Genomic DNA, 42,170 nt, shown 5'->3' with positions numbered 1-42,170 from the left:
GCTGGCATTCTACAATGCTTCGCAAAGGTGAAGAATCCTTCAACCTCAATCAGTTGTGGGTTATTCAGGGTCGACTAGGTATGGTGTCAACAGGCAACATATATTGAGATTAATGCTATATGGCAACATAGTGTTCCTCGTGCCTGCCCGGATATGAAACGGGAGTGTCCTCCTAGGATCGCAACGCTGAAAGCCAATCAACCCTGCTGTAAAGCGCCATCAGTACTAATCGAGCGCATGGTGATCGGGTCTTAGCTTTAGGCGATCTCCCTGCGCTCGTTAGCTGGGCTCAAGAGGATGTAGGGCAGGGTTCATTCAGCCTTAGGTGCAAGTCAATTGACTGCAGTAGAGATTGCCGTTGAGCATCGCGTATTTCGATACTTTATTAAGGTTCGAATGATCCTATTTTGCCAGGAGACGGGCTGTCAGTATTAAGGATGACTGCACAGAATTGTCCCTTATGAAGTAGGAACACGGCATCAGCCTGGGATAAACTCTAATCCGACATCGCTCTCCTGGGCTATCGATGGCTCGGATCCGACGGCGGGTTAACGTAAAGGTAGTCGAAATCTCGATGTGAGCCGGCTTGGCGCCTTATTCACCGAGGAGTTGATCCAGCTCCGTCTCGGCGAGCTTGCGGGCCCTTCGATCGGTGTGACCTCACAGATGTTCCCGTCGTCCGTGAAGTACACAGATTCCCTGCGCTGAGGTGGCTTGTTTGGCCGCGTCCATGAACTCGGCGGTCTACTCAGGGTTACCGGCCACAACTTTCTGAACCAGCTTTTTCTCTGAGCTCACACGTATACTCCATGTTCGATCTGAATAAGGTGCCGGAGGACTGGATCGATCTTGCCTTGGGAGATCAGGTCCACAGGGGTAGCCTGCAGCGCCATATTAGGCTCGAGGAGCCACAACACTCCCAGATTACGGAAGACCTCGTGTGTCCTCCCAATCACGGGGGCGATCTCCGGCCCGGCTCTTTTTAGTAACTGAGTTGCTTAATCTTGCCCTCGAGATGGGCGATAACTTGGTCGACCAAGGGGTTGACCTTCGCCGCCGTGTCGGAAGTGAACGCTTGGGCTCCATCGTCAGTTATCTGCGTCACGAAGCGCGCGCCTCTGTGCGTCAGCTAGAAAGCAGAAAAATCCAATTTGACCGGCGTGGTCAGCAACGTTCGTTATCTTCTTATTAACCATCCCGGGCGGAAGATGGCCGGAGCTGCAAGGCAGGCGGGGAGTGCGGGGTTGTACCGCCTCCTCGCCTTTTGGCTTTTAGCAGCGTCGTCACCTCAAGGAGCCAAGCGTGAACGCGATCCTGAAAGAGCGCATCGGAGAACGGGTAAGCGCTCTCAAGATCTCGTGGCGCAGGGCCTCCCTGGAAGCAGGCTTTGAGGCGGGTTTCATCCAGGACATCATCACGGGTCGTTCCCAGCATCCCGGAGAGGATGCTTTGGCGAGCCTTGCTTCCGTGCTCGAGTGCAGCTCGGCCTATCTTGCGGGCCAAAGCGATGACCTCGCTGGAGTATCAACTGCGCGCGGTACCATGGTGTCGGCTTCAGACCCTGTACAGCGGGCCGATGCGGTAATGGCACTCAGGATTGTCGACGAACTCTTGGCCGCAGGTCACGTTGAGGCGGCCCGCGTTGCTGTCAGGCGCGCCCTCAAAGCCATTGCTGTTGAATAGGAAACCCAGACTGAGTTGCCCTAGGCCACATTGTGGAAATGAGCCCGGTCGTCTTACCGGCTGCTCATCGGCTGGCTACACTCTCGTGATGTGGAGCAGGAGCGAACCATGCAGCTCAGCGTTGGCGATGTCGTGCATCTGATTGCCTATCCCTCTCATCGGATGACCGTTGTTGAGGTCGATGGCTGTGAGATCACCTGCAGATGGTTCGAAGGAGCTGCAGTCAAAGAAGGCATATTTTCGTTGCACGTCATCGCGAAGGAGTTTCAGCCTCCGACACCTACCGTTCCTGCCTAGGGGCAATTCATGACCCTCATCTCAGGTAGTGTCAGGAGCCAACGAGCTTGGCCTGAGAGCGTGCTTACTTGCCAGCCGCTTTTTTCGAAGGTGTACGGCGCTTCGGCTTTGAGGCCTCCATAGGTGCCGTGACTTTCTCGTCCGACCTTGCAGCTGCTTTCGCGGCACTCTTCCTCCGCATCTGACCGAGGCCGCTGCTCCTGGCGAGTTCGGAGCGTTTGGCAGCATAGCTGGGTGCAACCATCGGGTAATCGGCCGGGAGACCCCACTTCGCCCGGTACTCCTCGGCCGTCAGCCCGAGCTTGCCGAGGTGGCGCTTCAGCGTCTTGTACTGCTTGCCGTCCTCGAGACTGATCAGGAAGTCGGGCGTGATGGACTTCTTGATCGCAATGCGCGGCTCTGGCTTCTCAGGTTCTGCCTGCTTTGGAGCAGCGAGATCTTGCAGGGCAGCGTGCACGGATGCAATCACGTTAGGCAAATCGCCTCGATGAACCGAGTTGTTCGCAACGTAAGACGAAACGATGTCGGCGGTGATGCTGGCAAAATCTAGCTGCTGTTCAGGCTGATCCATAACTTATCCAATGCTGGAAATATAATGCGCGATCAGTTAGCCGATTATATTGCGGCGTCAAGCCGCCTGGGCAGGTGCGGGAGCAAACCAATCGAAGGATTTTGCTGAGAGGACGCTCTAGGCCAAGCTATGATTGCCTGGCGCAGGGGTCCATCTGCTCCACCCTTCAACGTTTGGATCTGGGTTGCTGCCTTGCTGTTGGGAAATCGGCAGAGGAAGTGCTTGGATATGAAGCTTCGGTCCGGATGAAGTAGGTATTGATCAGAGCCACAACCTTCCGGCCCAGCGCCTGGTCCTCTTCAAGGTGGCCCGTATCGAGGATCTCGAGCCGAGTCTCAAAATCAGGGTCACAAATGAGAATAGCCGGATCCTGCGCTTCACCGTCTCCTGGGCTGTCCAGGAACCAGCCTTCATCCGGATTCGGGTCTTCGATCTCAGGATCCGCATTGAGGCTCTCGACAAGATACCTCGCCAGACGATCGTTGATCCTTTTGCCATCGTCTTCGCCAAAGATGAGCCGGGGCTCGCCGCTGGGATCCCGAATGACGTGCTGCCGATCTCGTCCGGGACGGGCGATGAAGAGGGTCCATTGTGACGATGGGCTCATAGCTGTTTTTCTCGCGAACTTCGTTGGCGACCTGAGCAAAGCTGTGTTTCTGCGTCAAGCCATGCCCCACTGCGTTTGGGACCCTTTTGGGGCGTCAGCTTACGTGGTTACAGTGTGAGCCACCTCATCGTCGAATAACAGCAGACGTGCATACGCCAGCATGTCACTGAGGTGTTTCAGGTGCCAAGGGAGCTGCATCGGCTGGAGCACCTGCTCCGGATGTGGTCCCGGTAGTGGGTGGCGTAGCGAGTTGCTGACGTGCTTCGGCAAGTTGGCTCTGAGCATCAGCGAGTACCTGACGGGTCGCCTGAAGCCGCCCCTCCAGCTCTGCAACCTCCCGATTGCGGGCGGCCAAGTCTTCTGTTGCCTTCGCCAGCTGAGCCTGAAGCTCAGACCGCTGCTGGGTTGCTTGGCTCTGGAGTTCAGCCTGCTCCCTTGCCAGGCGGTCCCGCTCCGGACGAAGGTTGGCAAGATCCGTCTGAGCGGATGCTTGCGCGTCACGCAGCTGCTGGAGACGTTGCTCAACCTCCGTGAGCTCTGCTGTCCGAGAGGACAGCGCCTGAGTAGCTTGGGCTACCGACTCGCGGGCCGCCGTCGCGTCACGACTGGCCTCGTCCATCTGACGGCTCAGATCTGCTAACTCCTGCCGGCGTGCCACAACGGTCTGTTCGCTTGTCGCAATCTCCTCCTTCATGGAGGCCAGCCGCCGTTCCGCCTGCTGTAGTTGGTTCTGGATCTCCGGAAGCTGCTGCGACAGTGCCGTGACGCTGCGGTCCAGCTCAGCGGCTCTTTGCTCATTGGCCTGCAGGGCTTGTCGAGCAGTGGAGGTCTGGGTCTGAACCTCGGTTCGGGACAGGGTGAGTTGCGTCAGTTGCTGTTGTTGCGCCTGCAGGTCCTGCAGAGTGGCGCTGAGCTGCGTTTGGGCCTGCTCGCGCGCTTGCGTGACCTGGACCAGCTGTTGCTGAGTTGTCTGAAGCGATTGCTGCAGGGTCCCGAGCTGAGACTGAAGCTGGTCACGGGTCTGAGCTGCCTGGGTCAGCTGCTGCTGGGACGTCTGGGTCGTTTGCTGCAGGGTTGTAAGCTCAGTCTGCGCCTGCTCTCGTGCCTGTGTGATCTGGGCCAGCTGCTGCTCGGCACCAGCTACCCTGGTTTGCAAGTCTGCCAGGGTTCCGCCGGTGCGCTGCTGCTCCTCGAGCTGCCGTCGCAGGGAGGCTTCAGCCTGCTGCAGGCGGGTTATTTCCGTTTGGGCTTCCTGCTGCTGGTCGGACGAGGAGAGCCCTACGCCAAGGGCCAGAAGCCAGCCCAGGATGGCAGCTCCAGCCAGCCCAAGGGACACGGGCCGCTTCAGCTCGGAGCGGTAATCAATGGGCATCATAGTCCTCCTGCGCGTGGGCTGCTCGATCTAACGCAGGACCGTCATGAGCGTTGCCCGCTCCGGTGGACCAAAAGCAATCCTTCTGTTCAGGCTGGCTGTTGGCTCCGGAACGCTCAGCCACCTCTGGGGTTACTTGGTTCACTGCCCTACCTAGCAGGAGACCACGAATGGCCGAGAAAGATCTGAAGGCGTTGTTTTTGCATCAGCTCAAGGACACGTATTTCGCCGAGAATGCTATCCTTAAAGCCCTGCCGCAGATGGCGGAAGCCGCGCAGGCCGAGGAGCTCAAAGGTGCCCTCGCCGTTCACCTGAAGGAGACAGAAGGGCAGGTGAAACGTCTGGAGAAGGTATTTCAGCTGTTAGGCGAGAAGCCTGCGGGTGTTGAGTGCAAGGCCATTCAGGGCATCATCGAGGAAGGCCAAGAAATCCTGCAGGAGTTCAGCGGCGGCGAGGCCCTAGATGCTGGTCTGATCGCGGCCGCTCAGGCGGTGGAGCATTACGAGATCACCCGCTACGGCACCTTGCTCGCATGGGCCAAGCAGCTTGGCCTCTCCGAGGCTGAGGGGCTCATCCAGGAGACCCTGATCGAGGAGGAGAATACCGACCAGATCCTGTCTGAGTTGGCTGAGGACGCCATCAATCCTGCCGCCACCTAGTGAGCCTTTGGGAGTTGGCTTTCTCAACCTTCAAGGCTGACGGGCGAATGGAAACAACGCTGCCCCGATCCTTCTTCTCTCGTGACGCGGTGACGGTCGCCCGCGATCTGATTGGAGCCACCCTGCTTGTGGACGGGATCGGCGGCCGGATTGCTGAGACTGAAGCCTACACCGGCGATGATCCTGCGTCCCATAGCTTTCGTGGTCCGACGCCTCGGAACGCAGCCATGTTTGGGCCTGCAGGCCACGCCTATGTGTACCGGTCGTACGGCATGCACTGGTGCCTGAACTTTGTCTGTTTGTCAGGCAGCGCGGTTCTCGTCAGGGCTGTTGAGCCAACCAGGGGCATTGAGGTCATGAAGGTGCGACGAGGTGTCGAGGACTTACGCCTTCTCTGCTCAGGTCCTGGTCGTCTGTGCCAGGCTCTGGGCGTGACAATTACCCACAATGAGTTGCCGCTGGACCAAACACCCTTCCAACTCTTTGGCCAGAGGAGCCCAGTTGAGGTTGCAGCAGGGATGCGGATCGGGATCACCCGCGCCACTGACTTGCCTTGGCGGTTTGCTCTCGCAGGTTCGCGCCTTCTGAGCAGAAAGATCTGATGCCACCCAAGGACAGGATGATCTTACCATCCGCGCCGCTGTTCGCCCTGGCGTGAGTCATCGCCGAAGTCCGGCGGAGCGCCATAGAGCTCACCACGGCGGGAGCGGTGCGGCCCGTCCGGCTCGCGGCTTGGTTCAGGTTCGAGCATGCCATTCAAGAGGGCAAGGCCAGCCTGAAGCACGGAGCCAACTGCATCAGCAGCCATATCGGCGATGTCGCGCAGGCGCAGATCGCCGATATCGCCGGGGCGATGCTGAGCCTGTCCATAGGGGGCGTACTGGTCCGCAGGGGAACGCTTTGGCATCAGGCCCGAGAACGCGCCAGCTCCACCTAGGATCACGAGCAGAACCAGAGGAATAACAAGGCGGAACGCCAGGCTCATGATCCTGGACACGATGACGTAGCCGATGATCAGGACAATTGCAGTCGCGATGACGCCGGAACTCAAGGTGCTTGTATCCTCGTGATGTTCGATGCGGAGGGATGGCCATCCAAGACATAGACGGCTTTTTTGTGGGCCTGCTGGATGGAATCGTGAGAACAATGACCGAGCCCCGCACCTCAAAGCGGGTTAAACGGCTTGGACAGCAAGAGCTTGGAGGTCGGAAGCAGGTTTCGCACGTACATCCGCGATGATCACTGGAATGCTTCAATCATGCAGAGCTCCATTGCTGTAGCCAGAAGCTGTACCTGCTTTCCCAGCACCCTTATGGAAAAGGGGTATCAAAAAGCCGCCCCATCAGGAGCGGCTTGAATAGCCAGCACTAAGTTCCCCAGACTATTTTTTCATTACACTTTCTGCAGGTTGGTGGCAGACTCTTTGCCCGTGCGGCGGTCAGCTTCTACCTCGTATGAGATCTTTTGGCCTTCAGCCAAACCCCGCATGCCAGCCCGCTCAAGGGCTGTGGCATGAACGAAGACGTCCTTGCCACCATTATCCGGCTGAATGAAGCCATAGCCCTTCGTATCGTTGTACCACTTCACAGTGCCAGTCGCCATTGCATGTTCCTTAAGTCTCATCAGGTGCGGTTTCGCAGGATCATCCTGCCGTGTCTGGCCGGGAGGTCAAGCACCCACCGACTGAGCGGCGAACGTCTGGCTCCATTCACCTGCCAGAGCGGTGCCCTAGCTTCAGAGCACAGTGGTTACGGAACCGAGCAGACTACCTGCAGTAGACCACAACACGCCTGCTTAGCCGAGAATGATAGATCCTTAGGACATGGAGACAGGCGATGGAAAAGCACCTAGAGCAGAGAATTCGCGAGCGGGCCTGTGAAATATGGGAGAGCGAGGGCCGCTCTGGCAATCCGGAGGACCACTAATCCAGAGCGGAGGAGGAGTGAAAAAATGCAGGCGCCCCGCAGAGGCAAAATGCTGCCGGAGCGCAAACGGCTGATGACACAATCATCAATAAACTTGGCGACTTCGCCTAAGTGCTGGTGAAGTTTCCGTCCGGCGCTGAAACTCGTCTCTTCGGAGCACACCCGCCAACGGAGGCTGTGAACGTTAGGGCAGGGTCATTCGGCCTCCGAGTGCAAATCCTTTATTTGCAACGGAATTCGCACTTCAGAATAGAACCTAGACTTCCATTATATGAAATTCGCATAACAAGCATTTTGACAAGAAGTTCGTAACCAGCGCCGTGGCAGGGTCCTCTCGCAGGAGAGTCACATGCAAACCAATCACCGGCTAGCCCAGCTCTGGCTCGATGCTCTGACAACAGAACTCGGGGCGTCGGCTGGTACTATCGAGACCTATACCGACGACCTGAACTGCTACCTTGTCTGGCTGGATGAGAACGGCCTCCAGTTGAACGAGGTCGGCTTGGAGCAGATCCGTGACTACATCGCCGCTCTCAATCAGCGCGGGTACGCTGGATCCACCATTGCCCGACGCATCACAGTCGCACGTGGCTTGCATAGGTTTCTGATTGCGGAGGACCTCGGCTCCCGTGATCCCACAAGCAACTTGTCGACCATGCGCCAGCCCCGCAAGCTGCCCTTCGTTCTGTCAATTGCCGAGACTGAGGCGCTCCTGGAGACTGCGCACCGGCTGGCGACCGATCCTTCAGTCGGCCTTTACCGTCAGGCCGGCTATGCCCGGCGGGCTGCCCTGTTCGAGACCCTCTACGCCTCAGGCATGCGCATCAGCGAGGCCTTGTCGTTACCCTCCGATGCCGCTCCTTCCGGCACCCGCATGCTGCTGGTGCGCGGCAAGGGCGATAAGCAGCGGCTCGTGCCGCTGCATGAGAGGGCGATTGCGGCCATTGCTCAGTGGCAAAGGCTGGCCCGCGCCTATTCTAGTGGAGCGCCCTCCCCGTGGTTATTCCACTCTGTACGCAACGGTACCAAGGCGCTGACGCGCCAAGCGGCTCTCCTCGAGATCAAGGAAGCCGCGGCCGCGGCAGGCCTGCCCAGCCCGGAGCGAGTCTCGCCGCACGTGCTACGGCATGCCTTTGCCACTCACATGCACTCAGGGGGTACCGACCTGCGTGTCTTACAGGAACTGCTCGGCCATGCCGGCATCGAGACCACCCAGATCTATACGCATCTTGACATCTCCCGTCTCCACCACATGGTCCGCGACCTCCACCCGCTGAATGAGGAGGAACGCATCGTCGCTGACTAAGCAATTGGCCCGCGACGGATGTCGATGCCTTAAAATAATATGGTAAACATTTGTAAACAGGTTCGAGCAGACCATGTGCCCTGCATTTTGATAGTCATACTTTTTGCAGGTGCTCCCATGAAGAATGCTCGACGCTTCCTCGTTTCTCCATGCATTGCTCGCCTCATTTCGCGAGAGCGAGGCATCGACCACCAGGTCGTCGAGGGCTACCTCTCATCCCAGCCAGGTAAAGACCAACTTGTTCGGCTGGAAGCAGATCAAGCTCACTTTGTGCTGTCAGGACAGGATACAGAAGGAAACCTGTTAGAAAAGCTAGCACCGCTTCCACGGGAGCATGCCGAGGCACTGTTCAGTCTATGCATCGGGCAGATCTCCTATGACCGCCTCCATCTGCCACCGCAAAGCGGCCTGAGCCACAGAATACAGCTTGATCGTGTTGTATATCCCAGCAGCTTTGATCTCATTACTGTCGAATTTGATGAGGTTCAACAGGCAGAGGCCTTCGAGATCCCGACTTGGTTCGGGCCCGAGGTGACTACCGAGTTTACTTATGAGTGGCGCTATATCGCACTCAATGGCTTCCAGTCGAACCTTGAGGTGCCGCTCGCAAGTCATCAGATCGAGACAGTGCTCGATATGCTGGATCAATCCCGGGCAGCCACGAAGGAAGGTAGTATCTCGGCTGCTGACGACGTCATTGTCGCTCTCAGCCGCTCGCTTGAGACGTCAGGCCTCTTGAAGGCCGCAAAGGAAACCAACCCTCCTCCAGAGTCAGAGCCTCTTCTTGAAGAGCTTCGTGAGCCGGTGAAGAGGACAGCTCAATAACCTGAAGCCGGGCCGGACAACATTAGAAAGCGCTGCCATCGTCAGGCAGCGCTCCTTTTGTTGATTCAATAGCAAACGCTGATTCTAAACAGACCCTGTATGAGTGACCCGCAACTGTCGATGCAGGGAGCCATACAGAATCGGTCGCACTGCAGAGTGTCTGTGTCAAAACAAACCGTAATGGAGCGGGTTATCCATCAACATTGCCGCTGCGCCAACAAGATGCAATCCGGCTCTTCGGGATTCCACTTGCAGATGGATCACTTTCCAAGCTCTGGTGTCCCTTTCAGACTGCTGCAGCCAGCTGGATCGGATCCGTTCGCTCCCGTACAGACGCGAGACCCTGGATGCCGCGATCGTGAGCTTTGTTGAGCGCCTGCGCTCAGTGTCCTTACCCCGGCGGCGCATGCGGATCACCCGCTTCGGGAGCGGTCCAACTGGAGTTCCTAATTCGGTCCCCACGGCCGCGAGGTGCTAGCGAGCTCTTCGGCAGTACTCGACGCTTAGAGCGCTCATCCTGTCTGAGCCGTACCCGGCGCAGTATTTCATCAGTGCGCGACACAGGTTGCCATCGGCCAGTCGGCAGGACCACCGCGTCAACAAGGGCCGGCGGCACCCCGTTGGCTGCGGCCATTTCAGCAATGTCAGGCGGGTACGTGGATCGGCCTTTGAGAGCACGGGGAAGAGAAGCAATCTCAAGAATAGTGGATGTGGTGATCGGCTCAAGATCAGGTGGCAGGAGGAACGAGGCAAGCTGCCAATCCACGTCGATCTTGGTGACGTTAAAATCAGGTTCGGTGGATCCAGAACTTGTAGAAAGAAACAGGAATACTATTCCGCAGGCGACAAGACGCAGGCGGATCATAGGCCAGGATCCCTCGAGGGTGGCGCTCTAATTAGATTTTCGCAAATGTGTTGAGAGATCGTTTATGGCAACATCCTGTGTTTCGAACGGGATAGGCAGGCGGGTTAAGACCATCCAGGATCCGGCACAAGGCGGGCTCCTGATAACACCGTCACGCCGTTGAAGGGTGACATGTGATCCACGGCTCAAATCGGCTCCGGCGCCCGATGGCCTAGTCTTCATCCCACCTGGCTCAGAAGCTTCAAGCACGGCTTTGCCAATCTACGGCATAGACCAACCTTTAACGATCGATTGGCTGTGGCGCTTTACTTGAGACGACCACACGAGGTCCTTGCCTGTATCTCCCGGGTATCGAGCTTTGCGCGGTGTGCACGCGACACAAGCACTTCACGTTTTGAAGAAGGCATCCCTAAAATGGAAGCCCTCGGGAGCACCAAAGGCTTCCCGAGGGCACGGTGTGGAAACGAGATGAGATCCGGCAGGCTACACCGACTGCTAGAGGCTGAGCCAATGCTCATTTGCGTGTGCCAGTCCGGTCCGCTGCCAGCCTCAGTCCTCGTCCGCTCCACCCGTTCCTATGAGGATTTCGCGCTTGCCCGCATGGTTGGCAGGTCCGACGATCCCTTCCTTCTCCATCCGCTCCATGATTGAGGCCGCCCGGTTGTAGCCGATCTGCAGTCGCCGCTGAATGTAGGAGGTCGACGCCTTCTTGTGCCGTAGTACGATCGAGACCGCTTGGTCGAACAGCTCTCCCGACCCTAGCCCCACTTCGCTCTCGTCGAAGACCGGGGTCTGCTCCTGCTCCATTTCCTCGTCCTCCTCGGCTGTCACCGCCTCCACATAGACGGGCTTGGCCTGTCGCTTGAGGTGAGCAACGACCCGTTCAACCTCGACGTCCGAAACAAAGGGCCCGTGAACCCGAGCAATGCGGCCTCCTCCTTGCATATGAAGCATGTCGCCTTGCCCTAACAGCTGCTCGGCGCCCATCTCACCAAGAATCGTGCGGCTGTCGATCTTCGACGTGACCTGGAATGAGATCCGGGTCGGGAAGTTCGCCTTGATCGTGCCGGTGATCACGTCCACGCTTGGGCGCTGGGTGGCCAGGATCACGTGAATGCCGGCAGCCCTGGCCATCTGGGCCAGGCGCTGGATCGCGCCCTCGATTTCCTTGCCGGCCACCATCATCAGGTCGGCCATCTCGTCGACGATCACCACGATGTACGGCAGCGATGTAAGGTCCATCACCTCTTCAGTATACGTCAGCTCCCCCGTGGCCTTGTCGAAACCCGTCTGGATAGTCCGCGTGATGACCTCCCCGTTAGCCTTAGCCTCTGCGATGCGGGTGTTGAAGCCGTCGATGTTGCGCACGCCCAGCTTCGCCATCTTCTTGTAGCGGTCCTCCATCTCCCGCACTGCCCAGCGCAAGGCGATGATCGCCTTCTTGGGGTCGGTGACCACGGGCGTGAGCAGGTGCGGGATGCCGTCATAGACGGAGAGCTCCAGCATCTTGGGGTCGACCATGATCAGCCGGCATTCTTCCGGCGTGAAGCGGTAGACCAGGGACAGGATCATGGTGTTGATCGCCACCGACTTGCCCGACCCGGTGGTGCCGGCGACCAGCAGGTGCGGCATGCGGGCGAGATCGGCGATCACCGGCTCGCCGCCGATGGTCTTGCCGAGGCAGAGGGGAAGTTTGTGTTTCGAGACCTCAAAATCGTCTGAGGCAAGTAGTTCGCGTAGGTACACCGTCTCGCGCGTCACGTTGGGCAGCTCGATGCCGATGGCATTGCGGCCCGGGATCACCGCTACGCGCGCGGAGACGGCACTCATTGAGCGTGCGATATCCTCTGAAAGCGCAATAACGCGCGATGACTTGATGCCGGGTGCAGGCTCAAATTCGTAGAGCGTGACCACTGGGCCCGGACGAACATGGATGACTTCGCCCTTCACGCCGAAGTCACGGATGACCTTCTCCAATCGCCCTGCCGTCTCTTCCAGAATGTCCTCGGTCAGCTCCGGTCCTTCGCGTTCCGGCGGCTCGGCCAGGAATGCGATGTCCGGCTTCTGATATGACCAATCGTCAGGTGCACGTGGGCGGGAGATCGGATGCCCCCACGTCGCCGGAGCGATTTTGGGGAGATCCACAACCAAGCCAGCCTGCTGAAGCGGTTGCAGGGTAACCTCTGCCTGGCTCAGGTCTGTCACAGCGTCGGGTACGGGCACCTCCTCAGCCCCCTCTTGAACCGGGTCGACTTCCGCATCCGGCACCAGGGCAGGAACAGAGCCGAACACCGGTTCTGGTTGAGGCTCAAGGGCAACCTTCTCCATCCGGGATGGTTTCTTGCTCGCCGCCGGCAGGAGATCCTCGTAGAGAGCGAGGTATCCGAGATCGACCTCCTCGATAGGATCCGACACGGTGGCACCTGGAACCGTTGAAGCCGCCTCTCCATCCACAACGCCGGTCCCAGCCGCGGCGGCCGTTTCCTGGATTTGCTCGGATGGAAGCGCCGCTTCAATAGTGGCGCAATACTCCAGTTCGGAGGTTCGATCCGGATCCGCTTGGCTGTCGTTGGTGGTCTCGATGACGACGTCGGCGGCCTCCAGGATCTGCCAATCGGTAGGGGCCGTGGACACGGCGTCCAAATCCCCCGCTGAACCGACGCCAGTCATTCCGTATGACAGTCCCTGCCACGAGAACGAGACGGCTCCTGACGTCAAGCTGAAGGGAGTGGCGGCTAGTTCCGGTTGGGTCTCCAGGCATCGTTTCGGGTGCGGAGTCTCATCGGCAGCAGTAGCTTGTTGTGACAGCGGAAGCCGTGTCGCCGTTTCGATCATCCGGCGCGCCGAACCGGCTTTCTCTCCGCAGCCCGCTTTAGACAGGGCAGCTTCCCTGTCGGCGAGTGACGCCAGTCGTTCGGAAACTGGATCCTCGGAGGCCAGCGCCGACCACAATTGATCGATCTGACTTCTGACAGCCGGCTCCGATGCCCCACCGGTCCCTTCGTCGGTTACGGGGCGGATGTGCTCACTCATCGAGTTGACAGCGGGAGCCGGGTGCTCCGGCTGCGTGGGTTCTACATGGCCGTTGCGGGCTCGAATGACCTTATCCGGGGTGCGCGTGGCCTTCACCCCCTCCGCCAGAACAAAGGCTTGTCTCCACGGCGGCTCGTCACCGTCCTGAACTGGGACACCTTCGTTATCCCTTCGACCCTGCCGCAACCGAACAACGTTGGTATTCTCACGGGGATCTTCCTCTCCAGGAAGAGGTGGCGGGGCGAAGGGTGGCTTACGGGTTGAATGCATGATCTCTGACGCAATTGAAAGGTGATCGGCCAAGCTGATTCTGGCGGTGTCGTGACTCTGAGAGCAAACCGTAAACAGAGGGTTAGGCTGGGGACCTGTCCAATTGCGACGGCACCTGCTCGGCTCGCACGGGTGACGACGAAGGCTGTGGAACCCACACTGCAAACGTTGATGTCAACTAGGAGCTGATGCCACGGTGGAGGAACGATCAGTCCAACTATGGATGCAGCAGTTTTTTGGATCGGCCACGGGAAAACTGCACGGAACAAAAATTCTGGAACTTTAATCCGTGCATCAATCAATAGATTCTCGCCGAGCGGCCGGTACTTGAGTTCGAACCGAGCGAGGAAAAGCGTTAGGCATACGGCGTGTCTCTTGCCAACTGACGGTTGCAACACGGCGCGCCATCGCTCCATTGTACTGGACTACGTTCACCGAAAGCCCTCTTTCGCAGCGTCGACCTGACCGCGTACTCTAGCTCAAGCCCTTAAGTTGTTATGAGCGCTACGGATTTCCCGGCAAGCGATCATCAGCTCCCGTACGAGATGCTCACGCTCCTGAGGCTCAAGCAACCTTGGTGCTGTCCTGAGCGGCTCTGGCCTTGGCGGCAGCTTCCGCCTGCTGCTGCAGGCGCAGATCAGCTAGCTGCCGCCGCAGGTCCTGATACAGCGGGCGGAAAGCTGGACCGTTTGTTTCCACGATGTCGGCGAGGATGTGAACCGCCTGGACGAGCTTTTCCTCAGTAACCGGGCCGTGGTCGCGCTGATGCCATTCGCTCATGTGCCGTCTCCTTGTGTGGAGCCGACACAGTGCGCCGAGGATCTTGATAGCAGGTTAAGCTTGCGTGAGGCTTGCAACCGTGATCACAAGCCGGCGCCCCAGCCGCTGCATCCGAGGTCCGTTTAGCCTTTCTGACGCTGAGCTGTGGCCCACCTCTCCAAAGCCCGGGCTGCTTCGGTCCCATTGGGGAGGATCTCGGCCTTCGGCTGACCTTCCAATCCCGCAAAACCGCAGTTGCGCACCAGCCGGATCGTGCCGAACAGGTCCCATTCGATCATCAGGCTGAAGGAGCGCCCCCTGCCCTGCTCCGGGTCACGCTGATAGAGCACCAGATGGTGCTGTATGGGCGAGCAGGCGTCGGACGTTATGGGAGAGTTCCTACTCAGGTTTGTCCTTCGGCAGCGTCTTCTCCATCTCCCGCATCATCGCCGCTTCGAGCTCGTCGGGGTTGACCTTGACGGTATCGTCGGTGGTCTGAGCCTTGGACCTGGTTCCCAGCGCCTGGTTGGCCTTGGGCCGGTGGTGGCCATCCGACCTTGAGTGGAGAACCGACCTTCTGAGGCATCGATCAGGCTGTTGAGCGCCACATCTGACCGGGATCTCCGTAACCTCGTCGAGCCCTCTCAGGGCAATGGACTGATCGATGTAGCGCGGATCCGTCGTCACCTCTGACGCAACCCATTCGAGCGGATGAAAGGCCCTCGCCTCCCCGTCAGACGCGAGCTCCATGGTGACGCGATGCAGGATACGGGGGCGGAGGATCTCCTCGACTAGCCCATGGCCCTCGCCGATCGGCAGCAATGTGCGGGTGTAGTCAACCTCGCCGTCGCAGACATCGAGCAGCGCATGAGCATGGCTTAGTGGAATGTCGGCACGGTCCTCGGCCTCGCCATGAGGGCTGATCGTCTTAAGGACCAGCACGCCTCTGTTCTCTTCGAGGCGAACCCATGATGAGCGATCCCGCTGCTCAGGAAAGAAGCCCTCGACGTGGCGCAGTCAGCCCCTTTCGCGCTGGATGAGACGGGTCAACGACGAGGCGAGGAGAAATCGGCGGCGAACGGTCATGAAATCCAAGCATTGTCAAAGATTGTGGAGGCCTGCCTTTGGTAGATCCCGGAGGATGGGAGAGACAACCCTGAACCCCGTAGTATGGTTTCCGCCGGGCTTTCTCACGACATGAGCAAGGTATTCCCAAACGACAACGCCCCGACAGAGTTAGCCGTGCGGAGCTCACTGTCAGGGCGCTTCTGTGATGCCGGTTGCAACACCACACCACCAGAATGCGCCATGAGCCACAAAAATGCAACTGACTGCTGTGCACAAGCACGAAGCGCCCCAGTGAGAGGCTGAGCACCAGATCTCCTACCAGGGCGCGTGCGATGTATTCCAGCATCGCACGATCTATGTAGATGCACGCATCATGCGCCGATGTGCGGCGCCGCACACGATCCGTTCCCAACGGGACCCTTCGCCCAATTTGCAGCCAGAGTGTCAGTCGGGTCAGCTGCGATCGGCACCGATGTCGCGCAGATTGTGAGGGCTCACCTCTCTTCGATGGTAGCGAGCAGTGGGAGGATCAACTGCGACTGACTGAATTTCTTCATAGGGTTCAACCTTGCATGACAAAACCATCCGACTTTCAAGATCGAGCGATCCCTGTAGTTTTCACTTTGCGCTGCAAGGAACTCTGGAAGAACTTATATCGACATCGCTTTCAGCGAATTAAGGCATCGTATGCTCAACAGGTAGAGCATGGTGCGCTCTGACAGAGCGCTCTATGACTTTGCCCAGGCAGTGTGCCAGGTTAGACGTCGGTGGGTGTAGCAACCTTGTCCGCCTTCGGCCGCTGTGGTGGCACTGAGAGGATGAGCTTGGTGAGCACCTCGTAGACGGACTGTGGGCCACACTCGTTGTTCCGAGTGGCGCATTGTTCAAAGAAGCTCACATACTCGTCGCACTGAGTTGACCTCTTCTGCTTCGGAGCCTCTGCGCACTGGGTATAGGCCTGCCGTAAGACTGGTGGCGGATCAAACGATTCAAACACTTCTTGAGCAGCTGTTCGAGTGAGTTTCTCATGAGCAAAGATGAGACTGGCAGGGCCCATGAGGATGCCGATTGCTATAAAGCCATGATGGATCTTTCGCATCGGCGTACCTCGGACCTTTATGGTTAAGACGAAGTTAACCTACATCCCCTGAAATGAAGCACGTAACGCCATAGCATAAACAGCAGCGTCGAGCCTGAGGAAGCGAACAGATGGGAAAACACCCTGAGCAAGAGGACGAACAATCAGAGACAAACGGGAAGGCGAGCACACCCCAGCTAGATCGACTGGAGAGGCTGGCCAATGCGGCGGCGACCGCTGCCCAGGCAAAGCAGTGGCGCGCCCGGAAGAATGGCATTGATCAGCAAGACGAGCCGTCCGAAGTCCGCAACCTCAGTAACAATGTTGAAGCCAGGGCTCGTGCTGAAGAAGCGATGCGGCACATGATGGCAAAGCCACAAAGCAAACGGCGTGGACGGTAGCGACCTGACGCTTCCGCTCCTCATCATCGTCCCCACATATGCAAGGTCGGAGCGGGATTAAGGAACTGTTCAACCTTTGTTGGCGATGGTCCCGGTCCCTTTCCCCTGCAGAGAGCAGTGGGCGCAGCTTAGGAGTTTCACGATGACCGAGGTAAAAGCAGTCAAGAAGCCCAATCCGGCTCTGGCGAAGCCGTTGCAGCCGTCGAATGAACTGGCGGCAGTGGTCGGGTCAGCCCCGCTCCCGCGCACTGAGGTGGTGAGCAAGGTGTGGGAGTACATCAAGGCGAACAATCTGCAGAATCCTGCCAACAAGCGCGAGATCTTGGCGGACGACAAGCTCAGGGCGGTCTTTGATGGCAAGGACAAGGTCAGCATGTTCGAGATGAACAAGCACTTCGCGCAGCATCTCTCCTGAGATGCCAAGGCACGGGCCAGGTGTCCGGCCCATGCACGAATTGTTAAACTTGACTGTTCAGTCTTGTTGGTATCGGGCGCGTTGCGTATCTGCCCGAACACTCCATAGCATTTCAATGCTCGGAGCTAGCCCCGGCCGAGAGACCTTGCCTCTCGGCCGGGGCTTTTGTTTGCCGCACCTAATTGCTCAGGGAGCGATCTCTGACATAGGCCACTCTTCGCCATTTGTTGTTATCGCCCTCAGCTGAGTTCCCGGGCGAGTCCGATGAAAAGCCCTTCAGGATCATGGATGTAGCAAAGCCGACACGCGTCTTTGTACTGGACGACTTCGCCGACGAGCTGCGCGCCGCGCGTGCGGAGCCTTTGAAGCGTCTCGTCGATGTCATCCACGGCGAACATGATGCAGAGGTAGCCGACGGCGTTGACCGGGGCATTCTGGTGATCTGCGACGACAGACGGTGTGAGGAAGCGGGAGACCTCCAGTAGGCTATGGCCGTCCTTGTCCCTCAGGCCACATCGCTTACCTAAAGTGGCTCTATGACAACCTCGTGACGCAGCTGCAAAGTGCTAGCGACGGATACATTTCTAATGCTGCCTCCCTGCCTTTTGCCCTCGAACCGCCCTTCAGCAACTCGGATAGAGCCAGTTCGTCCAACGCCACATCTGTCGAGTTAGCGGCCAATCTTCCCAACCTTCGTGACTGCCCAAACGTCGGAAGATCCCTGATTAGATGTGCTTAATGAAAGCGGTCAGGTGTCTGCGCGCGGTTCTTCCTTCTCACGCTCACATCGGTGAGTGGGCGCAAGTCGACGTCCACGGATTGTTTACACTGGTCGAGACAGGATGGCTGGAGCGGGCGCATGGCGTATCAGCCCGCACCGGTGCTCCAGTGTCTTCGGTGAGTGACATTGGGGTTGTTGGAGGGCTTCCTCTCCGCTGATGCCCTGGCTGAGGGGTTCAGACAGCACTTTCAGCCAGGGCGCATTCTGTCCGAAAGTACCCTATGTTGACGTATTGGTGCTGGCCTAAGGGAGGTCGCTGTTGCCCGCTACTACTTCGACATTCGCGATGGCGCACAGAGTGCGCACGATGATGAAGGCACCGAGTTCGACAGTATGGACGCTGCCGTGCAGACTTCCGGTCAATCGGCGGCAGAGATCGGAGCAAACCGGCCTGCCAAGGGCGATATCAGTGATGTTGTCATCGAGGTGCGGGACGAGCGTGGCCGACGGATCTGCACCGTCAGAGCTTCGATGGAGATCAAGCGGCATTCTCCTCCGGCTCATGATCCGCATCCCTGGAGCGCGTAGTTCCACATGCCAGTACAGACCAAAACGGGGCCTCGTCCAATGAACAGTTATGAGCACCAGATAGGCTGCTGATCGAGGCCCGATGTCACGGGTCCGGTCGTGCAAAGTCACGGTTTGTGCGCAGGCAGACGAAGCGGCCGGAAAAAGAAAGCTCATTAATGCTGCGAGCTTGCTCATGGTGATGTCTCCACTAAGGAGACCCGACGCACAAGGCTGGCGAACTGTGAAGCTGAGATCATCGTGAACGCCACTCGTGAGGGCATGTTCCTATGCAAGTCGGATCCCTGCACGTAAGCTTCACCTGCGAGGACAGACACAGGAGCCGTCGGGATGGTGTTGAAGCGGCAGATGCTCTCAATTCAGGATGTTTATGTGCCGGTGAAACGGCGTCAGACGCTGGATCCGCAGAAGGTTGAAACCCTGGCCGAGAGCATGCTGGCGAAAGGTCAGGAAACGCCCATTCTGGTGCGGCCGGACGGCAGCCGCTTTGTTCTGGTGGAGGGGCTGCATCGTCTGGAGGCCTGCAGGGCTCTTGGCGAGACGACGGTCCCCGCCTACTTGGTTCAAGCTCGTAAGCATTGATTTGCGTTTAGTGCACTGCTGGAGCCAATCAGAACAAGCAGGAAAAGGCAGAGGCAATCAAGAGGCCATTGGTGGCTGGTTCTCAGGCCAAGCGTCGGCGGGGCTGTCAGACGATATGTGGCTGCTCTTCCTGAGTATCTACCCTAAGGCTTGGCCTCTTATTGCGCCTGAGTGACCACAACAATCACGACGATCCCGGCTCGTCTGCGCTCCGCAGCCCGTGCGAAAGTGACCGAAAGCGCCTCCTCTTCGGTAGGGTAGCTTGCGAACGTCTCCCCGTCATGTGATACCGACCACAGGTCTTCACTGGTGCGTGTGACCACAAAGTGTTCCATGCCCGTGGCTCCCTGCTGTGACCCATCGTCAAGCTTAGGTGCCGGATCTTGCCGTCGCATCAGGCTCAAGGGAGTAGCATAACACCAACAGGTATAAGTCGTCTGATCCAAACTCCGGCAGCCTGGATTCGACGGCATGAGCAGATCGCTTACCTGAGCCCTTCCCATATCCCGGCATAGGGCGCGTTGAGGTTATCAGCCTGATCCCCTGCGGGGTTGTTTCGTTCTCTGCATGAGGCTTTGGTCGAGGGTCTATAAACCCCCAGCCGGGCCCCTCGGCGGGGCGTTCGCCTCTACCACGGAAGTGCTGCGCATAACCTTTGCTTCATATGGTAGATTCCATGCTACCACAGGATTGTTCAGGCGCTGAGGTCCGCGATGCCGCTAACCCAGAACCCTATTGTGGAATGGCCGACGGCGTTCCGCCACCTCCTCCAGGGCCTTCAGATCGCGATTGGCCCGGACGGCAAACGCCACGGCCGGCTTGACATCGATGTGGATTCGGAAACCCTGTTCGGGCTCAACGACTTCGAGGCCCGGGTTCGGCACCGCCAAGTCCGCCTCAGATTGGCTGATGAAACGGAATGTCTCGTGGGCGAGATGAACGTTCTGGTGGGCCTTGGAGCCGCGGCTGATCCAACTCGGCATATCAGCAAAATCCGTATCAGCTTCCACGACATCCAAGATGACAGTTGTGTTGATCCAGTCTCTTAGGTGTGAGGGGCACGCAGGTTAAGTGTCTGCTGACATGCAGAGGAGGGTCAGGACATTCCAACTTTGCGGCTACAACGAATTGCGCTCCAAGTATTTCGACAAGAAGTCTACGGCACCAGGAAGTCTAACTGATGCGAGCGTGACCCGTCGGCGGACCTGTCGCCCCATCGGACCTTAACGGTTCAGCTACCATGATGGACCTATCCTGAGGGACGCCGGCGCCAGTCTCGTGAGCGCCACCAGCCGTCTATTTTGATCCAGATGGTTGTCCTCAGCCGTGGTCTTACTTCTCCAGGAGCTTCGATGTTTCAGGCCTTCATGCGAACTCTCCCTCGCCGGTACCAAGCCGCCGCCGTCGTGGTTTTGGGATTAGGCGCTGTCGCAGGATGGAGCCTGCTGTCTGGATCACGTGAGTTGACGGCGGAGCCAGAACGTCAATTATCGGCACCGGCTGCCGAACTTCCAACAAGTCAGAGGGCGATACTGCCCGAACGGAACAAAGCCCAGAGCCCAGCAACTGAGATCCCAGATCCCAGCATGTCGTCCGGTTTTGCTCAGAAAGAGATCGCTCGCTTAGCCCAGGAGAAAGTCCTGGTTCAGTCCAAGCCAGTCATAGCTCGCCCAGCGCTCCAAGCCAGCTCATCTGCAGGTCGTCAGCCGCAGACCGGAGCTCCCCAAACCGGCTTGGTAGCGCGCAAACCACCAACTCCGCCGCAGGCACCAGCCCGCCGCGTCAGCACAGCGCAGGCGGAGGCTGCACCCGGTAGCAGCAAGCGCTGAGTAAAGGCGAATGCGCAGTGGGAACCCGAAGTGAATGCCTTGCTCGCTTGGCTTTTGGGTTGCATTGGTCGAAGCACAGTAGGGCATGCGTTGATTCCGGCTTACCTTGCGCAGACATTCAACGCTGGTGCTCCCAGCCATTGGCAAGGCCTCAGGGCTTGCATCTCCTTCAGCTGGTGGGATCAGGACATTCTAACTTTGCGGCTACAGCAAAAAGGCCAGTAACATATCCTATGGAACATAAACCAATCCAACACTGTGCCGTCGAGGGGTGGCAACAGCAAAGCATCGCGTCGAGCAGGTGGTGCTGTAGCTCGGTTTCCTGACCGGATCTTCTGATGACGGCTAGCTGCGTCTCAAGAACTCCAATCCAGGCGGCAGGTCATGCCCCTGCCGAGCGGGTCGTATCGCCTTGATGGAGGGTCTTGCTTTCTGCGGAGCCTCGTCAGTGATCCAAGCGGATTGCCTATCCAATGTCGCTAAAGGACAACCCGCTTCGATATGAAGCATCGCCTCCTGCAGCCACAGGGCCTGTTGCACAGCGGAGAACTGCGACAGGTAGCGCTGATCTCTCTCATGGAAGGCGATCTCCAGGTTTCCACCGCCCTTATCGCTGACCTGAATCATAATCTGATCCAGCAGTCTTTCCTCGATGAGATACCCGTCCATCTGAGCGGCGGCGACAGGACCCGCGACCGTGACCAACCTCTTCATGCCGTACCCTCTCTGAAAGGCTCAGGCGAGTGTAGACAGCACGTATGGTGGCGCGGTACGAAATCCTGCAAACATCCTTAATTGCTCAACCATTCAGTCGGCGCTGCGGCTGGTCGCTGGTCAACGCGATGATCCATTCAGAACCCCAGGGCTTCGGTATGCATCAACCTGACGCCCTCCCTCATCGCTGAAAAGCCAAGCTTCAGCGCTTGCACGGGAGGGGAACTCTGTCGCGTGTACTCTGGGGGTGAGCTTCCCACGAACAGGAACGACAACCCGCCATTGGCTCTTGATCTGGAGAACGTAGGCCGGTGAGTGCTCTTGCCTCTTCATAAAGGCCGTCCGTTTTTTGATCACCGGGTCAAGGTAAGAGACGCACGGTTGTTAGAGAGTTAAACAAGCCGAGCCACCCCAAGGCAAAGACTTAATGTCCGAGTCGGATGGCCTGAGAGGCCTTTGTACAAAAAGATAAGTGTCATGAGGCCAGTGGCAATCAGGGCCTTCAGACATTATGCGGGAACTCTCGACGGGCAACGAGAGCCCTCATGCGTCCGTTAGGTTCCTACGGCAAGGAAAGGCTAACGCAGGGTAAACGCTCCCTATCTGTTCCATGCTAATTCCGCATGGCAGGAGCGACCCCTTTCGGGTTTGTTTTAAGCCAGGCGCGCTGTAGATGACCCCTCCTCCGCCGCGGCCTCCCTGTGGCGGGTTTCCTCCCTAGACTCGGCCACCCCAAAAGGTGGCCTTTTTTCTCGCTGCCCGTGCGCAGTGCCTGTGCACGTGGGCTGGCTCATCATTGAGGTTGCATCATGTTTTTATCAGTTGTTCTGTCAGGCCTGCGTCGCTGGCTGCTCGCTCGTGAGACCGCTCGACAGTTAAGTGCTCTGTCCGATCGTGAGTTGTCTGACATCGGCATTGCGAGGTACGACATCACGCGGGTGGCGCGGCAGGCGCAATAGGTCGGCCGCCGTGTGGGTTGGGTGAGGCGACAAGGGGGGCAGTGCATCCGTGCCCGTCCTTGTCCCTCAGGCCATGCGGCCACGACGCTGATTTAGCCGCCTTATACGACAGCGCCATGACATGTCAGGCTCCCTCCGAGGAAGAGGTCAGCGGCTTCAGCGCAACCGACAGGCGCTTCTTAATATGACCCGGGAGGAAGCGGCGCTCCGTATCGCTCAATCTAACTGCGAAGCCATGTCGTTCAGGAGCGTCTTCATAACTATCAAGAGCAGTACTTGTTATAGGACCCAGTTCAACATCGTGGGTGGATCTTGAGAGCATGCTCAGCGCAATGACCAGGATCAGGTTGGCGTTCTCAAGAGCAATGATGTGAGCGGTTAGGGAGATGGGGTCCTTGCGCCCACGCTTTTTCTACACCTGCCCCAGAATGCCGCGACCAATTGTTCCTTGATTACCCCTCCTCCGCTCGTCCGCTCCGTGATACCAACCAGTGGTACTGACCCTACCAGGAACAAAATCCATGGCAAACAACCCGAAGACGGATGAAGAGCAGGCCGAAGCCAAGGGGCAAGCCAGCACTCCCATGTTGGATCGCCTTGAGAGGCTTGCGAGTGCCGCATCGGCAGGCTCCCAGGCAAAGCAATGGCGGGCACGTCAGAATGGTTTGCAAGATCAGGGGGAAGCCTCGCAGGTGCGCAACCTCAACCATGATACAGAGGCCAAGGATCAAGCCGAAGAAGCGATGCGGCAGATGATGGCTAAGGCGGCAGGAAAGCGGCGTTAACCGGACGGTCTGGGCCTATGAAGCTGGAAGACAGATACGTCGTTATCGATGTCGAAACTGCGCAGTCCTACGATCACATCATCGAAATCGCCGCTGTCGAGGTCATCGGCAGGACAATCTCCCCTCGCTCGTTTGTCCGGAGGGTTAAGCCACGCTCAGCCATGAGTCCATTCTGCTATGCGGTTCATCGCATCTCATTGGCGGAACTGGAGCAGGAGCCGTACTTCAACCACGTCATCCATGACCTGATCGACTTCGTCGGTGACGACAGGATCGTTGCTCACAATTATACCTACGAGTACAACACGCTCAAACGGGAGTTCGAGCGTGCAGAACGGCCGACGTATCCACGGGGGCGTTTCTTTTGCACCATGGCTTTGGCCAAGCAGTCGGGCCTGCCGGGCAAGCTCCGCCATGCCTGCGCGCAAGCAGGCATCGGTATTAATCACCTCCGGCATGAGCATGATGCCTTGAACGATGCCTTGTTGGCAGCCCATTTGTTTCTGAAGCTCAGTGCGACTGAAAGATAGAACGGGTCGGCCGTTGCACAAGCCTTGGTTTTACGCTGACAAGAGCCTCACCTGGCCGTGCCACGCCTGTGCATGACGGTTATGCTACCTGTGGATTTTGCCATATCGTCGAAAGAAAGCCGACGATGGCGCGATCAAAGGTCCGTATAACCCTTTTGCTGCTGGGCTGCGGCCCACGCTTCCAGCGCCTGAGCGGCCTTAGTCTCATCGGGGAAGATCCCGACCTGCTCCTGGCCTTTGGACCCGACCAGACCCCAGTTGCGGACCACTCGGATTGCGCCGAACAGGTCGCGTTCGATCATCAGGCTGAAGAAGCCGGCCCTGCTCTGCTCCGGGTCATACTGATAGAGCACCAGGTGATGCTGGATGGGCGAACGCGCATCGGGCGTCAGCCAGCAGCCTTACTCGGAGTTGCCCTTCTGGAACGTTCTTTCCATCTCCCGCACCATGGCTTTCTCAATTTCGTCGAGGTTGACTTGGACAGCTTCAGCACTGGCTTGTGTCTTGGCCCTGGTCACCTGTTCCTGTTTGGCCTTAGGCTTAGGTTTGTTGATAGCCATCCGCGTCTGAACAGTGAACCGGTCTTCCAAGGTATCAATCAGACTGTTAAGCGCCGCATCGGACAGCGGGATGTCAGGAGCTTCAACGAGCCCTTGAAGCGCGATGGACTGATGGGTGTAGCGCCGATCTTCCGTTACCTCGGGCCCGAACCACTCGAGCGGGCAAAAGGCGCCCGCCTCCCCTTTAGAGACGAACTCCACGGTGATGAGGTGCAGGGCACGAGGACGGATAATCTCGTCGACCAAGGCATGCGCCTCGTCGATCTGCAGCACTGTGCGGATGTACTCAATCTCGCCGGCGCAGACATCGAGGAGCGCATGGGCATGGGCCACCGGGATATCAGTCTGGTCCTCGGCCTCACCGTCAAGGCCAACTCTCCTGAGGATCAGCAGTCCTCTGTTCTCTTCGAGGCGTACCCAGACGGAGTGATCCCGCTGCTCACGAAAGAAGCCCTCGACGTGAAGCAGCCCTCCTCTCTCGCGCAGGATCAGGCGGGCGAAGGATGGGGCGAGCAGAAAGCGGCGGCGAACTGTCATGAAACTCAAGCATTGTCAGGAATTAGGGGCGCCTGCCTTTGGTACAATCCGGAGGGAGGGAGAGGCAATACTGAACCCCGTAGTATGGTTTCCGCCGGGCTTTCTCACGACACGAGCGAGGTATTCACAAACGACAACGCCCCGATAGAGTTAGCCGTGCTGAGCTCGCTTTCAGGGCGCTTTTGTGATGCCGGTTGCAACACTATGCCGCTACAATACGCCACGAGCTTTACAGATGCAACGAAATAATGTGTGTAAATACGAAGCGCTCCGGCGAGAGGCTGAGCACAAGACTTCTCACCATGGTGTGTGCGATGTGTTCCGTCATCGCACGATCCACGTAGATGCCTACACGAGAAGCTGATGTGTGGTGCCACACCATTAGATCGAAACATGATTATTCAACCAGATTGCAGCCGGCCCCATAGAGGTGCATCTGGCCAGATCGTCGGGGACGATCACTTGGGAGAACGTGTCACTATGCCGTAACCGCCTTCAAGGCGCGCTCAATCGTCTCCACCAGTTCCATAAGGCGGTAAGGCTTGGCGAGAAAAGGCACTCCTACTAACTCGCATCGGCCATGGCAGATCCGCGAGCGGCCTGAAGTAACGACAACGGATAGAAGCGGTTGCAGAGACAGGGCCGTTCCCGCCAGCCTGAACCCGTCTTGACATCCAAGATCAATGTCAGTGAACAAGACATCTGATTGGTTAAGGGCCAATTGTGGCAAGCCTTCAAAACATGATTTGACAAGTCCTCGTTATGGTTAGCAAATAGTTCATTGATCATCTGGCGTTCTTGCGCAGTACCCGTTGCCAACGGTTAATCTGCTAACTCGCTAATCTCAGAATACTTTCTTTATATGCGGGATCTACGTATCCCTCTTCTCATCCCAATCTGATAACCTTTATCTAGTGCGAAGAACGACACAATCTGAACTGGGGCTCTCGATCGATTATGTCAGGCCTGCCATCCTTTTCCTTCAGCGGATCTGCGGCCTCATCCGCCGAGGAGGCATTCTGTTCGTGGCGCAGCATAACGTCTCCTCTGTTTGATGTAGCCCCGCTTGGTTCAGGAGCAGCCTGTGATTTCAATGTTGACGTCGACAGCTTCCATCTCGGACCTCTTGTCCTTGGAAGTGTGACAGCAAGCGCTCAGCAGTTTCGCCGCTCACAGCTCACCATCGCCCGCAGCGGTGTTGATCATTATCTCGTTCAACTTTACTCCCGAGGCGGTTATGCTGGAGAGGTAGAAGGGCGGCCAATTCAGGTCGGGCCAGGCGATGTCAGCATACTCGACCTCTCCCGGACATTGCAGACGCAGGCAGACAGCTTCAAGAACCTGAACTTCATAGTGCCCAGGGCCGTACTGGAGCCGCTTCTGAAGCATCCCGACGGACTACATGGGATCGTGCTGTCAGGCCGGACAGGACTCGGCCATGTGCTCGCCACGTACATGCAGACGATCCAAAAAACGGCTGGCTCGTTGAGTGCAGAGGATGGCGCAGCGATCTCCGAGGCAACGGCAAGCCTGATTGCCGGTTGCTTCGGCCCTTCGGCGTATACACAAGAAAAAGCCGCAGCCGCCAAGAGGGGTGCCTTTCTCCTGACCATTAAGCGCTACATTGAGGCTAGCCTAGCCGATCAAAGCCTGAGCGTCGATCGTATCACCCGTGAGTTCCACGTGTCACGAGCGACCCTCGTTCGCATGTTCGGGCCGCTCGGCGGGTTGAGTGGATATATCCGCGAGCGCCGGATGTTCCGCTGCTTTGCCGAACTCACGTCCCCAGCTCACACGCATCGCTCCATCTCGGATATTGCCTACTCGTGGGGGTTCGGAAATGAGGCGGCCTTCAGTCGTGCATTCCGGCGGCTGTTTGACATGTCGCCCCGAGAGGCCCGCTCGGAGGGGAACCTAGCTCAGATCGCAGTCCAGCGGAGCCGGCCGGGTGCAGGGGGACCAATCTTGGCGCAGTGGATTCGCGATCTCCGGGGGTGATTCACCCTACAACCGTATATCCCCCCGTTTGATGCAAACGGCACAGGTTTTGCGCTGGCGGGCAAAGTAGGCCGTTTTCTCTGACGCTATGATACGTTAGCGCTAGGACTGCGGGGGCAGCTATCATGACTGATAACCTGATTTGCCTGTGTGGCATCCGAAGACGCCGACCTGAGGCGCACTTCGACATGGATGTATGCGCCCCTGTTCTGTCTCAACAGGAAGCCAGTGTCCTTTGCCTTCTCGCGAGAGGCCGAGAGAACAGCGACATAGCAAGGGAACTGGCTGTGAGCGAACACGCCATTAAAGAGCGCATCAAGACGCTGTTCTACAAGGCACGAGCCAGAAGCAACCCGCATCTGGTAGTAACGCCCCGAGAGCAAGTCCGAAGCCTTTAGAATAAAAGGGACAGAGGTCGCTCTGATGTTGGTCGGCGCTACTGAGCAGCGGGATGAACGCGCCGTTTCCGTCGCTCGTCGCGCGGCAGGTGAGCAGCCGCGATCCGACGCCTAGTGAGGCTAAGATGATCCATCCGGTGCGGTCGGCTCACCAGTGAACCTTTAACCAATGATGTCTCCGATACCGGCAACAGCTGCGACACAGGCCCAAGCACTGTGATGGGCTCTGCTGATTTCGAAGCTTGTTTTCGTGGCATTTACTGCTCGGGATGAGGGGCAACATGTGGAGCCCTGCGCTCCTCGTCGGCCCACTGCTTATAGGCCTCCCCACCGCACACAGGGAGTGCTGACACTGGCAAGATGTAGTTCTGTGTGGGCGCTGATCTTCTTGAGTATTACGCGGCGCTCGACACTCTCCGCATTCTGAGGCTAAGATTTTCTCTCACCTGGGCGGCTTCAACTGAGGGAAGAGTGTGGTGGCGACAGGAACGGTGAAGTGGTTCAACGAGCAGAAGGGCAATGGCTTCATACAGCCGGACAACGGCGGCAAGGACGTGTTCGTTCATATCAGCGCCGCGGAGCGTGCTGGCCTGCGTGGATTGGCTGAGGGCCAGAAGATCTCCTATGAGGTTGAGGCTGACCGCCGCTCCGGCAAAGAATCCGCTGTGGACCTGAAGACAGCTTAGTCTGATCCGTAGGAGCTCAATCGGGCGGCTTCGCAGGGGCGGCAGCCTCCCACGCAACGGGATTGAGCGTTCGTCGGGCGTATCAACTCTTGCGAGGGCTCAAGGACCGGGCGAGTTCGCGAATGACGCTGTCCTCGATCTCAAGATTATCCTGATCGTCCTCGTCTTCTGCTTCGGCCGGTTTCGAAGGAGCAGCAGGCTGAGGAGCCGCAGCTTGCGGCTGATGGGCTCCAAAACGGCCCTCCAGGGTATCGAGCAAGCTATTGAGTGCCGCGTCTGTGATCTCCACCTCAGGGGCTGGCGGCAATCCGGACAGAGCCAGGGAGTGGCTTTGGTAAGCAGGGTCTTCTGTAACCTCCGGGCCGAACCAAGGCAAAGGATAGAAAGCCTGTTCGTTCTCTGATGGAACGGCCACTGCCACAAGGTCGAGGGGAGCGGGCCTGAGGAGGTGAAGAACCTGGATCTCGTGTGAGCCGATCGACAGACTGGTGCGCAAGTACTCCACCTGACCCTGGCTGACGGCGAGCAGGGCCTGGGCATGAGCCGGCGGGATGTCTGCCCGCTCCTCGGACCACCCATCCGCACCAGCCTCAAGGTTCAGGCTGCTGCGGCTCTCCTCGATCTGCACATACGCGCTGCGCTGAGGCTGATCAGGGAAGTAGCCCTCGAGCACGCGCTCGCCTCCCCTCTCCTTCCGGATCAGGCGCGCCACAGACGGAGCGATGACGAACAGGCGCGGTATTGGCACGCGGCGGGCCTCTCTCATGAACGGGCGTCTGCCCTGCCCTTAACCTAGGGCACAACCTTGAGAGAGAAAGCAGACGTTGCCTCAGGCGGCCCTCAAGACCCTGGACAAAGAGAAGCGCCCCGCATGGCAGAGGCGCTTGAGTTCCAGGGAGGACCAGCCCCCCAGCCGCTCCATCATGGACCCCATCAGCATGGCTGAAGGATGAGAGTCTGGCTGTACCGAAAAGAGCACAGGCGCCAGAACATCGCCCTCAGAGGCTAGCCAGCAGCAGGCTCAAGCCGATCAGCATGCCCAGGGAGGTTACAAATCTGATCATGGCAGATGTGAACGTTGGCGCCGGCACAGGAGCAAAATCCGGCACTGCGACATCGGTCTGGCGCATGGTGAACACCTTCAGGAAATCAGCTGGTTCTGGAAAAGCGCCAAAGGGAGGAGCAATCGCGCCGCTTGGTGGGTATTTCTCTGTCCGATTTGTCCGCCAATGTCTGTAGCCGGTGGGACACACGACCGATCGTGATACGGCTGATCGTCGGCAATCCTGCCTCATCGGAAGCAGAAACAACCTCACCTCGGCCATGAGCGTGGTTCGGCATTCCTATCGGTGGTCGATAGCGACAAACGTCGGGAGCCGGACAATGCGTACCGAATCCTCTCTCGGACCGGTCCGTTTGGCTGACGCTGATCGGTTGCGTGGCTTACGCACCTAGGATGTAGGCCTAGTCATAGGCATGGGTGGATCTACGGGGTTCCAGTTTTTGATTTCCCGACTGCTGAAGACCACAATGCTGCAGGTCAGGACGAACAGGAACAGCGTCACCAGAACGGTGAAGATCTGAGGATAAGCCATTCCAATAAAATGCGTGGTGGGATGCGGACGGCTGCCACCCTCAGAACGCTCATGTCATTGAGCTAAGCCCGCAGCCGTATAATTGGAGTGCGGGATTGTCGACCACCTTAAGCGGCCTACATCCAGGATGTGCGTCATTCCCTTGGCACACCAGCGCCTTGGTTGAGGTTTTTTAGACAGCGCCTCGGCCAGGGCGCTTCCCAAAGGGCTTGACCTGCCGGGCAGTGCGCCACGCTGCCGCGCCCCTTTTAGGCCGCTTGCGCCAGCGACCTAAGGTGCAGAGGAGCTTCCTCTGAAAGGAGCGCCGCACTGTAGAGGTGCGGCGCGTCGCAACGGCATTATCAAATCCGCTGAAATATTGAAATGAAATTTCCTTAGTCGCCCTATGCACGCAACGCATGATCAGCATCCGCTCTGAACAAAGCTGCGGTCCAACCCCTCTAAATAGCGCTCTTAGCAGTGCCAGCTCCACCTGCCAGCGGCTTTGTGTAGACCAAGCGCCGATGCCACGGGCACCAGCTTGATCCGTCTAGGGTCTCGCCCCCGCAGAAGACGGCTTCTGACCGATCGTCTGAGACAATGAAACGGCACTGCCGCGCCCGCAGCTTGAAAAGGGTTGTTCGGTTGCGCGGGGACGGCTCAATCATCTCAGGCATCGCTCTCCAACCTGATCCTCGAATGGGAGGGCAACACGATGACGCCCCTTGGGAGTTCCATGCCTGCCTGAGCTATCAACAACTTGATGGCTGCATCCTATTCTCAGCAGCCCTCTGGCGCTCTGCTAGGAGGGCGAGACGTCCATTCCGTCACATCGTAGCTTTGAAACGACCAAAGGGCTGAAGTGACAAGCCTATCCTCGCGAAGCAGATATAGGAGGATCAAGCCCGCTCATAACACGTTCTTAGCTCCCACAATGTAAGCAGGGTGTGTGCTGAGAAAGGTGAGAAATGCCCCTGCGGTGGAAGCCAACGATTCCTGATGACAACAACCCAAACGATGTGGTGGGTAGCCTGCATCTGCACGTCTTTGCGCGGGTGTACCGGGTTTCGAATGGAAGTGACCAGGGCCGCTTTCGTTGGTATCTCAACGACGTGCCCGGATCAGCCGGGGTGGTGCTGCAAGGCATCGAGGAGACCCAGAGGAAGGCGCAACGGGCCGCCAATCTCCATTTTCAGCGGTGGCTCAAGCGGGCTGGGCTTGTGGAAGCCCCTGTGAGAGCCAGGAAGAAACTCACCCTCCTCTTACCCCTTGCCCCAGAGTCGAAAGATCTCAAAGGGACACAGGCAGTAAGGTCGGCGTAAACATCAAGTCTCTTGAGCAGGTGATTGAGGTTCCGGCCGAGTACGTGAAGAGCATCTACGAAGGATACATCGGCCGATCAACGAAGACCCATGGTCTCTATGCCAAGCTGGTCCAGGATAGCCTTGCACCGTTCATTCGGCCACACAGTCGACCTTCGCCCCTGCAAGATCCACGACCCACGCTACCACGCTAAGTAACGTAGGCCTTGGAAACTGGCTTGGCACACCCAGCCCCGGGGCTGGAGGGGTCGCCTTGTGGCGAGGCTCCGCCCTCGCTCAAGCAGCCTGACCCTCTGGGGTCGGCGCGAGCATCACGCCATGTACTGGCCGCCGTTCACCGACAGGGTCGAGCCGGTGACGAAGCCGGCGTCGTCGGCAGCCAGGAAGAGCACGGTGCGGGCGATCTCTTCCGCCTCGCCGAGACGGCCCACCGGAATGAGCGGCAGGATCTTGGCTTTCAGCACCTCTTCCGGCACCGCCTTCACCATCTCGGTGGCGATGTAGCCCGGGGCGATCACGTTGACGGTGACGCCCTTGTTGGCGTTCTCCTGCGCCAGGGCCTTGGCGAAGCCGATCACGCCGGCTTTTGCCGCGGAGTAGTTCGCCTGTCCCATCTGGCCCTTCTGGCCGTTGATGGACGAGATGATGACGATGCGGCCGAAATTGCGCGAGCGCATGCCGTCGATGACGGGACGCGTGCAGGTGAACATGGAATCGAGATTGGTGCGGATGACGGCCGACCACTGGTCGAAGGTCATCTTGTGGAACATGCCGTCGCGGGTGATGCCCGCATTGTTCACCAGGATGTCGACGGGGCCGAGTTCGGCTTCGACCGCTCTGATCCCCGCCTCGCAGGCGGCGGCATCGGACACGTCGAACTTGAAGACCGGAATGCCGGTCTCGCCCTTGAACTGGTTTGCGGCCTCATCGTTGCCGCCGTAGTTCGCCGCAACCTTGTAGCCTGCTGCTTTCAGGGCTGTTGAAATTGCGGCACCGATGCCGCGAGTTCCGCCGGTGACCAATGCAACGCGCGCCATGCTGTTTCCTTCCCAGGACAGTTCTGCGGATCTCTCAAGGATCCAGGTTGTTATACGGCGAAACTAGGCCTCAGTTCCCGACCGCAACAGGTGTAGCTCAGGCAGCCTACTGGGGCCTGGAGGATGCAGGCCCCGTATCAAGGCGAATGCCGCGCTTTGAGCTTGGTGTAGCTGGAGCAACTCCCATAGCAGAAAGCGCCCTCTTCCAGGCCGCTGTCTGTCCGGCTCGACCGGTACGACGAAGGAACCGGCGGCGCCATAAACAACAACATAGCCTTGGCTGTCGCGATCGCGCTCAACCTCTTCGAGAGAAGCGAACCACTGGCGGATGACGTTCACCATAGGATTGCCCGCTGCTGGAGTAAGAGCATGCACGCAAATCGTACTCCAATCCGCTGTCGTCGTACACAAACCCGGTCCATCGTCGTGCCATGTCCCTACCAGCAAGCTTGTCAGTAATCCCAACTGGCCGCTGAAAGCTGTGTATCTCGGCAGGCTATAGAACAACTATGCCCGGAGGCTATGGCTGTGATTACTGGCGCATTTCCTGTCTGACCGGTCCGGTAGCGGTAAACGAGGGTAAACGCCTCCGGCTCGTTCCATGCTCATGGCGCCTAGCAGGGGCTCGAAGTCACATCCCCAATAGAGCGACCTCCGGCTGCCTTAACCTAAAGCTTAAACGAGCTACACCAACGCCCACTAAGCTTTAACAAGCTTTGATCCTCCTTCCTGTCACCAGACGGGCACAAAGAACTTCCCATACTTCCTGGCGATGTAGTCCTTCACCTCGGGTGAGCGATAGATAGCAATAAACTTTGCGATCTTGGGATCGTCCTTCCGGTCAGCGCGCACGACGAACTGCAGGGCGTAGTGCCCATCGCCGAACCCATCGGCGATCAGAGCCTTCTCAGGGTTACCACCTGACAGCAACAGATAGCTGATGCTGACTTGACCCAGAGTCACGTCATCGAGGGCACGAGGCAGTTGCGCGGCTTCCAGTTCCCGGAAGCGGAGGTTCTTGGTGTTGGAGACAATGTCGAGGACAGTCGCAGCATCACCCACCCCTGGCTTGAGGGTGATGAGGCCGGCCTTCTGCAGCAGTTGCAGGCCGCGCGCGCCATTCACCGGATCATTGGCAATGGCCACGACCGCATTATCGGGAACTTGGTCAAAGCGCGTGACCTTGTTCGAGAACAGACCCACCGGCATCACATAAGTCGGGGCAATCGGCGCAAGCTTGTATCCACGCCCTTTGATGGCGGCGTTCAGAAAGGGAATATGCTGGAACAGGTTGGTGTCGATATCGCCATTGGCCAGCGCTTCATTCGGTGTCACCCAGTCGGAAAATTCCACCACCTGAACATCGAGACCCTGCTGCCGAGCCCGCTCTGCGGCGAAGTTCATGATTTCGGCCACTGGCCCACCGCTCGTCCCAACCTTCAAGGGCTTGGCGAAGGCCGCACCGGGGTTCGACAACTGGAGCATGAGTCCGACGACGCCTGCAACAAGGGCGCTGACGCTACGACGGGAGATCGTGTGATACCGTGCGACTAACGAAGTCATTTTTGTACGTCCTCTAATCAAAAGCTGAAGGGGAAACAGACTGCCTTATTCGGCTGCGGGAGCGATGGTTTGGGACGAAAGAGCTGAAGACCCGATTGTGCGGAACGATGCGCCCGGATGACTCTTGACGAGGCGCGCCTGCCCGGAGCCAAACAGCTTCTCGCGCAAGGTGCCCTCTTCGTAGTCGCGCTTGTAGATGCCCCTCTCCTGCAGAAGCGGCACCACCAGATCGACGAAGTCTTCCAATCCTTCGGGCGTGACCACCCGGCTTAAATTGAACCCGTCGATGTCGGTATCCTCGACCCAGCTCTGCAACTCATCGGCGATCTCTTCGGCCGATCCCACGAGTGGCTCGTTGCGACTGCCGAGACCCTTCTGGCCAAAGATCTTGCGCAGCGTCCACGTCTCGCTGCTGTCGACGGTAAAGGCTCGCAGGATGGAGTTCGTGGCATCGTTCTCCTCGTGGCGGAGCGGCTCGTCAGGGTCATAGCGGGAGAAGTCCACGCCCGTGATGCTGGAGAAGTGCGACAGAGCCCCCTCGATGCTCGCGTAGCGATGGTACTCCTCGTATTTCTCCTCAGCCTCCTTGCGGGTCCGCCCGACAACCACAGCGCGGCCAAGAAACACCAGAATGTCAGCAGGATCCCGCCCCTGCGCCTCTGCCCGCCGCCTGAGGTCCGCGACGGTTACACGGGTGTTCTCCTTCGTTGGGCCCGCGAGGAACACGCATTCGGCGTGCTTCGCGGCAAAGTCCTTGCCCCGGGACGATGCGCCGGCTTGGTAGAGAACTGGGGTGCGCTGCGGTGATGGCTCCGAGAGATGAATGGCATCGACCCGATAGTGCTGTCCTGAATGCTGCACCCGGTGGACCTTGCGTGGATCGGCGTAGACCCCGCGCTCGCGGTCGCGCAGAACCGCGTCGTCCTCCCAGCTGCCTTCCCACAGCTTGTAGACGACCTCCATGTACTCCTCGGCCGTCTCATACCGATCGTCGTGCTTCGCCTGCTTGGCGAGACCCATGCCGCGTGCAGCGCTGTCGAGATAGCCCGTGACGATGTTCCAGCCGATCCGCCCACGCGTGAGATGATCGAGCGTCGACATGCGACGGGCGAAGAGATACGGCGGCTCGTACGTGAGGTTGCACGTCACACCAAAGCCGATGTGCTTGGTGACCGCCGCCATGGCCGGCACAACCAGGAGGGGGTCATTGACCGGCACCTGAACCGCGTGAGCAATTGACGGATCAGGACTGCCCTTGAAGACGTCATAGACCCCAACGATGTCAGCGAGAAAGATCCCGTCGAACTTGCCGCGCTCGGCTGTGCGGGCGAGATCCTGCCAGTATTCGAGTGTGTTGTAGGCTGTCGACCGATCCCGCGGGTGAGCCCATAGGCCTTGCTGGATATGGCCGACGCAGTTCATGTCGAAGGCATTGAGCCGAAGCTGCTTTGTCATTGGGAGGGTTTCCTATCAAGTCTCGTGCAAGGGCGGTATCATCGGCTCGTCGAAGCGAGCCGCACTGAGGGAGGATGTGACAACCGCCTGCACTCAAACGAAGAACAGAGCTGCGCCGGCCAGAGCAACGCCACCTCCAATGACCCGGCTCATCGCTGGCACTCTCCCGACAGCGCTTTGCAGTCCGAGCCCGCAGCCGAGGAGAAGCGCGCTGGCAACAAGGAAGCCAGCCCCATAGTCGACGGCGCTCACGGCGGGCGCGATCTCAGCACCGTGCGCATAGCCATGAAAGATCCCGAAGAGCCCGCAGGTGCCGGCAGCGAAAACAAGGGATGGTTGCAGATTGAGCATCACGGCAAGCCCCAGCCCCAGAACCGATGCGGTGATCCCAAGCTCGATCATAGGGAAACCAGATCCGATCAGGGCTGCCCAGAAGCCCAGCGCCATAGCGCCCAGAAAGCTGGCTGGCAGTCCAATGATCGCCCGTCGCCCCAGACTCCCAGCCCACAGCCCGACCGCGGTCATGGCCAGCACATGATCAATCCCGCTGAAGGGATGGGTAAAGCCGGACATAAAGCTGGTGGCTACATCATGACCGGTATGAGCCAACGCTTCGGAGGAAGACATGGCCGCGAGGGCGAGCGCAGGGAGGACGTAGCGTTTCATACAGGATCCAACTGACGAGAATGCACAAGGCGGCTGGCGTGTCCTTGGTAGGCATTGGGGCAGACCAGCGGATTGAATTCAGATGTTTGCCTGATCGGTGGTCGATCACTGCGGATGCTTGTGGATTGGGTCGACCCAGTACACTTCTTCCGGCTGCTCGACTGGATCGACATCCGTGATGTTGACCACCACGGCCTCGTTGCCCGAGCGCACAAGGACGCATTCCAGCGGCTCGTCCGGACTGGCATTGATCTCCTGATGGGGCACGAAAGGCGGCACATAGATGAAGTCTCCCGGCCCGGCCTCGGCCACATACTCGAGGTGATCGCCCCAGCGCATGCGGGCTTTGCCGCACACAACGTAAATCACACTCTCCAACTCGCCGTGATGGTGGACGCCCGTCTTGGCATTCGGCTGGATCGACACCGTGCCGGCCCAGATCTTCTGGGCGCCTACACGCGCGTGGTTGATCGCCGCCTGACGGAACATCCCGGGCGTTTGGGCGGTGTTGGCATCGAGCTGGTCGCCCTTGATGACCCGCACGCCATCGTGCTTCCAGGGGTGGTCCTCATGTGAATGGTCGTCGTGCTCGTGATGATGTCCGCTCATTGTCCTGTCTGACCAAGAGGTTTTGCCAAGTCGAAATGGAGCATGGGCCTCAAGTCCATGCCTGGGATGCTGTGCGCTGTTAGCGGCGAGTCCAACAAAAGCGCACAGCGTACTGGTTGTTGGTGGCTAGCGCGCGGCCGCCTCCTGCACGCCGCTGAGCACCGCCGCATTGAACGACGAATCAAGCACATCGGCAGCCTTGAGAGGCTTCGGGATCAGGCCATTGCGGACATAGAGGTCGATGGTCCGCTGCTCGGCCGCCGCGACCTCGGCATCGATCGGCACCGGACGGGCATTTGCGCCGGAGAACCACCGCAGCGGGATCTCCTTCGGCAGGCCGATGAGCTTCGCCCAGGTTGCCGCGTAGGACTCGCGATTTGCCGATTCCCACACCCGTGCCTTGGCAAGGCGGCGGACAAAGTCCTCAAGCTCACCCCGCTTGGTCTGGATCGCCTCCACGTGCGCCGCCTGGAACCCAAGACCCGGTGTGATGCCCTGCCCATCGCGCACGATGCGGGCTTCGCCTGAGAGCACCAGCTGTGAGGTATACGGCTCCCAGGTCGACCAGGCATCGAGGCTGCCGCTGGTCAGCGCCGCCTTGGCCTCAGCCGGCAGAAGGAAGCTCAAGCTCACGTCCGTTTTAGCCAGACCGGCGTCCTCAAGGGCTGCCAGCACGAGTTGATGGCCAATGGAGCCACGGCCGGTGCCAATGCGCTTACCCTTGAGATCGGCAAAGGTCTTCACGGGAGAGTCGGGGCGCACCAGAACGGCCAGGCCGCCCTGGTAAGACCGGGTTGCCAAGATCGCCTTGATCGGGGCGCCAGAGGCCGCTGCAAAGGTAAAGGGCGCATCGCCAACGATGCCGGTGTCGATGGCTTCGGCGTTCAGAGCCTCCAGCAGGGGGGCGGCGGCCGGGAACTCGCTCCATTCGAGCTTGTAAGGCAGGTCCTTGAGCACGCCGGCGGCTTCCATCAGGGCGCGGGATCCTCCGCGCTGGTCGCCCACCTTCAAAACAGTCTCGGCCCAGGCGGGCGCCCACGACAGGGTAAGAGCGGCTGCGGCAGCCAGAAGAGATATGCGCTTCATGAGAGGTCTCCTTTATTCGGCTGCCACAGCGCGCTGGCTGGAGCGCTCGTCGAGCAAGCGGCGGAAGGCGGGGATCAGGTCGCGACCGTACTGGATCGCGTCCTCGAGGGGCTCGAAGCCCCGGATGAGGAAGGTGGTGACGCCAAAATCGTAGTAGTCGAGCAGCGCATCCGCGACCTGATCGGCGGTGCCGACCAAGGCCGTCGAGTTGCCCTGGGCGCCCGTCACCGCCGCAATCGCGGTGTACAGGCGCTTGTCGAGCCGATCGCCCTGGGCGGCTGCGGCCAGCAGCCGGCGTGCGCCTTCGTTCGGCGGCGGGGCCGCGGTGCCCAACCCCTTGGCCGCCCGGACCGCTTTGATGCGCTCGAGAAGCCCTTCCGCTCGGGCCCAGGCACGATCCTCCGTCTCGGCCAGGATCGGGCGGAACGAGAGACTGAAGCGCACATGGTGCTCGCGACCATGCCGGGCTGCTGCAGCGCGGACCCGGGCGATGGTTTCCCGCACCTGAGCGTGCGTCTCACCCCAGAGGGCATAGACGTCGGCGTGCTTGCCAGCCACTTCGATGGCCACCTCGGATGAGCCACCGAAGTACACCGGCAGGTGCGGCGTCTGGACCGGCTTCACGGTCGAGAAGGCGCGCTCAAAGCGGTAGTACTGCCCGGCATAGTCGAACGGTGTCTCGCTGGTCCAGGACGCTTTCACCACATCGAGATATTCGCTCGTGCGGGCGTAGCGCTCGTCCTTAGTCAGGAAATCGCCATCCTGCCGGAGTTCCTGGTCATTGCCGCCGGTGATGATGTGAACCCCGGCGCGGCCGTTGGTGAGATGATCGAGGGTGGCCAGCTGGCGGGCGGCCACTGTCGGGGTGGTGAACCCGGGCCGGTGCGCGATCATCAGGTTGATGCGCTCGGTCACGGAGGCGGCATAGGCCGCAATGTGCTGGCTTTCCGGTGAAGTGGAATGGAAAGCCACGAGGAAACGGTCGAAGCCGCCGTATTCCTGCGCCTGGGCTAGGGCCCGGATGTAGTCGCGGTCGATAACGGGTTTTTGGGCGGGATGGGCTTCCGACTCGTAATGCGTGCCGACAAAGCCAATGAACTCGACGTCCTTGCTCATGATGGTCTCCTGTTTCTACGATCGGGCGAGGGCGTCAGCTGACGCGGCCCAGACGGCATCTTCCAACCGATGAGTGGGCGCTGCGGGCGCTGTGTTGCGCACGGGGGTGCGCAGTTCCTCAACCGGCTCCACAGGGTTCTCGTCTTCAACCCCGAGTTCACGAAGGAGACGCGAGCGCAGGCTCGCAAAGGCTGGCTGCGCATGACGGCGTGGGCGCTCCAGATTGACGTGGAGATCAAAGCCGATGCGGCCCTGGTCCAGAACCAGCACCCGGTCGGCGAGCAGCAGCGCCTCGTCCACGTCATGGGTCACGAGAAGAACGGCCGGCCGGTGGGCGCGCCAGAGCGAGGCGACCAACCCTTGTGTCTTGAGCCGGGTGAGAGCATCCAGGGCCGCAAAGGGCTCGTCGAGCAGCAGCAGCTTCGGCTCCCGCACCAATGCTCGGGCGAGTGCGGCACGCTGAGCCTCGCCGCCGGACAACGTCAGTGGCCAAGCCTCGAGCCGGTGGCTCAGGCCCACTTCAGACAGGGCGGCCACCGCACGCTCGCGGGCGTCAGGTGTGCGAAGCCCCAGCGCCACGTTGGCCCATACCCTCTTCCACGGCACGAGGCGCGGCTCCTGGAATACCACGGCCCGCTCTGCCGGTACCGTCACGGTCCCGGCCGGAGCCTCGTCTAGACCGGCCAGTGTCCGCAGGAGCGTCGACTTGCCCGAGCCGGAGCGTCCGAGAAGGGCTACGAACTCGCCAGCCCGGATGGCCAGGTCGAGACCATCAAGGATGTTGGGGCCGCGGCCGAAGGAGCGCACAAGGTTTGCGACGTGCACCACCGGGTGCTGTCGTGCTGTCAGGGCAGGATGAGCGTTCATGGGATCAGTCCTTCAGAAAGCTGGGTCGCCAGGCCAGCACCCGACGCTCGAGAATACGGACGATCTGATCGGCGCTCAGCCCCAGGATGGCGTAGACGATCAGGCCTACGAGAATGATGTCGGTGCGCAGGAAGTCGCGCGCGGTCATGACCAGGAAGCCGATGCCGGTATCGGCATTGATCTGTTCGGCCACAACGAGACTGAGCCAGGCAACGCCGAGGGCATAGCGAAGCCCAACCAGGGCCGACGGCAGGGCGCCGGGCAGCACGATGTGGAACACCTGTTCGCGCCGGGTTAGGCCCAGGGTGCCTCCCGCCTCGATCAGCTTGGCGTCCACGCCGCGAATACCGGCAAACAGCGTTAGATAGATCGGGAACATCGTGCCCAGGGCGACAAGGGCAATCTTCGGTGTCTCGCCGATGCCGAACCACAGAATGAAGAGGGGGACGAGCGCCAGAAACGGCAGTGTTCTGAGCATCTGCAGGGTGGCATCGAGCAGGTCTTCGCCGCGTCGTGAGAGACCCGCGATGAGGGCAAACGTCGTGCCCACAACGATGCCGATGCCAAGCCCTATCGCCACGCGCCCTAATGACACCAGGAGGTGCCGGGGCAATTCGCCGGAGGTGATCAGTTCGGCGAATGTGCCGGCGATCATCGCCGGTGAGGCGAGCGTGCGGGTCGGAATGAGGCCGGCACTGGCCGCCACCTGCCACAGGACGACGATGAGAAGCGGAGGGAGATACCGGCGATTGCGCAGCCACTGGTCTGAGCCGGTGCCCGGCGCGGGGGTAGAGGCGACAGCCGCACTCATCGGGCTGCTCCACGACGAACAACCTGAAGGTTGACCGAAGGCAGCGACGAGACCGTCTCGGCTTTGGAAGCCTCAGTCCCAATTAGGACTGCGAGTTGTTGCGCGGCGGTGCTCACCCGAGCCCGGACGCCAGCCTCGGCCAGTCGTCCCTCCACAAAGTCAGTATCGCTGGCGTAGACGGCCGTCGGGACGGCCAAGGCCTCGAAGAAGCCGAAGAGCGGCCGCAGGGCATGTTCGACCACAAGCGCATGGCGTGGGCCTCCTCCGGTGGCGGTGAGCAGTACGGGCTTGCCGACCAGCGCTCGGGGATCGACCAGATCGAAGGCATGCTTGAACAGGCCCGCGTAGGCGCCCTTGTACACCGGTGTGCCGACAATCAGCGCATCGGCCTGCTCGATGGCATCGATGATGCGAGCTGCCGGCAGGGTCAGATCCTGGCGATGCAGGGCCGCGCCCAAGCCCGGACCGGCATCAGACAAGTCGAAGATGTCGAGGCGCACCTGTCGGTGGCTTGCCACCTCGGCGGCGACGGCCTCAATGAGGCTGCGGGTCTTGGAGGGACGGCGTGGGCTGCCGGAGAAGCCGACAATGCGGGGCAGATTCATGGCACAAGTTCTCCTTCCGCCGGCGGAAAGCCGCGGCGTTGATCTCTCAGGGTTGGGAGGAGCGCAGCCTTGAAGGAGACCTGTGGTTCTCGCCCCAATTCAACGCACGTGATGAGTATCAGGTGAGATTAAGTGGCTTCTGCAGGCATAACAGCCTCGGAGTTGTTAGTAGTCATGCGCTCACTCTTCTCAAAAGAAACTTGGAATGCGATCGCCCCACCGTTCGGAAGCTTATGAGAGGCTGAATCACCCGTCCGATGGCCTGAACATCACTCGTTTTGTTAGCCATAAGGATCGTCGTGATCCACCCGCCTGTCAACGAGAATGTTCGTTCTTTAGAACGCCTCAGCCAGGGACAATCTTCTCCTACATATGTCCAAAAGAGGGGAATCCATCTCCATCGACGCATTCGCCCCGTCTTTTGGGTGCCTAAGCCAGATGCGATGACACTTGAACATCCCAGTTTGTTCGTTATAAAGAACAAACCAAACAGAGACAGTGGATGAGGCTTAGCCATAAAGCCTTAGGACGTTTTTTGCTCTACGCTCGCTGAGGTCTCACATGGACGCGACAGATACCAAGATCCTGATGCTGTTGCAGGAGAATGCCAGCATCTCGATTGCTGAACTCGCTCAGAGAGTGAACCTATCCCAGACGCCATGCTGGAAGCGCATTCAGCGTCTGGAGACTACTGGAGTTATCGAGAAGCGTGTCGCGCTCGTTAATCCCGAGAAAGTTGGGTTAGGACTGACAGTGTTTGTCTCCATCGAAATCTCCGACCATTCAGGACAATGGCTTCAGCGCTTTGCGGAGTTCGTTTCGGCCATGCCCGAAGTGATGGAGTTCTACCGCATGGCTGGAGACGTCGATTATATGCTGCGGGTGGCGGTGCCTGATATGGCCGCGTACGATCGCTTCTATCAACGTCTCGTCGAAGCGGTCCCACTCAAGAATGTTACGTCGCGTTTTGCCATGCAGCGGGTGAAGTCCACCACAGCTTATGATCTAGTGTCGAGCAGCGGGCGCTGATTTAGACCAACAGCGACGCGTATGGGCGTGTGCGCCTTGCACAACAGCCGTTGTACGAGATCGTTACTGCCCTATGGAACCGGATCATCATTCTGTCTCAAACAGCCATCGTGCGGACTTGGACCACCTTCGATAGAATGCTGACCTGTTTCTGCAGATCGAAGGATGGCTGGAATGGCGGCAAAGGTGAGGGTAGAGTTTGATTTTATGAACCTGTTCGTGTTTGGCCCCGGTTATACGGCTCAGCGTTTCATCGATACCTACAAAGAGCGGTTCACCCGCATCTGCGCTACGTATCGCTCTCCCGAGAAGGCCGAGGCGCTGAAGGCTTCCGGGTTTGTCACGTTAACCCGAGCACGGTGACAAGGCGTGTAGACGGGTTGGCATGACCAAACCCGTTATCTACAAG

At 59.1% G+C, this 42,170-nt stretch carries 44 protein-coding genes and 2 pseudogenes; 19 read left to right on the top strand and 27 right to left on the bottom strand.

The window, feature by feature from the left end:
- Positions 1-1,302 precede the first annotated feature (1,302 nt).
- Both JKL45_RS22825 and JKL45_RS22820 read left to right on the top strand, forming a co-directional pair.
- A complete protein-coding gene (locus JKL45_RS22825) occupies positions 1,303-1,683 on the top strand; it encodes a hypothetical protein (protein WP_201864026.1) in 381 nt (126 codons plus the stop codon).
- Between the two features lie 108 nt (positions 1,684-1,791).
- Complete coding sequence (locus JKL45_RS22820) at positions 1,792-1,980, top strand: hypothetical protein (protein WP_201864025.1); 189 nt, start codon at positions 1,792-1,794, stop codon at positions 1,978-1,980.
- Positions 1,981-2,044: 64 nt separating this feature from the next.
- On the opposite strand, the gene JKL45_RS22815 is transcribed toward JKL45_RS22820, so the two are convergent.
- The 3 genes from JKL45_RS22815 to JKL45_RS22805 all read right to left on the bottom strand — a co-directional run bounded on the left by JKL45_RS22815 (position 2,045) and on the right by JKL45_RS22805 (position 4,533).
- A complete protein-coding gene (locus tag JKL45_RS22815) occupies positions 2,045-2,551 on the bottom strand; it encodes a Ros/MucR family transcriptional regulator (RefSeq protein ID WP_201864023.1) in 507 nt (168 codons plus the stop codon).
- Between the two features lie 166 nt (positions 2,552-2,717).
- A complete protein-coding gene (locus JKL45_RS22810; RefSeq protein WP_201864020.1) occupies positions 2,718-3,158 on the bottom strand; it encodes a hypothetical protein in 441 nt (146 codons plus the stop codon).
- A gap of 163 nt (positions 3,159-3,321) precedes the next feature.
- Positions 3,322-4,533: a hypothetical protein gene (locus JKL45_RS22805; protein ID WP_201864019.1), complete on the bottom strand. Its 1,212-nt coding sequence runs from the start codon at positions 4,531-4,533 to the stop codon at positions 3,322-3,324.
- 167 nt (positions 4,534-4,700) lie between these two features.
- Here JKL45_RS22805 and JKL45_RS22800 point away from each other — a divergent pair, with 167 nt between their 5' ends.
- Positions 4,701-5,189, top strand: a complete 489-nt coding sequence (locus JKL45_RS22800; RefSeq protein ID WP_201864018.1) for a YciE/YciF ferroxidase family protein — start codon at positions 4,701-4,703, stop codon at positions 5,187-5,189.
- Positions 5,190-5,236: 47 nt separating this feature from the next.
- Positions 5,237-5,791, top strand: a complete 555-nt coding sequence (locus JKL45_RS22795) for a DNA-3-methyladenine glycosylase (RefSeq protein ID WP_201864017.1) — start codon at positions 5,237-5,239, stop codon at positions 5,789-5,791.
- Between the two features lie 23 nt (positions 5,792-5,814).
- Here the strand turns inward: JKL45_RS22795 and JKL45_RS22790 are convergent, their stop codons facing one another.
- Positions 5,815-6,240: a hypothetical protein gene (locus JKL45_RS22790; RefSeq protein ID WP_201864016.1), complete on the bottom strand. Its 426-nt coding sequence runs from the start codon at positions 6,238-6,240 to the stop codon at positions 5,815-5,817.
- A gap of 341 nt (positions 6,241-6,581) precedes the next feature.
- Positions 6,582-6,791 (bottom strand): cold-shock protein, encoded by a 210-nt coding sequence (locus tag JKL45_RS22785; protein ID WP_201864015.1) that lies wholly within the window; start codon positions 6,789-6,791, stop codon positions 6,582-6,584.
- Positions 6,792-7,024: 233 nt separating this feature from the next.
- Here JKL45_RS22785 and JKL45_RS30900 point away from each other — a divergent pair, with 233 nt between their 5' ends.
- The 3 genes from JKL45_RS30900 (at position 7,025) to JKL45_RS22770 (ending at position 9,245) form a co-directional block, all read left to right on the top strand.
- Positions 7,025-7,114, top strand: a complete 90-nt coding sequence (locus tag JKL45_RS30900) for a DUF2934 domain-containing protein (RefSeq protein ID WP_201864014.1) — start codon at positions 7,025-7,027, stop codon at positions 7,112-7,114.
- Between the two features lie 349 nt (positions 7,115-7,463).
- Positions 7,464-8,420, top strand: coding sequence for a tyrosine recombinase (locus JKL45_RS22775; RefSeq protein ID WP_201864013.1), 957 nt, complete (start codon positions 7,464-7,466; stop codon positions 8,418-8,420).
- Between the two features lie 117 nt (positions 8,421-8,537).
- Entirely contained in the window at positions 8,538-9,245 is a 708-nt protein-coding gene (locus JKL45_RS22770) for a CYTH domain-containing protein (protein ID WP_201864010.1), read from the top strand.
- Between the two features lie 1,414 nt (positions 9,246-10,659).
- Here JKL45_RS22770 and JKL45_RS22765 read toward each other — a convergent pair.
- From JKL45_RS22765 to JKL45_RS22750, 4 genes and pseudogenes are all read right to left on the bottom strand, one after another.
- Positions 10,660-12,156 (bottom strand): annotated as a pseudogene (locus JKL45_RS22765) (DNA translocase FtsK); the annotation flags it as partial.
- Positions 12,157-13,977: 1,821 nt separating this feature from the next.
- Positions 13,978-14,193: a hypothetical protein gene (locus tag JKL45_RS22760; RefSeq protein WP_201864006.1), complete on the bottom strand. Its 216-nt coding sequence runs from the start codon at positions 14,191-14,193 to the stop codon at positions 13,978-13,980.
- Between the two features lie 122 nt (positions 14,194-14,315).
- The gene (locus JKL45_RS22755; protein ID WP_312897019.1) at positions 14,316-14,522 is read right to left on the bottom strand and encodes a WGR domain-containing protein; all 207 of its coding nucleotides are present in this window, start codon (positions 14,520-14,522) and stop codon (positions 14,316-14,318) included.
- A 49-nt stretch (positions 14,523-14,571) separates the two neighbouring features.
- Positions 14,572-15,114: a CYTH domain-containing protein gene (locus JKL45_RS22750; RefSeq protein ID WP_246498828.1), complete on the bottom strand. Its 543-nt coding sequence runs from the start codon at positions 15,112-15,114 to the stop codon at positions 14,572-14,574.
- A 1,335-nt stretch (positions 15,115-16,449) separates the two neighbouring features.
- Between JKL45_RS22750 and JKL45_RS22745 the strand changes: the two genes are divergently transcribed.
- Both JKL45_RS22745 and JKL45_RS22740 read left to right on the top strand, forming a co-directional pair.
- Entirely contained in the window at positions 16,450-16,719 is a 270-nt protein-coding gene (locus tag JKL45_RS22745; RefSeq protein ID WP_201864004.1) for a hypothetical protein, read from the top strand.
- Between the two features lie 142 nt (positions 16,720-16,861).
- Positions 16,862-17,134 carry an SWIB/MDM2 domain-containing protein gene (locus tag JKL45_RS22740; protein ID WP_201864002.1) on the top strand — a complete coding sequence of 91 codons (273 nt, stop codon included), beginning with the start codon at positions 16,862-16,864 and terminating at the stop codon, positions 17,132-17,134.
- Between the two features lie 239 nt (positions 17,135-17,373).
- On the opposite strand, the pseudogene JKL45_RS22735 reads toward JKL45_RS22740, so the two are convergent.
- Positions 17,374-17,643: pseudogene (locus tag JKL45_RS22735) on the bottom strand (VOC family protein); the annotation flags it as partial.
- A gap of 503 nt (positions 17,644-18,146) precedes the next feature.
- Between JKL45_RS22735 and JKL45_RS30895 the strand changes: the two are divergent.
- Both JKL45_RS30895 and JKL45_RS22725 read left to right on the top strand, forming a co-directional pair.
- Positions 18,147-18,443 (top strand): DUF6894 family protein, encoded by a 297-nt coding sequence (locus JKL45_RS30895; protein WP_376771064.1) that lies wholly within the window; start codon positions 18,147-18,149, stop codon positions 18,441-18,443.
- A gap of 330 nt (positions 18,444-18,773) precedes the next feature.
- On the top strand, positions 18,774-19,025 hold the full coding sequence (locus tag JKL45_RS22725; RefSeq protein ID WP_201863998.1) for a ParB N-terminal domain-containing protein: 252 nt from the start codon (positions 18,774-18,776) through the stop codon (positions 19,023-19,025).
- 719 nt (positions 19,026-19,744) lie between these two features.
- On the opposite strand, the gene JKL45_RS22720 is transcribed toward JKL45_RS22725, so the two are convergent.
- Together JKL45_RS22720 and JKL45_RS22715 are read right to left on the bottom strand one after the other, a co-directional pair.
- The gene (locus tag JKL45_RS22720; protein WP_201863996.1) at positions 19,745-20,008 is read right to left on the bottom strand and encodes a hypothetical protein; all 264 of its coding nucleotides are present in this window, start codon (positions 20,006-20,008) and stop codon (positions 19,745-19,747) included.
- A gap of 1,191 nt (positions 20,009-21,199) precedes the next feature.
- Positions 21,200-21,523: a hypothetical protein gene (locus JKL45_RS22715; RefSeq protein ID WP_201863992.1), complete on the bottom strand. Its 324-nt coding sequence runs from the start codon at positions 21,521-21,523 to the stop codon at positions 21,200-21,202.
- 854 nt (positions 21,524-22,377) lie between these two features.
- Here JKL45_RS22715 and JKL45_RS22710 point away from each other — a divergent pair.
- The 3 genes from JKL45_RS22710 (at position 22,378) to JKL45_RS22700 (ending at position 23,842) form a co-directional block, all read left to right on the top strand.
- A complete protein-coding gene (locus tag JKL45_RS22710) occupies positions 22,378-22,527 on the top strand; it encodes a DUF1127 domain-containing protein (protein ID WP_201863990.1) in 150 nt (49 codons plus the stop codon).
- Between the two features lie 521 nt (positions 22,528-23,048).
- Positions 23,049-23,312, top strand: a complete 264-nt coding sequence (locus JKL45_RS22705) for a hypothetical protein (RefSeq protein WP_201863989.1) — start codon at positions 23,049-23,051, stop codon at positions 23,310-23,312.
- A gap of 17 nt (positions 23,313-23,329) precedes the next feature.
- Positions 23,330-23,842: a 3'-5' exonuclease gene (locus JKL45_RS22700; RefSeq protein WP_201863987.1), complete on the top strand. Its 513-nt coding sequence runs from the start codon at positions 23,330-23,332 to the stop codon at positions 23,840-23,842.
- 134 nt (positions 23,843-23,976) lie between these two features.
- On the opposite strand, the gene JKL45_RS22695 is transcribed toward JKL45_RS22700, so the two are convergent.
- Both JKL45_RS22695 and JKL45_RS22690 read right to left on the bottom strand, forming a co-directional pair.
- On the bottom strand, positions 23,977-24,195 hold the full coding sequence (locus tag JKL45_RS22695) for a WGR domain-containing protein (RefSeq protein ID WP_312897018.1): 219 nt from the start codon (positions 24,193-24,195) through the stop codon (positions 23,977-23,979).
- Positions 24,196-24,243: 48 nt separating this feature from the next.
- Positions 24,244-24,939 (bottom strand): hypothetical protein, encoded by a 696-nt coding sequence (locus tag JKL45_RS22690; protein ID WP_201863986.1) that lies wholly within the window; start codon positions 24,937-24,939, stop codon positions 24,244-24,246.
- Between the two features lie 957 nt (positions 24,940-25,896).
- Here JKL45_RS22690 and JKL45_RS22685 point away from each other — a divergent pair.
- The 3 genes from JKL45_RS22685 to JKL45_RS22675 all read left to right on the top strand — a co-directional run bounded on the left by JKL45_RS22685 (position 25,897) and on the right by JKL45_RS22675 (position 28,021).
- Complete coding sequence (locus JKL45_RS22685; RefSeq protein WP_201863985.1) at positions 25,897-26,937, top strand: helix-turn-helix domain-containing protein; 1,041 nt, start codon at positions 25,897-25,899, stop codon at positions 26,935-26,937.
- Between the two features lie 125 nt (positions 26,938-27,062).
- The gene (locus JKL45_RS30890) at positions 27,063-27,335 is read left to right on the top strand and encodes a LuxR C-terminal-related transcriptional regulator (protein WP_201863984.1); all 273 of its coding nucleotides are present in this window, start codon (positions 27,063-27,065) and stop codon (positions 27,333-27,335) included.
- Between the two features lie 476 nt (positions 27,336-27,811).
- Positions 27,812-28,021 carry a cold-shock protein gene (locus JKL45_RS22675; RefSeq protein WP_201863983.1) on the top strand — a complete coding sequence of 70 codons (210 nt, stop codon included), beginning with the start codon at positions 27,812-27,814 and terminating at the stop codon, positions 28,019-28,021.
- Positions 28,022-28,103: 82 nt separating this feature from the next.
- On the opposite strand, the gene JKL45_RS22670 is transcribed toward JKL45_RS22675, so the two are convergent.
- The 13 genes from JKL45_RS22670 to msuE all read right to left on the bottom strand — a co-directional run bounded on the left by JKL45_RS22670 (position 28,104) and on the right by msuE (position 40,732).
- Positions 28,104-28,787, bottom strand: a complete 684-nt coding sequence (locus tag JKL45_RS22670) for a hypothetical protein (protein WP_201863981.1) — start codon at positions 28,785-28,787, stop codon at positions 28,104-28,106.
- A gap of 232 nt (positions 28,788-29,019) precedes the next feature.
- Entirely contained in the window at positions 29,020-29,151 is a 132-nt protein-coding gene (locus JKL45_RS30550) for a hypothetical protein (protein ID WP_281401798.1), read from the bottom strand.
- Positions 29,152-30,056: 905 nt separating this feature from the next.
- Positions 30,057-30,263 carry a GcrA family cell cycle regulator gene (locus tag JKL45_RS30885; protein WP_376771063.1) on the bottom strand — a complete coding sequence of 69 codons (207 nt, stop codon included), beginning with the start codon at positions 30,261-30,263 and terminating at the stop codon, positions 30,057-30,059.
- A gap of 965 nt (positions 30,264-31,228) precedes the next feature.
- Positions 31,229-31,954, bottom strand: coding sequence for an acetoacetyl-CoA reductase (gene phbB / locus JKL45_RS22660; protein WP_201863979.1), 726 nt, complete (start codon positions 31,952-31,954; stop codon positions 31,229-31,231).
- A 732-nt stretch (positions 31,955-32,686) separates the two neighbouring features.
- Entirely contained in the window at positions 32,687-33,439 is a 753-nt protein-coding gene (locus JKL45_RS22655) for a MetQ/NlpA family ABC transporter substrate-binding protein (RefSeq protein ID WP_281401799.1), read from the bottom strand.
- Positions 33,440-33,562: 123 nt separating this feature from the next.
- Positions 33,563-34,972 (bottom strand): LLM class flavin-dependent oxidoreductase, encoded by a 1,410-nt coding sequence (locus JKL45_RS22650; protein WP_201863977.1) that lies wholly within the window; start codon positions 34,970-34,972, stop codon positions 33,563-33,565.
- A 93-nt stretch (positions 34,973-35,065) separates the two neighbouring features.
- Positions 35,066-35,638, bottom strand: a complete 573-nt coding sequence (locus JKL45_RS22645) for a HupE/UreJ family protein (protein ID WP_201863975.1) — start codon at positions 35,636-35,638, stop codon at positions 35,066-35,068.
- A 105-nt stretch (positions 35,639-35,743) separates the two neighbouring features.
- Complete coding sequence (locus JKL45_RS22640; RefSeq protein ID WP_201863974.1) at positions 35,744-36,247, bottom strand: cupin domain-containing protein; 504 nt, start codon at positions 36,245-36,247, stop codon at positions 35,744-35,746.
- 126 nt (positions 36,248-36,373) lie between these two features.
- Positions 36,374-37,333: an ABC transporter substrate-binding protein gene (locus JKL45_RS22635; RefSeq protein WP_201863973.1), complete on the bottom strand. Its 960-nt coding sequence runs from the start codon at positions 37,331-37,333 to the stop codon at positions 36,374-36,376.
- Between the two features lie 12 nt (positions 37,334-37,345).
- Positions 37,346-38,449 carry an LLM class flavin-dependent oxidoreductase gene (locus JKL45_RS22630; RefSeq protein ID WP_201863972.1) on the bottom strand — a complete coding sequence of 368 codons (1,104 nt, stop codon included), beginning with the start codon at positions 38,447-38,449 and terminating at the stop codon, positions 37,346-37,348.
- Positions 38,450-38,464: 15 nt separating this feature from the next.
- Entirely contained in the window at positions 38,465-39,316 is an 852-nt protein-coding gene (locus JKL45_RS22625) for an ABC transporter ATP-binding protein (protein WP_201863971.1), read from the bottom strand.
- A 4-nt stretch (positions 39,317-39,320) separates the two neighbouring features.
- Positions 39,321-40,127 carry an ABC transporter permease subunit gene (locus JKL45_RS22620; RefSeq protein ID WP_201863969.1) on the bottom strand — a complete coding sequence of 269 codons (807 nt, stop codon included), beginning with the start codon at positions 40,125-40,127 and terminating at the stop codon, positions 39,321-39,323.
- Positions 40,124-40,732: an FMN reductase gene (msuE, locus tag JKL45_RS22615; protein WP_201863967.1), complete on the bottom strand. Its 609-nt coding sequence runs from the start codon at positions 40,730-40,732 to the stop codon at positions 40,124-40,126. Before msuE ends, JKL45_RS22620 begins: the two co-directional genes overlap by 4 nt.
- Positions 40,733-41,293: 561 nt before the next feature.
- Between msuE and JKL45_RS22610 the strand changes: the two genes are divergently transcribed.
- Positions 41,294-41,761 carry an Lrp/AsnC family transcriptional regulator gene (locus JKL45_RS22610; protein WP_201863965.1) on the top strand — a complete coding sequence of 156 codons (468 nt, stop codon included), beginning with the start codon at positions 41,294-41,296 and terminating at the stop codon, positions 41,759-41,761.
- Between the two features lie 174 nt (positions 41,762-41,935).
- Positions 41,936-42,124, top strand: coding sequence for a hypothetical protein (locus JKL45_RS22605; RefSeq protein WP_201863963.1), 189 nt, complete (start codon positions 41,936-41,938; stop codon positions 42,122-42,124).
- Positions 42,125-42,170: the final 46 nt, after the last annotated feature.

The sequence above is a fragment of the Microvirga soli genome (assembly GCF_016734765.1).
Taxonomy (GTDB): Bacteria; Pseudomonadota; Alphaproteobacteria; order Rhizobiales; family Beijerinckiaceae; genus Microvirga; species Microvirga soli.
Note: the sequence above shows the minus strand (reverse complement) of the source record. Positions and strands in the feature narration are given on the sequence as shown.

Bases quoted from the DNA above. Each gene is read 5' to 3' on its own strand.
- JKL45_RS22820 (WP_201864025.1), top strand. From the start codon at position 1,792: ATGCAGCTCAGCGTTGGCGATGTCGTGCATCTGATTGCCTATCCCTCT.
- JKL45_RS22815 (WP_201864023.1), bottom strand. From the start codon at position 2,551: ATGGATCAGCCTGAACAGCAGCTAGATTTTGCCAGCATCACCGCCGAC.
- JKL45_RS22810 (WP_201864020.1), bottom strand. From the start codon at position 3,158: ATGAGCCCATCGTCACAATGGACCCTCTTCATCGCCCGTCCCGGACGA.
- JKL45_RS22805 (WP_201864019.1), bottom strand. From the start codon at position 4,533: ATGATGCCCATTGATTACCGCTCCGAGCTGAAGCGGCCCGTGTCCCTT.
- JKL45_RS22800 (WP_201864018.1), top strand. From the start codon at position 4,701: ATGGCCGAGAAAGATCTGAAGGCGTTGTTTTTGCATCAGCTCAAGGAC.
- JKL45_RS22795 (WP_201864017.1), top strand. From the start codon at position 5,237: ATGGAAACAACGCTGCCCCGATCCTTCTTCTCTCGTGACGCGGTGACG.
- JKL45_RS22785 (WP_201864015.1), bottom strand. From the start codon at position 6,791: ATGGCGACTGGCACTGTGAAGTGGTACAACGATACGAAGGGCTATGGC.
- JKL45_RS30900 (WP_201864014.1), top strand. From the start codon at position 7,025: ATGGAAAAGCACCTAGAGCAGAGAATTCGCGAGCGGGCCTGTGAAATA.
- JKL45_RS22775 (WP_201864013.1), top strand. From the start codon at position 7,464: ATGCAAACCAATCACCGGCTAGCCCAGCTCTGGCTCGATGCTCTGACA.
- JKL45_RS22770 (WP_201864010.1), top strand. From the start codon at position 8,538: ATGAAGAATGCTCGACGCTTCCTCGTTTCTCCATGCATTGCTCGCCTC.
- JKL45_RS22760 (WP_201864006.1), bottom strand. From the start codon at position 14,193: ATGAGCGAATGGCATCAGCGCGACCACGGCCCGGTTACTGAGGAAAAG.
- JKL45_RS22745 (WP_201864004.1), top strand. From the start codon at position 16,450: ATGGGAAAACACCCTGAGCAAGAGGACGAACAATCAGAGACAAACGGG.
- JKL45_RS22740 (WP_201864002.1), top strand. From the start codon at position 16,862: ATGACCGAGGTAAAAGCAGTCAAGAAGCCCAATCCGGCTCTGGCGAAG.
- JKL45_RS22725 (WP_201863998.1), top strand. From the start codon at position 18,774: ATGGTGTTGAAGCGGCAGATGCTCTCAATTCAGGATGTTTATGTGCCG.
- JKL45_RS22720 (WP_201863996.1), bottom strand. From the start codon at position 20,008: ATGCCGAGTTGGATCAGCCGCGGCTCCAAGGCCCACCAGAACGTTCAT.
- JKL45_RS22715 (WP_201863992.1), bottom strand. From the start codon at position 21,523: ATGGACGGGTATCTCATCGAGGAAAGACTGCTGGATCAGATTATGATT.
- JKL45_RS22710 (WP_201863990.1), top strand. From the start codon at position 22,378: ATGTTTTTATCAGTTGTTCTGTCAGGCCTGCGTCGCTGGCTGCTCGCT.
- JKL45_RS22705 (WP_201863989.1), top strand. From the start codon at position 23,049: ATGGCAAACAACCCGAAGACGGATGAAGAGCAGGCCGAAGCCAAGGGG.
- JKL45_RS22700 (WP_201863987.1), top strand. From the start codon at position 23,330: ATGAAGCTGGAAGACAGATACGTCGTTATCGATGTCGAAACTGCGCAG.
- JKL45_RS22690 (WP_201863986.1), bottom strand. From the start codon at position 24,939: ATGACAGTTCGCCGCCGCTTTCTGCTCGCCCCATCCTTCGCCCGCCTG.
- JKL45_RS22685 (WP_201863985.1), top strand. From the start codon at position 25,897: ATGTCAGGCCTGCCATCCTTTTCCTTCAGCGGATCTGCGGCCTCATCC.
- JKL45_RS30890 (WP_201863984.1), top strand. From the start codon at position 27,063: ATGACTGATAACCTGATTTGCCTGTGTGGCATCCGAAGACGCCGACCT.
- JKL45_RS22670 (WP_201863981.1), bottom strand. From the start codon at position 28,787: ATGAGAGAGGCCCGCCGCGTGCCAATACCGCGCCTGTTCGTCATCGCT.
- JKL45_RS30550 (WP_281401798.1), bottom strand. From the start codon at position 29,151: ATGCGCCAGACCGATGTCGCAGTGCCGGATTTTGCTCCTGTGCCGGCG.
- JKL45_RS30885 (WP_376771063.1), bottom strand. From the start codon at position 30,263: ATGATTGAGCCGTCCCCGCGCAACCGAACAACCCTTTTCAAGCTGCGG.
- phbB (WP_201863979.1), bottom strand. From the start codon at position 31,954: ATGGCGCGCGTTGCATTGGTCACCGGCGGAACTCGCGGCATCGGTGCC.
- JKL45_RS22655 (WP_281401799.1), bottom strand. From the start codon at position 33,439: ATGCTCCAGTTGTCGAACCCCGGTGCGGCCTTCGCCAAGCCCTTGAAG.
- JKL45_RS22650 (WP_201863977.1), bottom strand. From the start codon at position 34,972: ATGACAAAGCAGCTTCGGCTCAATGCCTTCGACATGAACTGCGTCGGC.
- JKL45_RS22645 (WP_201863975.1), bottom strand. From the start codon at position 35,638: ATGAAACGCTACGTCCTCCCTGCGCTCGCCCTCGCGGCCATGTCTTCC.
- JKL45_RS22640 (WP_201863974.1), bottom strand. From the start codon at position 36,247: ATGAGCGGACATCATCACGAGCACGACGACCATTCACATGAGGACCAC.
- JKL45_RS22635 (WP_201863973.1), bottom strand. From the start codon at position 37,333: ATGAAGCGCATATCTCTTCTGGCTGCCGCAGCCGCTCTTACCCTGTCG.
- JKL45_RS22630 (WP_201863972.1), bottom strand. From the start codon at position 38,449: ATGAGCAAGGACGTCGAGTTCATTGGCTTTGTCGGCACGCATTACGAG.
- JKL45_RS22625 (WP_201863971.1), bottom strand. From the start codon at position 39,316: ATGAACGCTCATCCTGCCCTGACAGCACGACAGCACCCGGTGGTGCAC.
- JKL45_RS22620 (WP_201863969.1), bottom strand. From the start codon at position 40,127: ATGAGTGCGGCTGTCGCCTCTACCCCCGCGCCGGGCACCGGCTCAGAC.
- msuE (WP_201863967.1), bottom strand. From the start codon at position 40,732: ATGAATCTGCCCCGCATTGTCGGCTTCTCCGGCAGCCCACGCCGTCCC.
- JKL45_RS22610 (WP_201863965.1), top strand. From the start codon at position 41,294: ATGGACGCGACAGATACCAAGATCCTGATGCTGTTGCAGGAGAATGCC.
- JKL45_RS22605 (WP_201863963.1), top strand. From the start codon at position 41,936: ATGGCGGCAAAGGTGAGGGTAGAGTTTGATTTTATGAACCTGTTCGTG.